This is a genomic window from uncultured Campylobacter sp., from assembly GCF_937959485.1.
Lineage (GTDB): Bacteria > Campylobacterota > Campylobacteria > Campylobacterales > Campylobacteraceae > Campylobacter_B.
Map to the genome: position 1 here is coordinate 113,685 of NZ_CALGPY010000006.1, position 55,919 is coordinate 169,603.

Consider the following 55,919-nt stretch of genomic DNA (forward strand, 5'->3'; position numbering starts at 1 on the left):
AAAATGCCGCTTTGGATTTGGCGAAAAGCTCTAGTGAAAATTCTGCGGTAAATTCCGCGCAGAGCTTTACCGAAAATTCCGCACTCAATCGCGTTTGCAGCGCAGATGCAAAATCCGTAGCAAATTCGGCGGGAAATTTTATCTCAAATTCCACCGAAAATTTCATTAAAAATTCTACTGTAAATCCCGCTTCTTGCGAGCTTGTCGCGCGCATAGACGTTAGCGACGTTTATGCTCCAAGCGCAAGCGAGGTCGCAGGCTCAGTATTTCAAAACGCATACGCAGAGCAAACTGCGGTGCAGGGGCGCATCACGCTGCTAAAAAATGGTCTTGCAGAGCAAATCGCGCGCATAAAAAAAGTCGCAAGCTCGCTTGCCGCGCCTAAAATTTCAGCGTTTTTTACCTGCGCCGATCCGATCCACCGCGTGCATGAGCGGCTGATTAGGCATATGATCGACAAGGCGGATTTCGTGGTGATTTTTTTAACCGGCACGAGCAGCGCGGATGCCCTGCCCTACGAGCTACGCAAAAAAACGCTAAGCTATTTGCTGCAAAATTTTTTGGTCGCGCAACGCGCCATGATGATCGATCTGGGCTCGCTTGCGATTTTTGACGACAAGCCCGCCCTGCAATGCGCGATCGCAAAAAATTTAGGTATAAACAAAATAATTTTCGGGCAAAATCACGCGAATATGGAACTGTTTTTTGAAGGAGGCGGCGTGCATTCAGTGCTGGACGAGTATCAAAAGCGCGGCGAAATCGAGATTTTGCTGATGCCCGAATACGTCTATTGCGAGAAGTGCAAGGTGCTCGTAAGCACCAAAAACTGCCCTCACGGCGCTCATCATCACGTGCATTACCGCACGCAAAATCTAAAAGCACTGCTGCGCGCGGGGATTTTGCCACCCGCGATTTTTATGCGTAAAGAGATCTCGGCGATGATTTTAAGCGAGCTTTTTCCCGCGCGATTTTCGGATCTGCAAAAGCTCTACGACGAGCTTTTTCCAAACAGCGGGATCTTACAGAGCCACGGCGAGAGCGAGTTTTACGAGCAGCTGATGCAGCTGTATCAAACCAGCGCGCTAAAGACGTAGCGTTTGAGGGCGCAACGCAAAAAATGACGCGGGATTCATGGCGGCTAGACAGAGGGTAAAATTTTGGCATTAAAATTTACAGCGGCTAGACGTAAAGTAAAATTTCATAGTGCGAAAAGAAAGGACTGCGCGGAATTTTGTAGCATAAAGAGCGGCGAACGCAGATTTGGCGTAAAATTTTGTGGCGAAGCGGATTTAAAATTTAAGCTTTCGACGAGTGGGCTTAAATTTAAAAAGCTAGGCGGTCGCAGTAAGCCGCGGCGCATAAAACTCGGCGTGCGGCTCGACAGCTGCCCGCACACACAGAACGCTCTTCGCATCTTGAGTGGGTTTAAAATTTCCGCGTGGAGCGAGCAAAATTTTAAAATTTTTACGCAAATGAGTAGAATTTTAAAATTCCTACGTTAGTGAGCAAAATTTTGTGGCGAGCGGATAAAATTAATTTCGTGTAGGCGGACAAATTAATTCTACATGCACGAACGAAATTTAAAATTTCCTAGCACGCGCGAACGAAATTTAAAATTCTGCACGCGAGCAGATGCCCTAATTAAAATAAGCGGTAAAATTTTAAAAAGCAAAATTTAAAAGGACAATTATGGATAAAATTTTCGTTACATTTTTCGGCGCAGGGTTGCTAAGGCCCGCACCGGGCACCTGGGGCAGCATCGTAGGCTGGATAGTGGGGCTGGCGATTTTGATGCTAGCGGGCGAGGTGACGCTGTTTTTGTGCGCCGCTCTCGTCTTTTTCGTCTCGCTTAAGATCGTAAGCGATTACGAGAAGCGGACCTGCTCGCACGATAACAGCGAGATCGTCATCGACGAGGTAGTGGGGGTGTGGATTGCGATGTGCGTCGCCGCGCCCGCGGGCGAGATCTTTTCGCTGCCGCTGCGGGAGCTGATCGCGGGCTTTGAGAGCAGCAGGATATCGATCGTCGCGATGATTTTGGCGCTGCTGTTTTTCAGGGCGTTTGACATCTGCAAACCCTCGATCATCGGGCGCGTGGATCGCGACGTGCCGGGTGGGCTCGGCGTGATGCTGGATGACGTGCTGGCGGGCTTTTTCGCGGGGCTCGGGGTTTTGATAGTTATCTCTTTAGGGATCAAGCTCGGTGCCGCGGGATTGATTTTTTAAGCTTTTTTAGACGAGATCGCAGCAAACACAGTGCGATTGCGGGCGCTATCAAGCACCGAAATTTTAAAAACCGCATCTTGAGCGGGCTTATGAATTAGCGCAAATTTTAACTTCTGAGGCGCGAGCCCACTTGAAATTAAAATTTAGCGGTATTTATTCGCGCAGCCTGCAAATAAAGCAGGCGCAAAATTTTAAAATTTTGCACGAGTCGCGATAAAATTTGCGCGGTCTTAAATTTTAAATTTCGCAGCTTGCAGAATTCTACGGCATAAAAATTTAATTGCGCTGCAAGAATCAAAATTATGCCGCCTGAAATTTCGTGCGGCTAAATTTTAAAACAAAGCGGCAGGCGCAGCTCGCGCGTAAAATTTTAAAATTTATCGCTAATCGCAGGCAGTCTAGCGGGGCGCGCTATTAAATTCCAGCAATATTTATGGTTTTGTTTGTAGCATTGCCGCAAAATGCGGGTATCGACGCAAAAAATTTAAAGGAACGAAAAATGCAAAAGAGCGCGATTGAGATACGCGGCATTCCCGCCGCTGTTTGGGGGAGCCGCTCGAAAAAGGTTTATATCTACGCTCACGGGCAAGGCGGAAGCAAAGAGGATGCGGAGCTTTTGGCTTCCGTCGTTTGCAAGCAAGGCTGGCAGGTTATTAGCTTTGACCTGCCCGGGCACGGACAGAGGGGGCACGAGCCCGCTTCTTGCGATCCGCGGCGCGCTATTTTAGAATTTCGCGAAATCTTATCGTATGCAAAGAAGCGCTGGGACGAGGTCGCGCTGTTTGCCGTTAGCCTAGGGGCATGGCTCGGCCTGCAAAGCTTCCGCGACGAAAAGCTTAGCGACTGCCTCTTCCTCTCGCCGATACTTGATATGAAATACGTTATTTCAAATATTATGCGCAGGGCTGGCGTTAGCGAGGAGCGATTGAAGCAAGAGCGGATGATTTTGACCCCTGCCGGGCAACCGCTTTTTTGGGAATATTGGAGTTTTGTTTTGAATAATCCGATCACAAAATGGGAAACGCCCAGTAGAATTCTATACGCAGAAAACGACGATATGACGCCTCTTTATATCGTTAGAAATTTTGCACAGAAGTTCGACTGCGACTTAAGCGTTATGAAAAACGGAGAGCATTGGTTTCATACACCGCAGCAGCTAGATTATTTGCGTAGTTGGATCAAATCGGCGGTTGAGAATCGGCGATAAAATTCTATGAGAGATTTTAAAACTCACGCCCAAACCCGCGCCGATAAAATTCTGCGCGTCTTCAGGGTGTAAATTTCATGAATTTAAGATGATCTTGATATTTTGCTTTAATACGCTTGTTTTATAAGGCGCTTTTCGTAAATCTCAGCTCACATCGCCGTCGTGCGAGACATCTAGCTTCAAAGCGCCCATCTCATAAATTTAACCGCAATAGCATAAATCATGACCGATATAAATTGCAAACTAAAATATGATTAAAATTTAGCCGATAGGCTGTCAATACAAATACAAAAATGCCGATTTTAAAGCTAAATTTTAAAAAATGCCTATAAAGATGAATTCTTGAAATATTAGCATATTTTTGGCACGAGGTGCGAGCCGATGTACGGCTTATCGCACTTCACTAGCACTATCGCGCTTTTGCTACACGGACGCTTTACGAATCCATAGCAGTCGCGCGATTAAATTTTAAAAATTATTTGCCTATTCTAAAGCCGTTTAGCTTCATATAAGTCGTATCTTTATGAAATGCTTCGCAGCGCTCCCTGTTGCGGTTGATGTTTTCGGTTGTGAAGAAATAGCCATCACTATCTTGACGCAAGGTGATCGTCGCGCAAAAGATCATATCGTTTTTAAGTTTCGGTCCTACGCCATAGGTAAAGCTTTGATTGACTGCTAAGCTGCGTGCCAGATCGCTATCGCTAAACTGTCTGGAACCCGTCATGCTCTTTAGCTCGCGAAAATTTCCTTGATTTAAGTAGTCGCGTTGTATATCTTTAAATACGCCTTCAAGCTCGACTGCGTAGGCTTTTACTAAAACCTCGTCCTTAGCACCGCTTAATTTAGGATATATTATTTTTGCTATCACAAAGATTATAATAGCTAAAAATATTATCCCGCTTACGCCGCCGCCTACTGCCGCACCTTTTCTCATTTTCATCATTTTACTCCTTCGTCGATGTCCTTTACCAAGGCATCTATTTTTTTATTAAGCATGAAATTTTCATAGCTTTTTTGGATATAGGCTTCAAGTAGTTCGCCCGCATCCAGATGATCGCTGCCGCGAGTTAAAATCCGCCAGTCCCTACCGAAGACCTTTGCAAAGTCATCATCCAGGCTTATCGCGTATTTTTTCGTCAAAGACTTACTCGTCAGCTGAACTGAAATTTCTTTCATTTCTCGCCTAAATTATCGCCTGCCAAAATATCGTCGATCTGTTTGCTTAGATCCTCATCGCTCATCTTACGATACGCCAGATCATTTTCTAGCGTGCCAAGCTGCATTCCCAAAGCTTCGTTTTGCGCCTTGACCGTCGCTAGCTCTGTGCGTAGCTTTTCGTTTTCGTCTCTAGCTTCGCTATAGCGTCTAATCAGCTCAGCTACTTTATTGCTTAAGCCCTCGACCTTTTTCTCTTCGTCAAAGATTGATTCCATTATTTCGCCTTTTCTGATATAATTTAAATGAAAATATTACCCAATTTTGGCTTTAAAAAAGGAAAAATTTTGCAAAATTTTAAAATCGAGAGCAAATTCTCCCCGAGCGAGGATCAAGAAAAAGCGATCGAAGGCATCGTCGCGGGCTTTCAAAGCGGCAACAAATACCAAACTCTTCTCGGCGTTACCGGCTCGGGTAAGACTTTCAGCATGGCAAATATCATCAAGCGCCTCGGAATTCCTGCGCTCGTAATGACGCATAATAAATCTCTCGCAGCGCAGCTTTATAGCGAATTTAAGGGCTTTTTCCCGCAAAACCACGTCGAGTACTTCATCAGCTACTACGATTATTATCAGCCCGAGGCCTATATCCCTAGGCAGGATCTTTTCATCGAAAAGGACAGCGACGTAAATGCTGAGCTCGAGCGCTTGCGGCTAAGCGCCACGGCGAGTTTGCTGAGCTTCGACGACGTCATCACCGTGGCGTCGGTTTCGGCAAACTACGGTCTGGGCGATCCCGCCGAATACAAAGGCATGGTGCTGTTTTTTGAGATCGGATCAAAATTTAGCACTAAATTTTTGCTTCGCAAGCTCGTCGATATGGGCTACAAACGCAACGACGATTTTTTTGATCGCGGGAATTTTCGCGTAAACGGCGACGTGATCGACATCTATCCCGCGTATTTTAACGACGAGGCGTTTAGGATCGAGTTTTTCGGCGACGAGATAGAGGCGATGTATCATCTAGACGTGCTCGAAAACAAAAAGACTCAGAGCGTCAAAAAATTTATCCTTTATCCGACGAGCCAGTTCATCGTGGGCGAGCAGCGCCTGAAATCAACGATCAAAGGGATCGAGGATGAGCTTGAGCAGAGGCTAAAATTTTTCGAGGACGCGGGCAAGCTCGTAGAGGCGCAGCGACTGAAAGGGCGAGTGGAGTTTGATCTTGAGATGCTGGGTGCTACGGGAATGTGTAAGGGGATCGAAAACTACGCGCGCTATCTGACCGGTCAAAAGCCGGGCGAGACGCCCTATTCGCTCTTTGATTATTACGAGAGCAAAGGCAAGGACTATCTCGTCATCGTCGACGAAAGCCACGTGAGCCTGCCGCAGTTTCGCGGTATGTTTGCAGGAGATCGCAGCCGCAAAGAAACGCTCGTAGAATATGGCTTCCGTCTGCCATCAGCTCTTGATAACCGCCCGCTGATGTTTGATGAGTTTATCAACAAAAAAGCTAAATTTCTATTCGTCTCCGCAACGCCAAATGATTACGAGCTGGATCTTAGTCGCGGAGCCGTATATGAGCAGATACTGCGCCCGACGGGACTACTCGATCCGCAGATTATCTTAAAAGACAGCGACAACCAGGTCGAAATTTTACACGATATGGCAAAGGAGGTCATCGCGCGCGGCGAGCGGATCTTAGTAACCGTGCTAACCAAAAAGATGGCGGAGGAGCTGAGCAAATACTATCTAGAGCTTGGGCTTAAGGTCAAATATATGCACTCGGATATCGATGCGATCGAGCGCAACGAGCTCATCCGCGGCCTTCGCAGCGGCGAATACGATATGCTAATCGGTATAAATTTGCTCCGCGAGGGGCTCGATCTGCCCGAAGTAAGCCTTATCGCGATCATGGATGCCGATAAGGAGGGCTTTTTGCGCTCGCGCACCAGTCTCATTCAGACGATGGGGCGAGCTGCGCGAAACGTGCACGGGCAGGTCGTGATGTTTTGCAAAAAGATCACCGCTTCGATGCAAGAGGCGATCGATATCACTCAAAAGCGCCGCAAATTTCAAGATGAATACAACCGCGCCCACGGCATAACCCCGCATTCTGCGAGCCGCAATATCGAGAATAGCCTAAAGATCGAGGACGGCACCGAAATTTTAAGAAAGGGTGCCAATTTGGAGAAGATGCCTGCCGCCGAGCGCGCCAAGATCGTAAAGGAGCTCCGCAAGCAGATGCTCGAAGCCGCAGCCGCTCTGGAGTTTGAAAAGGCCGCGGCGCTGCGCGATGAGATCGCAAAACTTAGGAAGCTGTAAATCGCAAGAACTCAAAACGTCGTGAAATTTGCGCGTGAAATTTCGTCGATCGGCGCGTAAAATTTGCGCGCTAAATGTCGTAAAGCAAAGCGCAAAATTTGCGTGTTAAATTTCATCGAGAAAAGAGAGAAATTTGTGCGATCTGCACGTTAAATGCCGCAAAATGGAGCATAAAATTTAGGCGTGATCCGCGAGGCGGGTTTTAAAATTTGCTCGCTCGATTTAAGATGATTTGCACGCGAAATTTATAGATCGATTTTCTCGCCAAATTTACACTCTGCGCCCCCCCTGCCGCGCCGGACGCGCGATCCGTAAATCTACGCGCCGAACTTTTTGCTCTCGCCGACTTCCTTATTTGCAAATTTGCGCACCGAGCTTTTGTTTCAACTTACTTTCAATCCGCAATTTGCGAGCCCGATTTGCGGCAGTCGCACTACCCCACTCTATACCACCGCGCGCCTTTACGCTTTTTTTCACTTTTTTGCATCTCTCCGCAGCTATCTTCGATTTTTTTCCGCGCGCCCTGCGTTTAAATTCTGTCGCTTCGCTCGTTCAATCCGTAGCGGCTATGAGCGGATATGCGCCCAGACGCCGAATTTTCGCGTTCTTTTTACGCGCCGTTGTGCGCGGATACTTTCAAAATTTTTCGTAGAATTCCAAGCCTGCCTACGCCTACATTCGCGCCGCCGTCATAAACGCTCGCTTTGAGGGCACGAACGAAGTATTTGCGCGACACGGCGCAGGAAATGAAATTTAGACGCCGCCTTGTCAAAGCGTATCTTAGTCGCTGCAGTGCGCCGCAAAATTTCAAAACGGCAACGAGCCGCGATTAAATTTATCCGCAGGAGTGCGCCATAACGCGCCGATTTGCGCGCTGCGTAAATTTTAAAATCGCCTCTAAATTTGAAATTTTATCCGCTGTTAATACTCTCCGCAAAACTCTAAATTTTCCACTCGCAGCGGTCTTTCGCCCTCGAAAATCACCCCGATGCCGAAAGGCTCGCAAATATCAAGCGCGCCGGACCCCAGCAGCCACTGCGTATCGCGTGCGTAAAACGTGCATTGCGGCAGCTCAAACGGCAGATCGCAAACGGGCGCGTCAAGCAGCCTAAGCTCATCCTCGCTCAAACGATACTCGCGTCTAAGCTCGTCTCGCAGGAAGACAAGAGCGTCTTTTACGTACCGATCGATGTCCCAGGCGTCGCTGCGCGAGTAAGACCCCGCATCGTCCACATCCGCCATATCTGCAGATACAAGACAAAACGGTACCTCGCTAGAGCTTTCGCTTTTTAGCTCCGCATACCAAATAAAGCCCTCGTCCGTCGCGACTTTTTCAAGCTCGCCAAATTTCCAAGCCATTTTTTGCATTTTATTTCCGCCCCATATTTTCGCTCATCTTTTAAAATTTCGATGCTGCACCCGTTTTTGCGCGCCGTGTTTAAATCCGCACCGAAGTAGAATCCCGCTCGCTTCTTAAGCGGACGAGCAATGATAACGAAGTAGATTACTTTTAAATTTTAAAATTTCAATGAAAGCCGCTTTAAATTTAAAATTTCAAAAGACCCTCCGCTGTCCGCCGTGAGCAGCGATGAAATTTTAACTCCGCATCTTACGACGAAATTTTAAAATTTAGCTCGTCGTAGAGACAACGCGCCGTAAAATTTCACGCCGAAATTTCAAAACGAAATTTTAAGCCGAAACTAACTCGAAATTCCACGCCCGTAGCGCAAAATTTAAAGCTCAAAAAATTCCATCGCGGCGACTTAGAATTTTACTCGTTAAATTTTATAAATTTGTGCGCTTTTAAATCCGCAAATTTAATACGCCTTTACGAGCCGTAAATTTTTTAGATATATGACGCCGTCAAAAACGCCGCCTCCATTCGGCGCAGGCCAAGAAATGGCAATTCTTTTCGGCTCCTCGTCGTATTTAGGCTCGCAATAATTCTTTGAGCAGTCTATTTTGAATACCTCTTTATCGTTACTATCAAAATCCGTCTGGGTAGAATTTTTAGGAATTTCCAGCGTTTGGATTATACGATACGGCTCGCCCTCTTTTGTGCGGGCGGACATTATTTTTATTAGCGTGTCTGCGCTGCCGTCCGAGGTCCTATAGACCCCGTCTTGCCCCAAGCCCGCCAGCTCGAATTTTTTCTCCTTGCTATAAAATGCCGAGATTATGGAGCAGCCGCTAAAAAGCAAAGCTGCCGCAAATAACGCAAACGCCCTCATTTTTCCTCCTTAAGCCGGTTAAATTTAGTTTTTAAAACTATGGATAGGCGCGGGTATCTGGCCGCCGCGGGCGATGAAGTTGGCCGATGAGTTTTTATTTACGCTCATCACGGGCGCGCTGCCCAGAAGCCCGCCAAATTCCAGCGTGTCGCCCTCTTTGCCTTTTGGGATTATGCGCACGGCGGTCGTTTTTTGATTTATCACGCCGATCGCGGCCTCGTCGGCTATGATCGCGGCGATCGTCTGCTCGGGCGTATCCTGCGGGATCGCGATCATATCGAGCCCCACAGAGCAGATCGCAGTCATCGCTTCGAGCTTTTCTAAATTTAACGAGCCTGCGCGCACTGCGGCTATCATGCCTTCGTCTTCGGAGACGGGGATAAACGCGCCGCTAAGCCCGCCTACTTGGTTGCACGCCATTACTCCGCCCTTTTTGACCGCGTCGTTTAGTAGCGCAAGCGCGGCCGTCGTGCCGTGCGTGCCGACGCGCTCTAAGCCCATCTCCTCAAGCACGCGTGCGACCGAATCGCCCACCGCCGGGGTTGGGGCTAGCGAGAGATCGACGATGCCAAATTTCACGCCCAGGCGCTCGGATGCCATTTGGCCTACGAGCTGTCCGATGCGCGTGATCTTAAACGCCGTCTTTTTTACGGTCTCGGCGACCACGTCAAAGCTCGCTCCTCGTACCTTCTCAAGCGCGCGTTTTACGACGCCCGGGCCGCTAACGCCCACGTTTATGACGACTTCGGCCTCGCCCACGCCGTGAAATGCGCCCGCCATAAAGGGATTATCCTCGACGGCGTTGGCAAATACGACGAGTTTGGCGGCGCCTAAATTAGAAAGCCGCGCCGTCTCTTTGATCACGCGCCCCATGTCGGCGACCGCGCTCATATTTATGCCCGTTTTGGTCGAGCCGATATTTACCGACGAGCAGACCTTTTGCGTCGCGGCAAGCGCGGCGGGGATGGAGTCGATTAAAATTTTATCGCCCTTTGCGTAGCCCTTTTGCACTAGCGCCGAAAAGCCGCCGATAAAGTCGATACCGACCTTTTGTGCCGCCTCGTCCATCGCTCTAGCAAGTGGGACGTAGTCTGCGGCATTCGTCGCAGCGCCGATAATGGCGATAGGCGTTACGCAGACGCGTTTGTTTACGATCGGGATGCCAAGCTCTGCTGAAATTTCATTGCCGACCTTTACCAGATCGCGCGCCTTGTCGGTGATCTTGGCGTAAATTTTCTCCGCCGCCTTGTCAATATCAGGATCGATGCAGTCAAGCAGGCTGATGCCCATCGTGATCGTGCGGATGTCGAAATTTTGCTCCTCGATCATCGCGATCGTTTCGGTTACGTTTTTTATGTCCATTTGCGCGCCTTAGATGTTGTGCATGGCGTCGAAAATCGCCGAGCTTTGGATGTTGATCTTTACTTTTAGCTTTTCGCCTAGCTCGTTTAGCTCCCCCTTTAGAGCCGTGAAGTCCTGCTTTTCCTCGCTGGAAACCACCGCCATCATCGTAAAAAACTCGTCCAAAACCGTCTGGCTGATGTCGTCTATGTTTAGCCCAAGCTGCGCGAGCTTAGCCGAAACGCCCGCCACAATGCCAACTTTGTCCTTGCCGATCACCGTTACGATCGCTTTCATTCTTACTCCTTTTTAAAATTTAGTGCTTTTGAGCGTGGAAGCCTTTTAAAACGGTTAAGCTTTGCCGCCGTTTGAAATTATCAGCGCGAACACGATTGCGACCAAAGCGTAAAATATTACCGCGAGCCATATCGCCCATCTATTCACGCCACCGCCCTTTCTTAGGACTTCGTCGTCCTGTTTATCCAGCAATGAAACAAAACTATCGCAAACGTAATATTTTGCCATAGTCCCGCTACTGACGCTAATCGCCATTCCTATACTTCTATCATATTCATCCAAAAACGGAATAAAGCAAGAAATTACCACAACGGCAAATAGGGCTGCGGCAATTTTATACTCCTTGCGGTACAGAAAAAAGAACAGCGTACCGAAAAAGGCCCACCAACTCCACGTGCTTACGTAAGTTAGTTCGCGCTGCTTGCCCGCGGCGAAAAATTTCTCGCAGGCGCGTGCGTAAATTTCAACCTTACTAGGGGTCTGCAAGAAAATTTCCAGCTTCTGTCGAAGCAACTTGCCGTCAGATAAAATTTCTCTAGCGTAATCCGTCATCTCACTCTCCTTAGCGATAAATCCCCACGGCGGCGCGGACTTTTTGCATCAATGAAGCAGCCGTCGCAGCCGCCCTTTGCGCGCCCTGTCTTAGCATCTCGTCTAAAATTTCGCGGTGACTTTGATAGTATTCAAATTTATCTCGCGCGTCTTTGAAATAGCCCTGCACGAGCTCGTTTAGATACGCCTTAAAATGCCCGTGTCCCTCGCCTCCGCGCTCGTAGCGAGCCTGCAGCTCCGTCTGCTCCGCCTCGTTTAAAAACAGCTTCGCGATATTATAGACATTGCATCCGCGCCACTGCTTAGGCGCCTGCAGCGGCTCAGAGGTCGTTACGATACTTGAAATTTGCTTCTTTAGCGTCGCGGCATCTGCAAAAATATCGATCGTATTGCCGTAGCTCTTGCTCATCTTAGCACCGTCTGTGCCCGGCACGATCGCCACTTCATCATTTACGCGCGCTTGCGGAATAGTTAAAATTTCGCCGTGGGCGTTGTTAAATTTAAGCGCGATGTCGCGAGCGATCTCGACGTGCTGGATCTGATCCTTGCCCACGGGCACGACCTCTGCGCTGTATAGCAGGATGTCCGCCGCCATCAGCACGGGGTAGCTGAACAGATCGTGCTTGCTCTCAAAGCCCTTGGCGATCTTGTCTTTGTATGCGTGCGCTCGCTCGAGTAGCCCCATCGGCGTATATCCGCTTAAAATCCAGTAAAGCTCCAGCACCTCTTTCACGTCGCTTTGCACCCAAAATACCGTCTTCTTCGGATCGATCCCGAGAGACAAAAACGCCGCGGCGGCCTCGTAGGTTGAGCTTTTAAGCTTTGCGCCGTCGCTTACGGACGTGAGCGCATGGTAGTTTGCGATAAACATAAACATCTGCTCTCCCGCGTTTTGCGCATCCACCATCTGCTTGATGCTCGCGAAGTAGTTGCCCAAATGCAGCTTGCCGCTGGGCTGAAGACCCGTTAAAATTCTCATCGTTGCTCCTTTAAATCAAAATCAGATCGCCGTCTACGAAGCCCGCGGCAACGTGCTTGCTCTTAAAAATTTTTGCATCTGGCATCTGCTCTCGCAGCTCGCGCAAAGCCTGCACGAGCATTTTTAAAACCTGCCGCCACGAAAGTTCGCTTAAAAAATCAAGCTGCAAGCGCGAGCTTTGCGGATAAAACTCATCCTCATCCTCGCACGCCCAGTCGTCGTCGTCCGCGTCATAACTGCTCGATCCCGCCAGCTCAAGCGCGTAAGGCTCGTAAAGATCGAAGTGCCACGCGATCACCCGCTTTGGAATTTGCTCGTGCTCCAAGCCCTCTATGAGCTCGCGCAGCTTTTGCTTTAGCGCCTCTTTCTTTTCAAGCTTATCGCCTTTGCCCTCTTTGCCGTGCAGCTTGGAATTTTTGCCGCCGTCTGGGCACTTTTGTTTAGACATCTTTTTTTCCTTTTAAATTTAGCCCGTCGCAGGCGGAGCAAATTTCTTTTACAATCTTTTTTACGCTTTTATTTTCGACATCAATTACTATGTCGGCCTTTTTTTCATACGCCCCGTCTCTTTGGGCGTGCAGCGCCGCGGCCTTTTGCAGATCCGCTAACAGCGGGCGCTTGGCAAATTTTTTCTCCGCGTTCTCGCTGTTTTTTAAGCGATCAATAATCCCTTCAAAACTTGATTTCAGATACACGACGGTGCCGATTTTGTTTAAATTTTTCACGGCGTAAAAGCCACCGCCCGTGGAGATCACGGCGCAGCGAACGGACTTTTCTAAAAATTTTGCAAGGCCCTCTTCCATCTTTCTAAAGCTCTGCTCACCCTGCTCTTTAAAAATTTGCCTGATCTTTTTATTGGCGTAGCTTTCGATCATATCGTCGCAATCAAGCGCAAACATCCCGCTTTGCGCAGCCAGCGCCCGTGCTACCGTGCCCTTACCGACCCCCATAAAGCCGATGAGCACGATATTACCGCTCTTCATCGCTCTCCCCTTTTTTGCGCGGCAGCAGCACTAGCGGACTTCCCGAAAGAGCAAAGCTTGCGCGCAGCCTGTTCATCAAATAGCGCTTGTAACTAAAATGCAGCGCACCGGGGCGGTTCATCACAAGAGCGATCTTCGGCGGCGCAAAACCGATCTGCGCGGCGTAGTAAATTTTAACCGATTTGCCCCGCTCGCGAGGTATCGGATGCGCCTTTATCGCGGCTTCTACCGCTTCATTGATCTTTGCGGTGCCGAGCTTGCGCGTAAAATTTGAATAAACCTCCAAAATGAGCGGGTAAATTTTATGGATCCGCTTCCTGTCCGTCGCGCTGACGCTAATGATCGGCGCGTATGAAAGAAATTTAAACCTATCTCTCAAATCGCGGCAAAACTCGTCGTAATCGCGCTCGCAAAGATCCCATTTGTTTAAAATTATGATTAGACCTAGTTCAAATTTAGCCGCAAGCCCCGCTATGCGCTCGTCCAGCTCGTTTAGCGGCTCGCTTGCGTCAAGTACCAAAAGCGCGATGTCAGAGTTTTGCAGGATTTTTTCGGTGCGGTTTAACGCGAAGCGCTCGATGCCTTCGATCTTACCGCGGCGGCGAATACCTGCCGTGTCGATAAACTCTAGCGTGCGCCCCTCAAATTCCGTGCTTTCGTTCACCGGATCGATCGTCGTGCCCGCATAATCGCTCACGACCGAGCGCTGCGAGCCCACAAGCGCGTTTAGAAGGCTTGATTTACCGACGTTTACCCGCCCGATGATACCCACGCCGATAGTTTTATTAGCGTAAAATTCCTCGTCGTGCCCCTCTTTCGGCTCGCCCTCGTCGTTAAAGCCTTCTATAAAATCATCAAAAATTTCATCCTCGTCCTGCCGCGCAGGCGCAGGGTCCAAGAAGCCGTAGATCCACTCTTTCAGCTCGTCGATGCCGCTGTTGTGTGAGACGGAGATCGGGAAAAATTTAACGCCGAATTCGTTAAACTCCCAGCTGCGCTCCTCGTCGCGCTTGCCGTCGATCTTATTGACCACTAGGGCGATGGGCTTACCGAGCCTTTGCAGCGAGAAAAATATCCGCCGCTCATCATCGCTCGGAAGCAGCTTGCCGTCCGTCATAAAGATTATCAAATCCGCGCTCTTTGCCTCACTTAGCGTCTTAGCTTGCACGCGCGCAAACATCTCGGAGGTGTCGTCCAGACCGCCCGAATCGATCACGCGAACGCGGCGATCGAAAATTTCGGCTTCAGCCCTATTGGTATCGCGCGTCGTACCCGCAACGTCGCTGGTGATGGCGATGCGAGCGCCCGCTAAGCGGTTAAAAAGGCTCGACTTGCCGACGTTGGGGCGCCCGATGATGATCAAACTTTTCACGTTCGTCCTTGTAGTTTTTGGCGCGATTATAACCAAAAATAGATTAAAGCCAAATTCTACGCGCTCGCTAGCGAAAGTCGGGCGGCAAAATTTTATGAAATTTAGGCGCTAAATTTAGCGAAATTTTATCGTGGCACTAGCAAAACGCCGCTTGAATAAAAGGCCTCAAGGCTTGCGATCCGTCGCCGCAGACGATGCGGAGCGGGGGGGGCTGCACGCAAATTTTATAAATTTTTAAAACCGAAGCCTGAGCGCGAAAGCTAGCGGTCAAAGCACAAAAACGGGCACAACCGCGCGAAAGCATAAAAGCCCGCAGCTGCGCAAATTTTACTGCTTTGCACATGCAAGCGGCGGCGCGCAGAGCAGAGGGTCGGTAAAAATCACAAAAGCAGCACCCAATATCCAAGCGCGAACTAGCGCCTGTGAGCGAGAAACGCAAATGCAATTGTCGATGTGCAAAAAACGAGCCGTCGCACCCAAACATGCAAAACCGAGCCGTCACGCCAAGCGCACAAAAGCAGGCGGCGCGACAAGATTAAAAGTGATGACGCAGCGAGAATTAGAAGCAACGGTGCGGCGAGGGTGAGATTAAAAACAGCGGGATATTAAAATTTAATCATTATGCGTGTATAATTCCGCAAATTTAAAGGGTCGCGATGAAATACAACTTCTTGCTGCACCATCTAAGCGTGTATTATATGCTGATGGCGTGCTTTTACAACTCTCTTACGGGCGTTTTCGCCAAGATTTTGGGTGCGCAAATTTCATCGCTTGAGGTCGTGCTCTTTCGCAATCTACCAGGGCTTCTGATCCTGCTTTATAAAATCAAGGCTCGTCCCCGCGCGGCGCGCTTCGCAAACAAAGGCGGTCATCCTTTTACGCTTGCGTTTCGCGGCATTATCGGGATTTTGGGGCTAATGGTGTTTTTTTACAACGTCGCAAACATCAGCCTCGGCGAGGCATTTACCTTTCAAAAAACGGCGCCCATTTGGACGGCGATCATCGCGTATTTTACCCTCGGCGAAAAATTCGGCGCGATGGGCTGGTTCTCGGTCTGTCTCGGATTTGCGGGGATCGTTTTGGTAATTCAGCCGCAGTTTGGCTTGCAGCCGAGCGATGTTTTTGGAATTTTAAGCGGATTATTCGCCGCAATGGCGCTTACCTCCGTACGCGGGCTGCGCAAATACTATAGCTCCGATACGATCATCCTCTCGGCGCTTCTTGCCGGCACGCTGATGCCCGCAGCGCTTATGATCGCGGCGGAATTTATAGACGCGCCGGCGCTTAACTTTATACTTTGCAAATTTAAAATTCCAAACGCGCAGGGTTGGCTCTTTGCCGTGCTTTTGGGGCTGCTAGGGCTATTTTATCAAACCTACGTCACCAAGGCCTACGCCGCGACGCGCAAAGCGGGCATAGTAGCTACGATCAGCTACGCAGACATCATCTTTTCGACGCTATTTGGGCTGCTGCTAGGCGACACCATGCCCGGTTTCATGGCACTTTCGGGCATGGCACTCATCATCGTCGCGGGCACACTTGTGGCGAACCGAAAGTAGCGCGCGATGAAACAAAAATTCTACTCCGCGTTTTGGCTGAAACATCTGGGCGTTTATTATATGCTCGTAGCGAGCTTTTATTTCGCGCTAAACGGCGCGCTAGCCAAGGTCATGGCGGAGCGGATGAGCAGCGCCGAGATCGTGTTTTTCCGCAACGTCGTAGGCATCGGCATCGTGCTGTTTTCGCTACGGCGGGTAAAAAATCTGGGCCCCGGCGGCAAGCCGTGGCTACTTGCATTTCGCGGCTTTATTGGCAGCTGCGGCATCTTAGCGACCTTCTACAATATCGCTCACATCGATCTTGGCACCGCTTTTACCTTCCAAAAGACGGCGCCCATTTTCACCGCGCTATTTTCGGCGTTTTTCTTAGGCGAAAAGCTAAGTTCCAAGGCATGGTTTGCGATACTGCTGGGCTTTGGCGGAATTTTACTCGTCGTGCGCCCGCACATCGGCATCAGCGTAACCGACGCGGTGGGAATCTTCGGCGGCATGTGCGCAGGGCTTGCATACACGAGCGTGCGCGAGCTCCGCAAACACTACGCCACCAACCTCATCGTGCTGGTTTTTGTCTCGTCAGCCACCTTTCTAAGTGCTACGATGATGATAACGGGCTGGGTGCTTGAAGGTAGCGAGGCTAAAATTTTAGGGCTTTTCAGCGGGGCGGATTTAGCGAAGCTTGCTTATTTCAACCCGCCAAGCCTTTTTGGCTGGGTGCTCGTGGCGCTTCTGGGCGTCAGCGGTATCTATTTTCAAATTTACATGACGCGCGCTTACGCCGCTTCGCGCAAAGCGGGTATCGTCGCCGCGATCAGCTACAGCGACATCCTATTTAGCATGGCACTAGGCATTATGCTAGGCGATCATCTACCCGGTCCTATCGTGCTAGCGGGCATTGCGGTAGTGATTTTAAGCGGAATTCTAATCGCCCGCGAGCGCTAAATTTAAATCTAAATTTAAAAACTAATTCAAACGCGCCGAGGGGCTAAATTTAATCCGCGCCGCCTGCAGGCGCTAAATTTCAGCAGTCTAAAAGCTTAAAAAGACTAACATTCAAACCAAAGTTCTACGGCGTAGAAATATTTTTCGACGGATTTAAATTTTATGCATTTTATCGGTATCGACATCGGCTCGACCTCTTCAAAGGTCGCGGTTATGGACGAGGGCGGCTCATTTTGCGATCTGTTTTTGCTACCCAGCGGATTTAGCGCGGTCAAGGTAGCGCGGCAGATAAAAGAAATTTTAGAGCAAAAAGGCTACGGCGAGGGCTTCGTCACCGCTACGGGCTACGGGCGCGTGAGCGTGGATTACGCAGATCTTAGCATGAGCGAAATTTTATGCCACGGGCTTGGGGCGCATTTTTTATTCGAGCCCGATTGCACCGTCATCGACGTGGGCGGGCAGGACACCAAAGCGATCAAAATCGAAGGCGGCAAGCCCGAGGATTTTATAATGAACGACAAATGCTCGGCGGGTACAGGCAAATTTCTAGAGATCAGCGCTAACCGCCTCGGGCTCGAGCTGAGCGAAATTTACAAAACCGCCCGCAAAAATCCCGCGATTAAGCTAAGCTCCCATGCGCGGTTTTTGCTGAGACCGTCCTCGCTAAGCGCAAACAAAGGGCGATCCGGTCGCAAATATCGCCGAGCGCTACCTTAAAATTCCATGTTCGGTGATGTATCAAAACGACGCGCACTCAGAGGTTATCAAGGGTTTTGTACGCGAATATCAAGCCCACGGCGTCGTCGACGTCGTGGACTGCCACACCTACGCAACCCTGACAAACAAGATCAAAGAGGCGAGCCGCGAAGCGGGAGCGAACTATATGTCGCTAGAGACCGATTATTCAAAACAGAATGTCGGGCAGATACGCACGCGGCTGGAAGCCTTTATAGAGCTGCTTTAGCAGGTCTTATTTGAAATTTTAAAATTAAGAATTTTCTAAATTTAAAAACAAACCAAAGAAAGGAGAGGTTGCATGAAATTTAAGGAGATAGACGAATCTCGTCGCGGCTTTTTAAAAGGAGCTCTAGCGGCAGCCGCCATCGCCGGACCTGAAGCGATGCTCGCTGGCTTCAAGCCGTTTAAGCCAGGTTCCCTGCAGGTTTGGTCGTGCGGAGGACTGTCCGAAGCATTTAACGAGCTAAACGCCGTTTATGAGTCAAGAACGGGACATAATATCCAGTACACCGGCGCCTTTGCGGGTGCGCTCGGAAAGTCGCTACTGGCCTTGCAGGGCAAGACGGAGGTTTTCGGCGCCCGCGTTTTGGAGCTGTCTCAAAAACTGCGTAAGGCTGGCCTTAGCCTCCGCTTTAGACCGCTATGTTTTACCGACTATGTTTTAGTAGTGCCAAAGGGCAATCCTGCGGGCGTTCGCGATCTAAAGGATTTGGCAGAGCCCGGCGTGCGGGTGATGCTGCCGCTAAGGGCTTCGCCTCCGGGTAGCGGACCGGTAAAGGGAATTTTGAAAAATTCCGGTCTCACAGGGCCCGTTATGAAAAATATGATCTCCAACGGAGCGTGCGTTATTACCATGATGTGTGATCTCGTAGACGGCAAGGGCGATGCGTCCATAATCGAAAAGCGCCTAACGACGCACGATAGGTTTAAAGACAAAATCGAATATATGCCTATCGACGAGAAACTCATTCCGCCCGGGCCGCTTACCTTTACGCTAAATATCATGAAATACGTAAAAGACGAGAAGCTTGCCGATGACTTTACGGACTTCGTCTGCTCGGACGGGCAGGAAATTTTCGAGCGGCACGGCTTTACCTCCATCCATTCGGCGCGCGGGCTTGAACTCATAGAAAGGTTCGGTGTAAAAGATGTTTAGTATAGTAAATATGGCAAAGATGAAAAAAGTCTCTAGGCTAACTAAAATTCGTCGCTTGGTGCAGCTGACTTTTATCGGCGCGATCGGGCAATGGGCGTATTACGGGATTTTTAGATGCCCTTTTATCGTGCCTTTCGTAAACTGCCAATCCTGTCCGATCGTCACGTGCTGGGGGCGGATTGCGACCGTCTTTTTTGGCTTTTGGCTATTTATACCCGTGCTGGTTATTTTCCTCGGGCGCGCGTTTTGCGGCTGGCTTTGCCCGGGCGGATTCGTAAATCAAATGCTCGGCAAATTTGCCGCTTTTAAGCTTAAGCTAAAAAATAACAGGAAGCTACGATATGCGCAAATAGGCATGGTTCTAGCCGTTTTGCTTAGCGCGGGCGTATATTTTATCTACGGCAACCCTCGCGTTATGATCCCTATCCGTACCAGCGACGAGTATCTCAACGCCGTTATCATGTCTTTTAAATTTTCCGACTGGTACTGGGCGGTTCGCACCGCCGTCGTCGTAGCTCTTATCGCCGCATCATTGATCGTCGCAAATTTATGGTGCCGCTTCGCCTGTCCTAGCGGCGGCATAATGGAGCTGCTGCGTAAAATTTCAGTATTTCGCGTTTATAAAACGGACGCCTGCGATAACTGCAACGCCTGTTTGCGCAAATGCGAAATGGGCACTAGGCCCGACGAGATGAACTGCACGAACTGCGGCGATTGTATGGATGTTTGCCACGCGGACGCCATCAAATTCGGAAGGAAAAAAGATTGATGAATTTTTTCGCCAAACCCTCCTTCGACAACCACCCCTGCTTTAGCAAAAAAGCGTCCGCCGCCTACGGGCGCGTGCACCTTCCCGTAGCGCCGCATTGCAATATCCAATGCAATTTTTGCAACCGCATCTACGACTGCGCAAACGAAAATCGCCCCGGCGTAACAGAGAGGGTGCAGAGCCCGGACGAAGCCGCGCTATACGTGGAAAATCTATTTAAATTTAGACAGGATATCTCGGTCATCGGTATCGCAGGACCCGGGGATCCTATGTGCGATGCCGACAAGACCCTAGCTACCTTTGAAAAATGCAAAGCCCGCTTCCCTCACGCCCTGCTTTGCCTATCCACAAACGGCCTATCCCTGCCCGAGCACGTGGATGATATCGTGCGCATCGGCGTGAGCCACGTGACGGTGACCGTTAATGCCGTAACGCCCGAAGTGGGCGGCAAAATTTATGCGTGGGTACGCCACGGAAATAGAATTTACAGCGGCGAAGAGGGCGCTAGAATTCTTCAGGCGTGCCAAGAGGAGGGGATCCGCAAGCTAAAAGAAGCCCGCATGATCGTAAAGATCAATACGGTCGTAATCCCTGGCGTAAATATGGATCACGTCCCGCAAATCGCGAAAAAGGCCAAAGAGTGGCAGGCCGATATCATGAACTGTATGGCGATGATCCCCGTGCAGGGCACCCCTTTTGCAAATATCAAATCGCCCTCAAACGAAGAAATTCGCAGCATGCGAAAGCTCATCGGCGGCTCCATTCATCAAATGACTTACTGCAGCAGATGCCGCGCCGACGCGTGCGGCAAGCTTTGCGAGAAATAAAGACCTGCTTTTAGCGGGTCTTTTATCCGGCGCAGAATACACTCTCATAGCGAACGTAAAATTTTATGAAGAGATTTAAATTTAGAATTTGTCTAAATTTAGAACTAGCAAGCAGCCAAAAAGAAACTTTTTTGGTGGCGGCACTTTTTTAAAATTTAAAAACAATTTTTAAATAATATTATTTTGCTTTTATTTAACTTTTGGTACAATAACTCCAAAATTAGGCATCAAAAAAACCGTATAACGGTAAAATAAAGGAGACATCATGGAAAACGTTTCAAGACGTGATCTGCTCAAAATGAGCCTAGTTGGCGCGGGAGCTTTAGCGCTCGGCTCCGTAAACGCAAATGCTGCGGTTAACGCTAAAGACGTCAAATTTGACGAAGAGTGGGACGTAGTCATCGTTGGTTCCGGTTTTGCAGGACTAGCAGCCGGTATCACCGCAGCCGAAAAGGGCAACAAAGTCCTAATCCTAGAAAAAATGGGACGCGTCGGCGGTAACTCCGTAATTAACGGCGGAATTTTTGCCGTTCCAAACAGCGACAAACAAAAAGCAGAAGGCATCAAAGATAGCAACGAGCTATTTATCAAAGACTGCCTAAAAGCCGGCCGCGGCCTAAACCACGTAGATCTCATCGACACCATCGCTACTCGCGCTCAAGACGCATATAAACTAACTCTAAAATGCGGCGCTAAATACATAGATAAAGTTACTCACGCAGGCGGACACAGCGTACCTAGATCGCTTCAAACCGCTAACGGCTCGGGCTCAGGTATCGTTCAGCCGATGGTAGAATACTTTAAAAACCTACAAGGCTGCGAGCTAAGACAAAGAGCTAAATTTGACGAGTTTGTACTCGGCGAAGACGGCGGCGTAGACGGCGTGATCATCAGAGAGGATTATAAATTCGACTCAAAGAGCCAAAAAGACGACGCCGAAAACACTACCGGAACTAAAAAGACTATAAAAGCTAAAAAAGGCGTAGTACTAGCTGCGGGCGGATTTTGCCGCGACGTATTCTTTAGACAAGTCCAAGATCCATCTATCCTACCTACCACAGATAGCACTAACCACCCAGGAGCTACTGCAGGCGCTATGAAAGAGGCATTTAGAATCGGCGCAACTCCAGTGCAGCTAAGCTGGATACAGTTTGGTCCATGGGCATGCCCTGATGAAAAAGGCTTTGGCGTTGGCTCTATGTTTAACGTAAACGGAAGCTTCCGCTACGGTATCTCGGTCGATCCAAGAACAGGCAAACGCTATATGAACGAGCTAGCGGACCGCCGCACCCGCTCTCAAGCTATGTTTAAAGTAATCGACGCAAAAGCAGATATCTATCCTATCAACTTCTGCGACTCTGAGGGCGTAAAAAATATGGTCATACCTGAGCACTACACTAAACCGCTAGAATCAGGCGTACTAAAGAAATTTGAAACTCTAGACGAGCTAGCTGCAGCTTATAAAATCCCTGCTGCAGAGCTAAAAAAGACCGTCGAGAAATATAATAGCTTCGTTAAATCAGGTAAAGACGAAGACTTTGGCAAACCGATGGATAAAACCACTACAAACGGCGTAGATATCTCTAAACCACCTTTCTACGCTATGCGCGGTACGCCAAAACTTCACCACACCATGGGCGGTATCGATATCAATACCAAAGCTCAGGTCATCTCTTTACAAACAGAGATGCCTATCCCAAGATTATTTGCCGCAGGCGAGATCACAGGCGGCGTACACGGAGCTAGCCGCTTAGGTAGCGTGGCGATAGCTGACTGCTTAACGTTTGGTATGATAGCGGGTGAGAATATAGGCTAATTTGCGGCGTCTTTCGGACGCTTTTTGCGGAGCTTGCTAAAATTTTGCTTGGCAGACTATTTTGTCTAGCCTGCGCAAAATTTTAGCCGCGCAACCCAAAAAATCGCCTCGAAATACTCGCAAATCTTATTTCGTATCGCAGGTCAAATTTAAGACTAAATTCGAGAATTCAGCCTGCGATCTTTTTAAATTTAAAGCCGAATTTGCAGTTAAATTTGTAAATTTGACATCCGAAAGGAATTCGCATGAAACACAAAGCGTTTCTCGCCTTGTGCGCATCTATGTTATTATGCTCTTTTGCATTTAGCGCAGGTGCACCAAGCGCAAAGATAACGTCTTTAGTAGATCTTAACGTCACCGACGAGCTGCGAGCCAAACACCCTTTAAAGCCTCACCACGAAAAGCTAAGCTTCACCTGTCTTGATTGTCACGAAGGACAAGAAAACGACGCTAGTAAATTTAAATCCATAGGCGATAAAGGCTGTATATCCTGTCACGGCGACAAGAAAAAGATAGCTAAAAGACTAGAATACATGGATCTGCTAAAAGCAAATCCCCACAACTCGGTTCACGACGGCCCTACGCTATACTGCGACGAGTGCCACAACGAGCATAAAAAATCAACCAATATGTGCACGGAGTGCCACGAACACGAAGTTCCGCAATGGATGGGGGTAACGCCATGAAAATTTCAAAGAAAGTACTAGCGCTTATTATATTAGTAAGCGGCATTATAGGGTTTTTGGTGGTACTTCCCGTGCATTACGCCCTAGAAGAAACTAGCGGAGAGAAGTTTTGCGTAGTGTGCCACGAGATGGATCCTATGGTTATAGCTTATAGTAACGACGTTCACAGCGGCAAAGGCAAAAGCGGAGTAAGGGCTAAATGCGTGGACTGCCACATACCTCACGACAATCTAGCCAAATACGTTTTAACTAAAGCTAAAAACGGACTAATGGAGGGATACGTTCATTTCTTTAAAGATCCGGAGGCTATAGACTGGCATAAAAATAGAGAGAAAAGAGAGCACTTCGTATTTGATAACGGTTGCGTTAGCTGCCATACGAATTTGGTGGATAATAAGCTAACGAGCTCGCAAGCTCAAAAGATGCACGCTCACTATCAAAGCTTGCTAAATACGGATAAGCAACTAACCTGCGCTAGCTGTCATGCCGAGGTAGGCCACAGCGGACTAAACAACATGCTAAACTACTGGAAGCCTGAATACAAAATCTACGAAAAGAAAGCCGCAATCAAAAAAGAAGAGATAAAGAAGGCATATTTCGGGGAGGATTATGTGGGGCTGAAAGAGGTGAAGACTGAAGATAAAGAAGGCAATGCCACCAAAAAGTAGGCTAAAATGAAGAAAATTTTGCTCGTTAGCGACGACGTGGAGATGCAACTAAGTCTCAACGCCGCGCTTTAGCAAGGATCCGGTAAATTTTAAATCAGTAAAATTTCGCGCGATAACGGGAGTTTATCTCCCGTTACGATCTTCGTAGACGGACTATCTCTACGCTTTATTAGAATTACTCGGGAATAAATTTAAACCAAAAGCTCGCATCTACTCAGCTCAAAACATAAAATTTAAAATAAGCCGTTTTCGATATAATTTTCAAAAATTTCGGAGCGGAAAATGGGTAGAAAAGAGCTTCTGGGCGGCACAAAACGTATCGTCGTAAAAATCGGTACCTCAACGCTTACCAATGCGGACGGTTCGCTAAATGAGCGGCTCATCAAAAGTCTAGTCGCGCAAATTTGCAAGCTAAAAGATGCGGGCTTTTGCGTGGCTTTGGTAAGCTCGGGCGCCGTGGGCGCGGGTATGGGGCTGCTCGGTATCGCGCAAAGACCTAAAATTTTAAGCCGCAAGCAGGCTCTAGCGGCGGTCGGACAGGTCGCACTGATGCATCTTTACGAGCGGCTATTTTGGGCGCATGACCGCATTATCGCGCAGCTGCTGTTAAGCCGAGGCGATTTTAGCGACAGGGTGCGCTATCTTAGCGTGCGAAACGTCTGCGCGGAGCTACTCTCGCGCGGCATCGTGCCGATCATAAACGAAAACGATCCCGTCGTAGCAGATGAACTTAAAGTGGGCGACAACGACACGCTAAGTGCGCTAGTAGCGGGGCTAATCGATGCTGATCTGCTCGTGATTTTAAGCGATATCGACGGGCTGTACGACAAAAATCCGAGCGAGCACGCGGACGCAAAACTTTTAAGCTTTATCGAAAAAATCGACGAGCACGTCGTCAAAATGGCAGGCGGCGAGGGCAGTAAATTCGGCACGGGCGGCATGGCGACCAAGATCGCGGCGGCGCAAATGGCAAATCAGATCGGCACTAGCCTGATCATCGCAAACGGGCGTACGGACGGAATTTTGCTTAAAATAGCGGCGGGCGACGAGGTCGGTACCCTCTTTAGCGCGGGCGCAGCGCGGCTTAGCTCGCGTAAATACTGGCTCGCATACGGCGCGATTAGCAAAGGCGCGGTGATTATCGACGCGGGTGCGGCAGAGGCGATAAAATCGGGCAAAAGCCTGCTTGCGGTCGGGATTGCCGAGGTGCGCGGCGAGTTTGAGCGCGGCGAGATCGTAAACGTCTACGCGACCGACGGCAAGCTGCTGGCGCACGGTATTAGCAACTATTCAAGCGGCGAGTTTGAGCGCATAGCGGGCGCAAAAAGCGATGAGATAGAGCATGCTTTAGGCTACAAAAGCGACGATGACGCGATCCACGCGGATAATATCGCACTGCAATGAAATTTTAGCCGTGTTCTGTGCGTTTAAAATTTCAAACGGAAGGCGTAGATGAAAAAGATTATATTTTTTTGCACTACTCTTGGCGGGCGCGGCGTGGACGGCAAAATTTGACGAACCGGACGCCGATAAAAACGGCGAGCTAGACGTTTTTGAACTGCGCGGATATGAGCCGGCGGATTACGTAAAAGCGCTATGCGCGAATTGAAATGAGAAGGTTGGGCGTAATGCCTGGCGAGTAAGCGAAATTTTGACGCAAGAAAATCCGAAATAAAATGGCCCAAAGCGCGCTAAATTTAAGCCGTCGTGCGCGGATAAAAATAAGACGCACTGGAATTTTAGACGCGATAGAAGCGACGCTCGCGGCATTTTTATACGCAGCATGCGATTTGATTTATAGATTAAGGAGCGAAAATGAACGAAATTTTAGATATCTGTAAGCGCGCAAAGGCCGCTTACGGCGAGCTTTTGAGACTTGGTAGCAAGGCTAAATTTGAAATTTTAAACGCCGTGGCGGATGAGCTGCTCGCGCAAAAGGACGCGATAAAAGCGGCAAACGCCAAAGACCTTGCAAACGGCGAGAAATCGGGCTTGAGTGCGGCGTTGCTGGACCGCCTAAGGCTAACCGACGCCCGCACCGAGGCTATGGCGCAGGGCGTGCGCGATGTGGCGGGCTTCGCCGAAGTCGTGGGCGAGAATCTAGGCGGCTGGAGCCATCCAAACGGCATGCAAATCAGCCGCGTGCGCGTGCCGCTGGGGGTGCTTGGTATCATCTATGAGAGCCGTCCAAACGTCAGCATCGACGCGGCGGCTCTGGCGCTAAAAAGCGGCAATGCAGCGATCCTGCGAGGCAGTGCTAGTGCGCTAAACTCAAACATCTTTTTAGTAAATTTATTTAACGAGGCGGGGGCGAAATTCGGTTTGCCGACGGGCGCAGTGCAGCTCGTGGAGAGCGCAGATCGCGAAGTAGTGGCGCAAATGGCGAAAATGAGTGAGTATATCGACGTTTTGATACCGCGCGGCGGCAAAAATTTAAAAGATTTTATCGCGCAAAACGCGACCGTACCGATCATCATGACGGGTGAGGGAGTTTGCCACATCTTTGTCGATGAGAGCGCAAATTTGAGCGAAGCGGCAAAGATAATCAAAAACGCCAAAACCCAGCGTCCAAGCGTCTGTAACGCCGTTGAGTGCGTGCTTTTGCATGAGCGCGTGGCGGGCGAAATTTTGCCTGAGCTTGTGCGCGAAATGCCAGAGGTCGAGTTTCGCGTGAGTTCGGAGCTTTTTAATGCGTGCGAGTCGGAGCTGCGAGGCGCTAAAAACGTCAAACTTGCAGGCGAGAGCGACTTTGGTGCCGAGTTTTTGGATCTCGTGCTAGCCGTGCGCGCGGTGCGGGATACGAACGAGGCGATCGGCTTTATAAACGCGCATTCCAGCGGGCATTCGGACGCGATTTTAAGCGAGGATTACGCAAACGTCGAGCGGTTTTTAAACGAAGTCGGCAGCGCGGTCGTCTATGCCAACGCCTCGACGCGCTTTAGCGACGGCAGCGAGTTCGGTTTTGGCGGCGAGATCGGCATCAGCACGCAAAAGCTGCATGCCAGAGGGCCGATGGGGGTGAGGGAGCTTACGACCTATAAATACGTCGTCCGCGGAGGCGGGCAAATTCGCTAGCGGCTTGTCTTTTTCAAAAGGCTTGCCTAGCGAGCGCTTTTGAGAGAAATTTTGCTTCTCTTGCGCTCGCAACTGCAAGCAGAAGTCTAGCTTGCGCAAAATTTTAGCTTCTAACTCAAAAAATCGCCTCAAAATACTTGCGAATACTATTTAGTATCGCAGGCTGAATTTGGTCTGCGATACTTTTACCTAATAAACTTGAAATTTTATAAATCACCTCTGTCAAAATTTTAAAAATATATGAGCTAAAGTTTTGTCATGCAGGCGAAATTTTGTATCACGTCTTACTAAAATTTAGAATTTTTAATAAAAATTATATATTCCGCACGATATAATCGCGCATCTGCTCGCAGCGCGAGCGATAGCTAAATTTCAAGGAGATGTAATGAAAATATTTAAAGCCCTGCTCGCAACAGCGCTGATCACCGCCACCTTAGGCGCTAAGACGCTCAAAGAGGGCACGCTCGTAATAGCCACGGAGGGGACTTACTCGCCGTATTCTTTCTATGACGAGAAAAATAATCTTACCGGCTTTGATGTCGATATCGCTCGCGCGCTGGCAAAAGAGCTAGGGCTAAAGGCGGAATTTTTAACCGCGCCGTGGGATGCGATGTTTGCAGCATTTGATGCAGGCAAAGCGGACATAGCGATGAATCAAGTAAGTATAACGCAGGAACGCAAGAAAAAATATAATTTCAGCGAGCCTTATACTGTGGCTTATGCTGCGCTAGTAGTGCGAGCTGACAATGAAGGGATTAAGAGTTTTGCGGATCTTAAAGGCAAAAAAAGCGTCCACTCCGCTACCAGTAACTGGGCTGACATGGCGCGCAACTATGGCGCTGAGATCGTCACAGCAGACGGATTTAGCAAGGGTGTGGAGCTTATCATAGCTCGCCGCGCAGACGCTACGATCAACGACAATATCACATTTTTTGACTATATGAAGCAGCGCCCGAACGCCCCGCTAAAGATCGCAGCTCAAGGCAATGAGCCGATCTATTCCGCCGTGCTGCTTAAAAAGGACGACGAGCTGACGGCGCAGATAAATTCCGCGCTAAAATCGCTAAAGCAAAAAGGCGTGCTGAAAGAAATTTCACTTAAATATTTTGGCAAAGACATTACGGAATAAATTCTACGACCGCTTAGTTGAAGCGTGGAATTTTAAACTTAGCTGAGCGGAATTTTGCATTTTAAATTTCGCTCATAAAATTTTGGAGGAATTATGAAAAATTTAATAAAAACTTTGCTTGCGTGCGCGCTTTTAATATGCGGCGCAAACTCTAAAACACTACGCGAAGGTACGCTTAAAGTGGCTACGGAAGGCACCTTTTCGCCATTTTCGTATTATAACGACAAAAATGAGCTCGTAGGATACGACGTAGATGTCGCGCGCGCAGTCGCCGAAAAGCTTGGTCTAAAAATAGAATTTCTAACCGCGCCTTGGGATGCGATGCTTGCAGCATTTGATGCAGGCAAGGCAGACGCTGTGTTTAATCAAGTAAGCATTACTGATGAGCGCAAGAAAAAATATGAGTATTCTGTGCCCTACACCGTCGTTTACGGAGCTATCATCGTGCATAAAGATAACAACGACATTAAAAGCTTCGAGGATTTAAAAGGCAAGAAAAATGCGGACTCCGCTACCAGCAACTGGGCGCAAGTCGCTAAAAAATACGGCGCGCAAAACGTAACCGTCGATAGTTTCGCCAAAAGTATGGAGCTGCTGATCGCTCGCCGCGTAGATACCGTCGTGCGCGACAATACCGTATTTTACGACTTTTTAAAGCAGCGCCCGGACGCTCCGATTAAAATCGCTGCAAAGCTAAAAGACGTCGATTATAGCGCTGCAATAGTTCAAAAGGGCAATAAAGAGCTCGCAGATCAAATCAGCAAAGCCTTAAACGAACTCAAAGCCGAAGGCAAGCTAAAAGAAATTTCGCTTAAATATTTCGGCAAAGATGTGAGTGAATGAACGAAACAAGCAGAATTCTAGAGCTTGTTAGCAGCTCGCTAGAGCCGATGGCACTAGCCCTGCTGCAAGTTACGATCCCGCTTACGATAATCTCATTTCTGCTCGGGCTTGTGCTTGCGGTGCTGACGGCGGTCGCACGCATCGCAAATTTTAAAATTTTAAAACAGCTAAGCGAAATTTATATTTGGATTTTTCGCGGCACTCCGCTTTTGGTGCAGCTTTTTATCGTCTATTTCGGGCTTCCAATCGTTGGGATCACACTTGATGTTTGGGCTGCTGCGATCATTACCTTTAGCCTCAATATCGGCGCTTACGCTTCAGAGGCGGTGCGAGCTGCGATCCTATCAGTGCCAAAGGGGCAATGGGAGGCGGCTACCTCTTTAGGCATGAGCTACGCTCAAATTCTGCGCCGCATCATCGCTCCGCAAGCAGCGCGCATATCGCTGCCGCCGCTATCAAATATATTTATCTCTACGCTTAAAGACACCTCGCTCGTAGCCTCGATTACGATGGTTGATATGTTTATGGTCGCTCAACGTATCGCCGCACGGGCATTCGATCCGCTTACGCTATACGTGCTGGCGGCGCTATTTTATCTAGCGGTCTGCACCCTTCTTACGTTCTTACAATCCAAGCTAGAGCGACGATTTTCAAGGTTCGTGTGATGATAAAATTTACGAACTTAACTAAGCGCTTCGGCGATCACGTCGTGCTAAATGGGCTAAGCTTAGAATTTCGCGATGGGCAAACGACAGTGATTTTAGGAAGCTCCGGCTCCGGCAAATCCACGATGCTGCGCTGCATAAATCTGCTCGAAATTCCAAGTGGCGGCGAGCTACAGCTAGGCGAGTTTAAGATAAATTTCGACGCTCCGCATAAAACAAGTGAATATCATCCGTTCCGCGCGCATACGGGCATGGTTTTTCAAAGCTTCAATCTCTTTCCGCACCTCAACGTCTTGCAAAACGTCATCGAAGCGCCCGTACACGTGCTAAAGCAGCCACGCGAGCTTGCCGAGGCAAATGCAATGGCGCTGCTAAAAAAAGTCGGCATGGCGGATAAAGCAAGCGCGTATCCGGCTCGCCTCTCCGGCGGTCAGAGCCAGCGCGTGGCGATCGCGCGGGCGCTTGCGATGCAGCCTGAGTTTTTGCTGCTGGATGAGCCTACGAGCGCGCTTGATCCCGAGCTTGAGGCACAGGTGCTAAAGACTATCGCTGAGCTTGCCGCAGAGGATCGCTCGCTTATCATCGTCACGCACAATATGGGCTTTGCGCGCAAGATCGCAGATAGAATTTTATTCTTAGACGGCGGAGTTATCGCATTCGACGGCGACGCAGAGGAATTCTTCGGTAGCAGCGATGAGCGCATAGCTAAATTTATCGGAGCGATGAGCTTTTAAATCCATTAAATTTTAAGGAGAAAAGATGAAAATAGATACCCTAATCGTAAAGGGCATAGAGGCTAAGTCCAACCCTCACAACGCGGTGATTCCGCCGATATATCTAGCCAGCACCTTCGTGCAAGAAAGCCTGGATGATTTCGGCAAATACGCCTATTCGCGCGGCGCAAATCCTACGCGCAACGCCTTCGAAGAGCTTTTCGCAAAATTTGAAGGTAGCAAATACGCCTTCGCGCTAGCCTCGGGTATGGCAGCTACGAGCGCTGCGTTTGCGCTGCTTAAAAGCGGCGATCGCGTGCTGCTAAATAACAACGTTTACGGCGGCACCTATCGCTACGTAAGCGGGATTTTTAAAAATCAAGGGGTCAATTACGACTTGGTGGACGATCTGAATTCGATCAGCGAAATTCCGAGCGACGTCAAAATGGTCTTCATCGAGACTCCGTCAAATCCGCTTTTGCGAGTAACCGATATTGAGCGCATCAGCGAGCTCGCGCACAAAAACGGCGCGCTTGTGGTTATGGATAATACCTTTTTGACCCCATATTATCAGCGCCCGCTAGAACACGGCGCAGACGTCGTGGTTTATAGCGCGACCAAATACATAGGCGGGCATGCCGATCTGATCGCCGGCATCGTTACGACGAACGACGATGAGCTTGCCGCAAGAATTCAGTTTATGAAAAACACTCTGGGCGCGACGCTATCGCCTACCGACGCGTATTCGCTCATACGCGGGCTTAAAACGCTAAGCGTGCGCTTCGACCGTCAGAGCGAAAATACGCTAAAGATAATAGAATTTTTACGCGGCAATCCTGCGGTAGAGGCGGTAAATTTTGCAGGCTCGCATTCGGCTAACGAAAAAGAGATACAAAATCGCCAAGCTAGCGGTATTGGAGCGGTCATCTCGATAGTGCTTAAGCCGCAATACGACTATAAAACCTTTGCGCGCAGCCTTGAGCTATTTGATCTAGCCGTGAGCCTGGGCGGCGTAGAGAGCCTGATCTGCCATCCTGCGTCGATGACGCACGAGAGCTATCCGCGCGAGCTGCAAGAGCGCATCGGCATCAGTCAAAATTTGCTGCGCCTAGCCATAGGCATCGAAAACGCTGACGATCTCATAGCCGACCTTACCGCCGCGCTAGAAAAATCTAAAAAATAGGCGGCGCAAAATTTACGTAAGCTTGTAGAATTTTATACGGGCTTGTAAAAATTTACGCGGGTGCGCAGAATTTATGCCAAAATTTCGTCCAAAATCCTTATAGCTTCGCTCGTGAGGCTATAAGGGCGCGGTCTTTACGGACCGGCGCGCAGGGCGGGTTTAAAAAGACTCGCCATCTATCATCTCATCTTGCAAAAATCGCTTTTCGCAAAACCTATGTCCATTTTCTCGCGAGCTAAATTTTGTATGAATTTTCACTCGTTAAATTTCATGAAGCGCAGCTTTGCGTAAAATTTAAATTTAAAAATTTCGTCACTACGGCGTTGAAATGAAATTTTAATTTATACGCACGGCAAGATTTATCCAGACCTCTTGCTAAAACACATCGTTTAAATTTAATTCGGATAAATCTATCTAACCGCCGTTTGATATTGCCAAGCGGAGAGCTTAAATTTAATCAAAAATTTAAAGACGGCGGCGATCTGTGCCGCACCACGCCAGCTGCTCGGTCTAAATTTAGCGCGATTAAATTTATCAAACAAGCAAATTTAGGCTCTGTCCTGCTCAAAATTTAAAATTTCGCGCGCCGTTTAAATTCCGCTTAAAATTTTAGCCGCGTTTTAAATTTAGCGTAGTTACTTCAGCTCGCCCCAGCGCTTGGCGATATTTAGGCTTGTCTTAAGCGGCACGTTTAGGCTTGCCGCGCTTTGCATTATCTCCTGCGCGCGCTCGCCGAAGCTCTGCGCCAAATCGTCCCGCACCTCAAAAATCAGCTCATCGTGGATCTGCAAAATCAGCCGCGCCTCGTCGCTTAGTAGCGGCGAAATCTCGACCATCGCCTTTTTAATAATGTCGGCGGCGGAGCCTTGGAATTTCGTATTCACCGCCTCGCGCTCGTAGCTCGCATAGACCATGTTGTTTCGTGCGTTTGCGAAATCGAAGTAGCGCCTACGCCCCAAAAGCGTGCTTACGTAGCCGTCTGCTTTCGCGTCTGATTTTATGCTTTGCAAAAACTCCTTGATCGTGCAAAACGCCGCGAAATAGCGCTCGATATAGCCCTTCGCCTCGGCGCGCGCGATGCCTAGACTATCGCTTAGCTTACCCGCGCCCATGCCGTAGATGAGGCCGAAATTTATGCTCTTTGCAATCGTGCGGTGCGCGGGCTGTGCGTCGCCGAAGATGCTGATCGCCGTGCGCGCGTGAATGTCCTCATCCGCCCTAAACGCCGCCAAAAGCGCAGGATCGCGCGAAAAGTGCGCTAGCAGGCGCAGCTCGATCTGCGAGTAATCAAGCGAGATTAGCGAGTAGCCTTCGTCTGCTAGGAAGCAGTCTCGCACGTCCTTCGCAAACGTGCCGCGCGCGGGGATATTTTGAAGGTTCGGATTTTTGCTCGCTAACCTCCCGGTGGCCGTGCCGGTCTGCAAGAAATTCGATCTGACGCGGTTTTGCGCATCGGCCAGGGCAAGCTGCAGCAGCGGCTCGCAGTAGGTGCTTTGCAGCTTAAACAGCTCGCGGTAGTCTAAAATTTTACTTACCGCGGGATGCAGCGCCGTAAGATCCTTTAGCACGCTTTCATCGGTGCTATAGCCCGTCTTGGTGCGCTTTGCGGCAGGAAGCCCAAGCCGCTCGAAAAGCACGGCGCCGAGCTGAGCGGGAGAGTTGATGTTAAACTGCTCGCCGCAAAGCTCATAAATTTCATCCGTGAGCGCTCGCAGGGACTTTTCGTTCCGCCCGATAAAGCTCTTTATCATCTCCGCGTCGATCTTGATGCCGCATCTTTGCATCTGCCAAAGCACCCGCACGAATGGAAACTCAAGCTCCTGCGCGAGCTTAAAAAGTGCGGGCTCTAACAGTCCCTTGAGCTTAAAATACAGCCTCAGCGTCACCCACGCATCCTCGCTTGCATAGATCGTAGCGGCGTCCAGCTCCACGGAGGCGAAGGTCTCGCCCTTTTTGACGACGTCGCCGAAATGCACAGTCACGTACCCCAGATACCGCGGCGAGATAGAGTCCATCCCCACGGCGTTTGCGGGATCGAGCAGCCATGCTAGCACCATCGTATCGGCAAAGCGCGCGGGTGGCTCGATATTAAAATTATTTTTCACGATCTCAAAATCGTATTTTAAATTTTGCCCCACGACATATCCGCGAAACAGCGAGCCGATCGCGGCCTTTGCCGCGTCCGAAGAAATTTGAGCCGGAGCGCCCAAATAGCTATGCGCGAGCGGGACGTAGTAGGCGCGCTCCTCGTTAAATGCAAACGAAAAGCCCACGATCTTGGCGCTTTTGCTATCGACGCTAGTGGTTTCCGTATCGAAGCTCACTAATGTCTCGGCGCTAACGTCTTCGCACAGCCTCGCAAGCTCCGCTGCATCGGTAATGCAAATAGGCTCAAATGGCGTTTTAAAAGCGCTCTCGCAGCTTTGCCCGCCGCAAGCGGAACCGCCAAAGATAGAATTTTGCCCGTCTAGCCCTCCTACGGCAGCGTCTAAGATAGAGCCGCCGCGAGACGGCTCTGTGCCGGAGCCTTTGCCGCCCGCGCCCAAAACGGATCTTTTTGTGCTTGCGCCTTTACCCTCGCCCCAAAGATCAAGTCCGTTCTGCTCCTGCAGGCTTAACGCGGACAGCAGTCTGTTTAGCGCGTAGTCTTTTAAAATTTCGCGGATTTTAAAAAGCGGATTTTGCTGCGGAAATTTTGCGTCCTCCAAAGGCGGGATTTCCAGCTTGTCGTAAAGCGTAGCCAGGCGCTTGCTTATGTAGGCGCTCTGCTTACCTTCTATCAGATACTCGCGCTGTTTGTTTTGCGGCAGGCGGTCTAAATTTGAATAGATATCATCGAGCGAGCCCCATTCGTCTAAAAGCTTCTTCGCTCCCTTATCGCCGATGCCGCGCACGCCCGGGATATTATCGGCGCTGTCGCCGCAGATCGCCAAAAAATCCACGATCTGTTCGGGATAGACGCCGTAGCGCTGCAAGCACTCCTCCCTTCCGTAAAGCATCTTTTTGCCATGGCTGTAAATTTTAACGTTTTCGCCGATGAGCTGATAGAGGTCCTTGTCGGAGGTAACGATGTTGATTTTATGCGTGGCGCCGTACTTTTTAACGACGCTTGCGATGAGATCGTCCGCCTCATAGCCCTCGCGTCCGAGCGAGTAAAGCCCCATCTTTTCGATCATCTCGATACAGACGGGCAGCTGCTGCAAAAGCGCGGGCGGCGGGGCTTGGCGGTTGGTTTTGTAGTTCGGGTCGATATCCGAGCGGAAGGTCTTGCCCTTGCTATCCAGAGTGAAAATTATATAATCGCTCTTAAATTCCTTCGAAAGATTTGCGATGAAGCTCGCAAATCCGCTCACCATGCCGCTGGGTTTGCCGTCTTTGGTCTTAAGCCCGCTCATAGCGTAGTAGAGCCTGAAAAAAAAGCCGAACGTATCGATGATCGTGATGGTCTGCATAATGGTCCTCGGATTTAGAATTTTAACGCGTAGTGTATTAAAATTCGGCTAAATTTACAAATTCCAAATAGGACTTGACCTACCTCATTTCAAAATTTTAAAATTTGCTATATAATCGCGCGAAATTTTAAAAAAGGATCAGGTATGGATTTTTTTACAGACTGGCAGGAGTTCGACGCAGCGGGCGCTACGGTGAAATTTTATAAAAAATCGCAAGGCGGCGTAGAATACATCGGCTTTGATTCGCGCAAATGCGTCCCGCCCGAGCCGATGGTAAATGCGCTGGTGGCGCTAAATTTCGTAAAAGACGAAACGAAAAAGGTCGTCATGCTCAATCATAAATTTCCGATGGGGCTGATCCCGAAGATCGAGTCTAAATTTGACATTGCCCGCGAGGATCTGGACGGCGACGCGGTCAAGCTCACCATCAGCCTAAAACCGGGCGCGATCAATGAGGGCTTTGATACCGACGCGAAGTGCCACGGCTAAAGGACTTTAAAATTTAGATGAATATCACGACCTTTTCGCCGCCGTTTCGCATCGTAGGCGGCTATTTCATCTGCGGCTTTATCTTTTTGCTGCTAAGCGCGGCGAGCTTTTTAAAGGCCGATTTCGGCGCGATCCAAGCGCCGCAGACGGCGAGCTTTTTTCACGTATTTTTGCTGGGTTTCGTAATCAGCATAATCATCGGAGCGCTCTATCAGCTCACCTCCGTCATCATCCAAAAGGAATTTTTCACCGTCAAATTTGCGTTTTTAAATCTCCTCACCTACGGCGCGGGCGTGGCTCTGCTAAGCGCGGGATTGCTGCTTTCAAGCATCCCTTTGATGCACGCAGGCGGCGCCGTTTTGCTGCTTAGTCTATTTTATTTTACGATCTGCTACGCGCTAAGCTTCATCGGCACACCCAAATGGAGTTTCCCCGCCGTAGCGCTTGTGATCTCGGCTGCGTTCTTAGCCGTAGGGATCAGCCTTGGCTTTGCGCTCGTGCTAGCGCTTAGCGGCGTGGAGATTTTCGGAGTGTATTTTTCGGAAATTTTATCCTATCACATATACTTCGTGTTAGGCTTTGTATTTTTCGTCATCGTAGGCGCTGCATGCGTGCTGCTGCCGATGTTTAGCCTGGCGCACGATCTAAGCTTCGCACTAGCAAAAGCTTCGCTAGCGCTGTATCTGCTCGCAGGGCTGTTTTTGCTAAAAGACTTTGGAATTTTCATCGCATTTGCCGCGCTTGCGAGCTTTGCGGCTCAGGCGATCTATATCCTGGCTAGGCGCGTGCGAAAAGCGATAGATTATTGGAATTTAAACGTCTATATCTCGCTGGCGGCTTTGGGATTTAGCGCGGCATTTTGGCTCGCGGATCGTGCGGATGCGGCGGCGTTTTGGCTGCTATACGGCTTTTTGTTCGCCTTCATCGTCGCGCACCTCTATAAAATCGCGCCCTTTCTCATCTGGTACCACTATGTCTCGCCCTTCGTCGGCAAGCGCAAAATCCCTATGCTAGATGATATGATAATCAAAAAGATCGCCTACGCAGCCTGCGTGCCGAACGTCTTAGCGCTTGCATGCGCGAGCTTCGGAGCGCTAACGCCCGCGGTTATCTTGCAAGCGGTAAGCATAATTTTGGTGCTAATCAACACCGTAAATATCTTTAACTACATAAAATTCGGAGAGGAAAAATGAAAGTAACGAAAGAGCAAGTTTACGACGCGCTTCGCGCCGTTGTCGATCCTGAGGTGGGGTTTGACGTCGTGTCGCTAGGGCTCATCTACGACGTAGCGGTAGATGAGGCAAACAACGCCAAAGTCACGATGACGCTATCGACTCAGTCGTGCCCGCTGCATGAGATGATGGTGGAATGGGTGCGCGCGGGTGCCGAGAGCGTGGATGGTATCGGCGACGTGGAGATTGATCTCGTCTTTGAGCCGATGTGGAATATCGACATGGCGGAGGATCACGTCAAAGAAGCGCTCGGTAGATTTTAAACAGCTTTGCCGCACCCCGTAGTTTAAGCTTTGAAATTCTAAAATTAGACTTAAAATTTATACTTAGGGGCTACTATGAAAAAATTTACCGACGGCAAGAAAGAAATTCTACTTCAAACGCAAGGGCTTAGTTTGATTTCAAAGACGCTACAAAACGGCAAAGAAAGGCTGAGCTCTAAAGAATTCGCAAATTGCGATGCTCTGCAAAAAGCTTTCGTAAAAAAGCAAGTTGATGTCCTAAAAAAGGGCTTCATCTACGAAAACAAAAAAGCGAAATTCGGCGAGGCGCTAGCGCATGCCTATATCGGCGGCAGATACAGCGGAGCGCTTGGGTTTGCCGAGTTTGAGGATAAATTTTACGTCTATAAATGTAATTTTGACGAGCACGGCTGCGATTATTTAATCGTGCTGAACGGCGAGCTAAAAACTCTTGCGCAAATTGAGCTACCAAAAATTTTAGCATGGAAAATGACTGCTACCGAAAAGGCCTTGGTGCTTGATTTGGACCACGAATTCTTTCTTTTTGATGGAGAAAAATTCAGCAGGCTTTTTGAAGCCTGGGATATCACAGGAGGAGGCTTTAGCTCTGCTCTAAGCGGCAACGGCGAAATTCTAGCCTGCAGCACGGATGGAATTTTAGCTTTCGGAGGCGACAAGGAGCTAAATTTTAAAACGGAATTTTCTGCAAAAGCAATAGGCTTCGGCAATAAAATTTGCGTAGCCTGTGGGGATGAAGGTGGCAAAAATATCGCTAGGCTCTACCGCCTAAAAGACTTCGCCCAGCTTTGCCGTATCGAATGCGACGTAGGCTATATCCACTCCCTAAACGTGGGGCTTATCAAAAATGACGCGATTTTGGTCGTAAATAACGGCTTTGATGAGCTGTATTTTTGGGACGTCGCAAGCAAAAAGCGTCTAAGCGTACCAAAAAGCTTGCCAAGAAGCATAATGAGGTTTGCCGCAAACAATCAAATCTTTCTTACGTATTTTTATGGCAGGTTTAAAGCATTCAGCTTGGAGGATTTTCGCCTCTTAGGCGAGTTTGAGTGCGAGCACTGCGTCAAAACTGCTGCTATTGAAATCTCGAGCGAGCGCCTTTATGTTCGCACCGACTACGGATTTTTTAGCATTTATTCTTTAGCCGAGAATGGAATTAAAATTTAAAAAGCGCTATTGATAGGGATTTATCGCCCGCTTCAAGCTCATAAAATTAAACGAGCTCCGCCCGCCTTAAGCTTGCGCAACAAGCAGGGGTGGCTATTTAAAGAAATTTTATCGCAAAAATCGCAGGCTTTGAGAGCTTTTTAAGGCTTCCTTTAAGCATTATCAAATTATCCGCACCGGAGATTTTAAGAGTGGAGTTTTCAAAGCTAAATTCTAAATTTTTTAGCGCGTTTTCGCTTAGAAGGCGTGCAAGCTCCAAAATATAGCTCAGCCACGCAAGCTTGGCGACATCCGGCAAAATCGCGCTCAAAGGCGCGAATGTAGCGCCCAGCTCGCGCTTTCCGTGCATCGAGATGATCGCAGCTATTAGTGCCTTTTCTTTGTGCGTCGTGCGGTAGTTCAGCCCGCCGAGCACCATATCCGCGCTGGTTTCATGCTTCGCATAAAAGCCGATCGCCCGCCCGATCTCGCAAAGCGATGCTGCGGTTTGTAGAATTTTAATATATTTTTCGCCCAAGCCGTGTAGAGGCGATAGCGCGCAAAACAGCGCCTTTGCAAACTTCGGAGCCTCGCTGGGCTCGGAAGCGAAGCGATCTTTAAGGCTTCTTAGGCTCGGATTAAAGCCTCTAGGCAGGTTTGCGCCACGCAGAATCGAGCTTAAAAACGCCCCCTCTCGCACCCCTACGCCGCTGGTGATGATCTTTTTCGCCCCTAGGCGCCTTACGATCTTATCAAAGATAATGGCGCCCTCTCTGATCGTGTCATAGCGGTCCTTTTTGATCGGGAATTTCGCCAGATCAAGCGTCTTTGCGCTCATCAGCTTGGCAAAAAACGGCGCGTATTTTTCATAATCGTAGCTGAAATTATGCACGATCTTTAGCGGATGGTTTTGCAGGCTCATCACGGCGCCGGAAAGCGCTCGCGCGGAGCCGCCCATTACGATTAAATTTTGCGTGCGAAACTCGGCGCCTACCTGCGAGATCGCGCTATTTATGTATTTTTCTAGCCCCTTTGTGTCGCCGCGGTCGAAAAATAGCTCCTTTAGCCGCACCGTGCCTAAATTTAGAGAAATTTTATTTTCTATCTTGCCGTTTTTGATGTAAGCAAGCTCGGTCGAGCCGCCGCCGATATCTAACGTAACGCCCTCGGAAAAGTCGCTAAGCAAATTTTGCGCCGCATAGGCGCCCAGATATGCCTCCATCTGCCCGTCTATCTTGCGGATCGTGATGCCCGTTTGCTTGCGGACGAGATTTATAAACTCAGCCCCGTTCGGCGCATCGCGAAGCGCGGATGTGCCGATGCAAAGCACGCGTTTAGCCTTGTAATTGCATACCAGGGTTTTAAATTTTTTAAACGCCAGCAGGCATTTTTGCATCGCTTCGGAAGTTAAAATTCCGCCGTTTTCGTAAGCGCCCTCGCCTAGGCGGATCTTGATCTTATGCTCGGCCAAAATGAAAAATCCGAGCCTGCTAGTGCGCTCGAAAATCACGGCTCTGGCGGAATTTGAGCCCAGATCTATGACTGCGACGCGCTTGGGCATTTAAATTTCCATATGGACGTGTTTGTATTTCAGCTCGTCCGCCGTCTCGATATTATCGGGATCGGTGATGATACACTCGACGGGACAAACCACGATGCAAGCGGGCTCGGAGTAATCATCTACGCACTCACAGCATCGATCGGCATCTATGATGTATATCGGCTCATCCTCGAAAATAGCTTCATTAGGGCATTCCTCGCGGCAAGCGTCGCAACTGATGCATTCTTTTGTAATCAACAATGACATATAATTTTACCTTACGAAAAAATTTATGGCGTTTATACCATAAAAAGCTTCATTTTGTTTTAAAATAGCGGAATTTCGGGCTATTTCTTAAATTTTTTAGCGGAAGTTTGAAAATCGCGACGATTAGCGAGCGCGCTTCATCGTTTTTAAGATCCACTTGCGCGCCCATCGCTTGAGCAGCATTTTTGGCCAAAAATAGCCCGAGCCCGGCTCCCGGTTTGCCGCCGTAGCGCTTAAAAGGGGCGAAATAATCTATCTCTTCGTTAAGCAGCTCGCCTTTGTTTGCGACCCGCACTATGAAATTTCCGTCCGAAATTTCGCTCTCGATCAGCACCTTTTCGCCGTCCGGAGAAAATTTTATGGCGTTTTGGATAAAATTTTGAATCACGTGCATAAAGAGACTTTTCTGCACCGAAATTTCAAGCTGTTCAGGCTTAAGATCCATCGTCAAGTCCTTGCCCGCCGTACGCGCTAAAATTTTAAAGCCCACGCATAGCTCCCGCAGATATGCAATCATATCGGTCTGCTCGGGCGCCTCAAACTGCGCCCCCTCCTGCCGCCCGATCTCTAGGATTGAGCTGATCATTTTATTCATATTATCGATCGAGTCGTTATTGTTTTTAAGCGCCTCGATATATTTCTCGCTCTCGCGCGGTTTAATCAGCGTCACTTCGTTTTTAGTTTTCATAACCGCAAGCGGGGTCTTAAGCTCATGCGCAATACCGATAAAAAGCTCTTTTTGATACAAAATGAAAGTTTCAATGCGCTCAAGTAGACGGTTTATGCTATTTGAAAGCATATTAAATTCGCTCGGGATTTCGGCCCCGTCGATCGGCTTTAGAAATTTTTCATCCACCGAAGCAAGCCTTTGACTGATCAGCTTAATCGGCATTAGTAGCATGCGCGAAAGAAACATCGCGTAAAACACCACCAAAAATATCATCGTCAAATTTACTAAAATTATGTCGATGAGTATTTGATTTACGATGTTTGCATAGACGCTCACGTCGGCTCGGATACTTAAAATTTTATCCTTACCATAAGGATAGTACAGCTGTAAATAGCTCTTGCTATCCTCGGAGCTTTCGATAAATTTAGGTTTATTGATACTTTCGTTTTCGATGATTTTGCTTTCGTATTCACCGGATGCGTCTTGTAAAAAAGATGAAATTTTCTCAGGCGCCACGGAGGCTTCTACGATTTTTTGTGCTCTTTGGATTAAATTTTGAACAGGAGTTTCGAAGATGGTAATTCTCATATAATTATAGAGCATTACCGAAAAAATGACAATTAGCATCAACGAAGCGGATGCTAATTGCATTACAAAGCGGACTCTTAGGCTTTTTGTGGAAAGCAAAATCTATATCCGCGTCTGCGAACGGTCTCGATCGTAGAGATATTTAGAGGCTTATCCATTTTCTGGCGGATTTGATTGATCGCGACTTCGATGACGTTTGGCGTAACGAGCTCAGGCTCCTCCCAGATGGCATCTAATAGCTGCTCTTTACTGACGATCTGATCGCTGTGGCGCGCCAAGTGAGTTAGCACCTCAAACGGCTTGCCCTTAAGCTCGATCTCTTGACCTAGATATGTGATCTTTTCCTCATCCGGATCGATGATGAGATCGTCGATTTTGATGATATTTGAGCCGCCAAAGCGAAGTCTAGCCTCGAGGCGTGCTACTAAAACATCAAAGTCGAAAGGTTTTTTGATAAAATCGTCCGCGCCAGCACGAAGTGCTTTGATCTCGCTTTCTTTATCGTCTTTTGCAGATAGCACGACGACGGAGGTGCGCGCGGATTTTTGCTTAACCAATGCGATGAGATCGATGCCGTTGCCGTCAGCTAGCATCCAATCGGTTAGCACCAAATCATAATTTCTAATGCCGATATAATACTCTGCGTCCTTAAAACTCTCGGAAGTATCCGTCTGATAGCCGAACTCCATCAAGCCCTCCGCTATCGTCTTGTTTAAAGTCACCTCGTCCTCGACTATTAAAATTCTCATTTAATTTCCTTGCCTTAAAATTTTGCGGCGATTTTAACATATTTTAAGCAAAATTTCAAGATTTTTTAAAGAAATTTTAAAATTTTATCTCTATTTCCGCGCCGACGCTCGCGTCTTGTAAAATTTCGGGCTTTAAAATTTTCATATAAAAATAATCCATCGATCGAAATTTTGAGTGAAACTCCTGCGCGAAGTATTTTAGCGCGTCCTCTACGAGGCGAAATTTTTTCTCGCGGAACTCCGCTTTGATATATTCGCAAACCCGCGCATAGTCGATAAATTCCTCCGCTCCGAACTTCGCCCACACCCAGACGCGCTGCTCGCGCTTGCGCTCAAAATCCAGCGTCCCGATTATCGTGCCAAATTCCAGCTTTTCGATTAAAATTTTAATCATACTACGCGCTTTTCCTCGCCCTTAAGCAGCCTGGCAATATTCGGCGCGTGTTTGTAAAATACGATGAAAACTATCAGAAAGATCGGCGCATGAGTGTTGATCGCGGGCATCTGCGGATGGATCACGTAGCTTGCTACGACTAGCGCAAGCGCCGCTGCAAGCGAGGCTACGGATGAAATTTTAACCGTCTTGCCGACCACGAACCAAACGGCAAGCGCAATAACAATCTCGATAGGAATAAAGCAAGCAAGCACGCCGGCTCCCGTCGCAATGCCCTTGCCGCCGTTAAATTTCAGATACGGGCTAAAGCAATGCCCAAGCACCGCAAAGACAGCCATGCTCCACAGCACGTTTTCATCAAAGCCCAAAGCACGCGCAATCAGTATCGGCAGGACGCCCTTTAGCGCATCGCAGACAACCGTGAGGATCGCGAGCTTTTTTGCTTTTTGTGGATCGCGAGTTTTTAAGACGCGAAGGACGTTGGTAGCGCCTATGGAGCCGCTGCCTTCGCTTTTGATATCCACGCCGCCTAGGTATCTGCCGATCAAAAGCCCAAAGGGGATCGCAGCGATCAGATACGCCGCGAAGTAGCACCAAAAATTCGGCGCCGTAACGATGCTAAGTAAAAATTCTAAAATTCCCGATTTTTTCATAAAATCCCTTTAACTCTTCCAAAGTAGCGAAATTTTCTCGTCGTAGATGTCGGTTTTCTTCGGCGAAATTTCTTTCGTTTCGAGTTTAATGTTTTTTAGATCCAGGCTCTGTTTTAGCGCGTCCACTTCAGCCTCAAATTTCTGCGTAAGCACCTCCAGCTCCTCTTGCAGCGCGCTTAGGCTATTTTCGGCATTTTTGGCTTCGCTGCGCTCGTTTAAAATTTTATGCGCGCTCTTGGCGCCGCTGATCGCTTTAGAGATATTGCTAGCGCTGCGCGAGCGGCCTAAAAACGCGCCTAAGATCGCTCCGCCTATGTTTAGCGCCGCATCCACCCCGCGACTTAGCACGTCGCTTTTTTCCTTCTCATATTTTTCGCTAGCGCGCGAAATTTTATCCTCAAGGCGCGCCTTTTCCTTTTCAAATTTAGCCGCGATCTCGTCGGTTTTCGCTTCTAAAATTTCATTCGCCTTATCGCTTAGGCGCACAAAAAACTCCTCCCTGCTCTCGCCCGGTTTTGAGAGCAGATCAAGCGCGCTAAAAAGTTCTAACTTTTCATTGCGATATAGCCACTCCTTAAAGCTTTTAAGCTGAGCGTTTAAATTTTTTGCTCCCGCGATGAAGCTAGGAAGCGCGCCGTAGAGCGAGCCCGCCTGCTCCTGTTCGCCTAAATTTGCGACCTCTCGCGTGCTCGCCTCGCTCCAATCTATTTCGCCCCCGTCCGAAAGCGAAAGCAAAAAGGAGCGCTGCTGCGTAAAATCGACTCCCTTGTCGCAAAATCGCATCTTTGCGCTTGCATACAGATATGGGCTTAGCTCAAGGCCCGCGCCGTAGCTATAAAGCTGCGAAATTTCAGCCGAAACTACCGGTTTGGCGGTGCCGGCGGATTTGACGCCTTGCGCGGCGCCCGGCACGGATGAAATTTCAGCCTTTTTGTCTTTCATTAAATTTGAAATTTGCTCGTTGCTTAAAGGACCCTTTAAATAGCTTAGCGCAAAGCGCGTCTCGATCACTCGCAGCACGTCCTCGTTGATGTTTTTTACCAAAAAATTTCGCTTTTTGAGGTTTGAAATTTTCTCCATAAGCACGCTTTTGTCGATCGGATTTGAGCCGATGCCGCTTAGGCCACTGATGACGCGCTCTTTATCCTGCGCGGTCTGCAAGCGCCCGATAAACCACGTACCGATGTTGCTAAGCCCCTTATAATCGAGATCGACCGGGTTTTGCGTCGATAATACGCAGCCAAGTCCGAACGCGCGAGCCTGCTTCAGCAGCGTAAGCATCGGAGTTTTGCTCGGCGGATTGCCGTTTGGAGGGAAGAAGCCGTAAATTTCATCCATATAAAGCACGGCGCGCAGCGAGCTCGTACCGCTGGTGGTGCGCATCCATTTGATCATCTCGCCCAAAAGCAGCGTGACGAAAAACATCCTTTCATCGTCGTTTAGATGCGCGATGGAAAATATATTCGCTCTCGCCCTGCCGTTTTCATCAAATAGCATCTTGGCGATATTTAGCCGCTCGCCCTCGCACCAAAGCTTAAAGCTCGGGCTTGCGATGAGCGCGTTAATCTTCATCGCAAGCGCCATTCGCTTATCGCTCGGAAAGAAGGTATTGACGTCGAAAACGCCGATCTTATCGAATGGCGGGTTGCCGATCTGCGCGATGAGATCCACCACGCTCACACCCTCGCCCCTGCCGAAATGATAAGACAGAATTTGGCTGATCAGCAAAAATTCCGGCGAGCTGAGATTATCGCTGCTAATCCCTGCGAGGCTTAGCACGCTAGTGGCGATACCGCCGATATAGTTATTCAAATCCTCTTCGTTTAAACTCTTCGGCGCTTCAAAGTCGCTTAGTAGGCTGATCCCAAGACCTGCGCTTGATTTGGGCGTATAAATTCTAAAATCGGCGCTGTTTTTCAAAAGCTCCACCCGCGCCAGGTCTTGATACGAGCCCTCGATCCCTTCGCGCCAGGTATTTGCGGTCTGCTCGGCATACTCGTGCACGCTAAGACCTTTGTTTTGCGCCTCGGCCTCGTCGATATAGGGCTCAAAATCCTCAGCCCTCATCTGGGGAAAGGTAAGAGCTAAATTTGTCAGATCGCCCTTCGGATCGATGATGATGGATGGGATATTATCGATCGCGGCTTCCTCTAGCAGCGTGATGCCAAGTCCCGTTTTACCGCTGCCGGTCATTCCGATGATAAGCGCGTGAGTCGTCAGATCCTTGTTTTTATACAAAAACGGCTCGCTGTTTTCGAGCCCCAGATAAAAAAGCTTTAAATTTTCTTGAAGCGTTTTCATTGCGTTCCTTAAATTTGCAATTTGCTTGGCATTATATCATTTAAATTTTTAAATTTAAATTTGCTAAAATGCGCGAAAAATCAAGGAATGGCAAGTGTTAAAAGAAAAAATTAGAAACGGAAAAAGCGGAATTCTACTCTACGGCATCGTCCCGCCTAAAATCACGTCCTCTCAAGACGAGCTCGAGCGCCTGGGTACGGCGTGGTCGCAACGCCTAAGCGAATGCGAATGCGACGGCATCGTCATCTACGATCTACAAGATGAAAGCGCGCGCACGAAAGATGAGCGGACCTTTCCTTTTGTGCATACGATCGATCCTGCGCGCTACTACACGCAGTATCTACACACCGATAAAGAAGCGATCATCTACCGCGCGGTAGGCAAATACGACGAGGCGGAATTTTGCGAAATTCTAAGGCATGCCGCAAGCGGGCTGGACGTTTTCGTGGGGGCAAGCTCTAAAAACGAAGAATGCAAACTGCATCTAAGCCGCGCCTATGAGATCAAGCGACTCGTGGCGCCGCATCTTTGCCTAGGCGGCATCTGCATTCCTGAACGCCATGAAAAGAGCCGCGACGAGCACCTAAAAATCGCGGAGAAGACTGCGGACGGGTGCGAATTTTTTATCACTCAGGCGGTTTATAATGTGCAAAATGCCAAAGATTTCATCGACGATTACGCCGCTTTGGAGTGCAAAAAGGTGCCGATAATCTTTACTTTCACGCCGTGCGGCAGCCTAAAGACGCTTGAGTTTATGAAATGGCTTGGCATCTCGGTGCCAGATTTTTTGCAGCAGCGGCTGCAAAGCAGCGTCGATATTTTGCAAAGTTCAACAGCGCTGTGCGCAGAGATGTTTGATTTCATCTATAAATACGCCCTCGCAAAAGGCGTAAGCGTAGGCGCGAACATCGAGAGCGTAAGCACCCGCCGCGTAGAAATCGAAGCCTCGCTCAGCTTACTAAAAGAGATCAGAAAAATTATCCTTAAGCACGAGAATTTGGGATTTTACGTTATTTAAAATTTTAAATCGGATACACGAACAAAACGCTAGATAGTCCAAGCTAGCGGAGGAATTTTAAATAATTTTAGATCGCTTTCTGAAAAATAAATCGAAATTTTATCCGAATGGAATTTGAACTTAAAATTTATAAAAAATTGCCCCAATAATATGCTTTAATAACTGTCATCCATAACTTCAAGATAATATTTCGTGCAAAATTTCCTAATGCTTACAATGGCATTGAGCTAGGCATATCATCAAACCTATAAATCGCTGTAGTTTTCACACTAAAACTAAGTGCATTAACCGCCTTTAGTCTGCAGCCGACGCGACCGCACTTTCCGGCTTGCCGCTATCTATATAGAGATAACTAATTTCCTATCTCTTTTTTAGAGTATATTGTATAACGGGGGATAGCTGGAGAGGGCAAACGAAACCAATATTAGATACGACGCTCCTGCACTCATGACATAGCGTCCCTTATTGTTCCATTCGTAGTATTTGATTTAAATTTACCGGCGTTTATGCTAAATTTCAAATCTAAGGCAATTTGATGCTTGCTGTTGTGAGCGTTTTGGTATTTGAATTTTATTCTACAGCCTATGTGTAGGTCGCTCAAAAGATCCACCATACGCCGCCGTAAAAATACTTGCCGAGCTTTTCAGCTAATTAAAAGCCATTAATGCAGAACGGCTGAAATTAACACCCATTTAAGCTATTGCATATTTGATTTCTTTTATATTCTAAAAGCCCGCCACCAAAAAGCAGCAGACCTAAGACTAACGTCGTTTTACTATCTCACGCAGAAGCCGATATGCAAACTGCGCAAGATTATAATATGCTTTCAATCGCAAACGCTTCATTTTAAAATTTTGAAACCTAACTCGGAATAAATATAAATTTGAAATTAGTTTTGTAAATAAGCTTGGAATTTTAACTCTTAAATATGGCGAAATTCAAAGATAATGAAATTTAAAAAGCACTAGTTTATGCTCTTGCCGCCAAATTTCAAAAGCGCGCTGCCCCACGTAAAGCCGCCGCCGAACGCATCCAAAAGCATAAGCGAGCCGTTTTTGAGCCTGCCACTCTCGTAAGCGTCATTTATCGCCATCGGGATCGACGCCGAGCTCGTGTTGCCGTATTTGCCGATCGTAAGCACGCATTGTTCGTCGCTAAATTCCAGTCTCGCCTTGACCGCCTCGATAATGCGTAAATTTGCCTGATGCGGGATGAAAAGATCGACCTGCTCGGGCGAAATTTTATTTTTCTCCAAAATCTCCACGACGTCGTTACTGAGCGTCGGTACCGCGATTTTAAAGACCTCGCGCCCCGCCATCTGCATGAAGCCTAGCTTTTCGTCAATGATTTTTTGGCTGAGTGGATTGACGCTACCCGGGGCTGCGGTGATGAGAAGATCGCCCTTGCTGCCGTCGCTGGCGGTATGAATGTCGATGATTTCATTATCGTCGCGCGCCGCGATAACCGCAGCACCTGCGCCGTCGCCGAAGAGTATGCACGTAGCGCGGTCGCTCCAATCGACTATTGAGCTGAGTTTTTCCGTGCCGATTATCAGTATGTGCTTTTTGGCGCCGCTTTCGATGAGGGATTTTGCAAGCTCTAAAAGATAGATGAAGCCCGTACAGGCGGCATTTATATCAAACGCCGTAATACCGAAATTTAAGCCCAGTTTATCCGCGATGACGCACGCAGTCGAGGGCATGCAGAAATAATCGGGCGAGATCGTGGCGCAAATTATCGCATCGATCTCATTTTTTTGTAAGCCGCTACGCTCGATCGCAAGCGCTGCGGCCTTCATGCCCAAATCGCTAGTACTCTCGCCCTTCGCGATACGGCGCTCATGAATGCCTGTTCGCTTGACGATCCATTCATCGCTCGTTTCAACCATCTTTTCAAGATCGAAATTGGTTAAAATTTCGCTCGGCGCGTATGCTGCGATTGAGATCATCGAGGCTTTTTGCATTCGTTTTCCTATTCGTTTGAAGAAATTTCGCTTTCTATCGCGGAGTTGATTTTGGAGTCTGCAAATTTAAGCGCTTGAAAGATCGCGTTTTTAACGGCTTTCGGGGTACTTTTGCCGTGGCTTATGATGACGCATTCTTTGACGCCCAAAAGCGGCGCGCCGCCGTATTCGTCGTAGTCCGTGCTTTTTTTGATTATCTTAAAGACGCGCTTCATCAAGATGGAGCCTGCGATGGCGATCGGGGATTTTTTAGTTTCGTTTTTAATAAGTTTGCCGATAGCGCTTGCGACACCTTCGCTGGATTTTAGCATAATGTTGCCGATAAATCCGTCGCACACGACCACGTCTACCGAGCCGTCAAAAATTTGATTGCCTTCGACATTACCAATAAAATTTTGCATCTTCTTAAGCATATGAAAGGCTTCTTTTGTTACCTCGTTGCCTTTACTATCCTCCTCGCCGTTGGATAATAAGCCGATGCGCGGTGCGTTTAAACCCATAATCTCCTTGGCATATGCTTCGCCCATAATCGCAAATTGAAACAAATTCTCAGGCTTACAATCTACATAAGCGCCCACATCCAGCACAAGCGTGCGGCTGCCTATGGAATTTGGCATCAGCGTAGCAATCGCCGGGCGCAAGATACCTTTGAGCCTTCCTATGCGAAGCGTAGCAAGGCTCATCGTAGCGCCGCTATGTCCTGCTGATACCACGGCTTTGCAAGTGCCGTCTTTTACTAGATCGACCGCTTTAAAGATGCTGCTTTCTTTGCGTTTAAGAGCGTCCGTTGCGCCCTCTTTCATCTCGAAAACTTCGCTTGCAGCGACGTAAGTAATATATTTCTCAAAGCCTTGATCTTGTGGAATAAAAGGCTTGATTTGCGCTTCGTCTCCCACCAAAAATGCATTAAATTTACGCTCTCGCAGCGCATCTACGACTCCGTTTATTATCGGCTCGCAGCCGAAATCACCGCCCATCGCGTCTATAGCAACGGAAATCATCGGATTAATATTCGCCCGTAGTTTTGTTTATTCTATGCGGAATTTTCCAGCTTCCGTCTTTATCTTTGACGGGGATCGGAAGGGTCACTTTGTAGTGAGTGCGTCTTTTTGCCGCACGAGTTTTACTAACTCTTCGCTTTGGAACTGCCATTTTTTCTCCTTTATAAATTTAGTTCTTGCATTCTTCGCAATAAAAATAGTCGCTTTTGAAAGCTTCCGTTTCGCTTCTTAAAATTTCATCCACATCAACCTCGGCGCCGAAAAACTCCATAACGTCCAAGCTTTCGTGCCTTTCGTCGTTAAAAACGCCCTCGCTTAAAAGCAAATTTACGCTCTCGTTTACGTCAAGATCAAATTCTTTGCCGCAGCGGTCGCAAATGTATGGAATTTTGCCCTTAATTTCGCCCTTACACTCGATAAACTTAGAGTCTTTTCGTTTTAAATTTCCGCTAAGCTTAAGCCCGTCCCTCGAAATTTCAAACGGCACGGGCGTGGCGGAAATTTTAGCAAAAGCGATCTTCACGCGGCACTCTTAGCAAATTTCTCTTTTTGCAAAGAAAAATGCGATCTCGATTTTTGCGTTTTCTAAGCTGTCGCTGCCGTGAACGGCGTTAGCGTCGATGCTGTCTGCAAAGTCCGCTCTGATCGTGCCTTTATCGGCTTTTTTCGGATCGGTAGCGCCCATTAGCGCGCGATTTTTAGCTACGGCATCATCGCCTTCTAGCACCATTACGACCACTGGACCACTAGTCATGAACTCAATCAGATCTTTATAAAAAGGGCGATCCTTGTGAATTTCATAAAATTTACCCGCATCTTCGGCGCTTAGACATACTTTTTTAGCCGCTGCGATTCTTAGTCCGTGGCTTTCGAAACGATCGATAATTTTGCCGATAACGCCCTTTTTAACGGCATCAGGCTTAATAATAGAAAGCGTTTGCTGCATATAATCTCCTTAAAGTGAAAGGCGGATTGTATCGAAAAATAGGTTAAAATTTATTTAAGGATTGAATGAATTCAAATTCCGCGCATTTGATCGCGGAATTTTATCTGCTAAGCAAATACCGGGGTATCTCCGCTGCGCAGATCCGCACCTATACTATCCCTGCTAGGTTGACCCGCTACGATGTCGCTCCAGACGATACAGCCGTCGGTCGGACAGGCGCTAGCGCAAGCCGGCTCGTCGTTGTAGCCCACGCACTCGACGCATTTATCGGCATATACGTAGTAGCTATCCTCACCGCTTGGGTTATCGCTATCGTCCACGATCGCATTTACCGGACACTCGTCGATGCATGAGCCGCAGCTAATGCAAATATCGGTAATTTTTACAGCCATTTTTTCTCCTTTATCAAAAAATGAAGCGCGATGATAACATACTAAATTTAAAAAATGATAAAATTTAATATTATCAAGTGAATAAATTTTATTATATAAAAATTTTCATCAAATTTCAGCAAATCTAAAGTTTTAAAATGTATAATCGCCATCATAAATTTTATTAACAAGGAGAAACAAATGATAGTAACCAACAAAGCCGTTGATTTCACGGCAACTGCGGTTTTAGGCAACAACGAAATAGTCGAGGATTTCAACCTCTATAAAAATATCGGCGAAAAAGGCGCGGTCGTATTCTTTTATCCAAAAGATTTTACTTTCGTCTGCCCGAGCGAGATCATCGCATTCGATCACAGATATCAAGATTTCAAATCTAAGGGTATCGAAGTTATCGGCGTTAGCTGCGATAGCGAGTTTACGCATCTTGCATGGAAAAATACTCCGGTAAACGCAGGCGGTATCGGCAAAGTGCAGTTCCCGCTAGTTTCGGATATCACAAAAGATATCGCACGCAGCTTCGACGTGCTGTTCGGCAATGCCGTAGCGCTTCGCGGCAGCTTCCTGCTTGACAAAGATGGCACCGTCCGCCACGCCGTCATCAACGACCTACCGCTTGGTCGCAATATCGACGAGATGCTTCGCATGGTCGATACGATGCTATTTACCAACGAGCACGGCGAGGTTTGCCCTGCAGGCTGGCACAAAGGCGACGCAGGGATGAAAGCAGATCCTAAGGGCGTCGCAGAGTATCTAGACAAAAATGCGAGCAAACTATAAGTTGTAAAATTCTTCGCGCGAGCGTACGAATTCTAATGCTAACCGCGTAAAGTTTAAATTTAGCCTTGCGCGGGCTATTAAAGCTAGCAAAGCTTTCTAAATTCCGCTGCCAAAATTTTAAGTCGCGGCGGCGGAATTCCAAAAATTCCAAAAATTCCAAAAATTCCAAAAATTCCAAAAATTCCAAAAATTCCATTCCTCTCAATTCTACAAGTAAAATTTCAAAACCGCGAGTAAAATCCCAAATCCTTGGCAAAATTTCACCCATAACAAAGCTCGCAAAATCATACTTTAAACTAGCTTTTGTTACAATCGCAAGTTTTTAAATCCAAGGACAATTATGAAAAAGCTTATATTTTTTATCTCCGCCCTGCTTTGCTCTTTGAGCCTTTACTCCGCAGACGCTAACCCGGACGCGCCGCTTAAGCTCGATCCTAGCGTCGTGCACGGCGAGCTGGCAAATGGCGTGAAATTTTATATCCTCAAAAATGACGTGCCAAAAAATAGCGCGCTTTTTTACCTCAACGTAGCCGCGGGTAGTGTCGATGAAAATGACGACGAGCAGGGCTTAGCGCACTTCGTCGAGCATATGGCATTTAACGGTAGCGAGCACTTCGATAAAAACGAGCTCGTTCATACCTTGCAGCGTCTGGGAGTAAAATTCGGCGCCGATCTCAATGCACAGACTGGCTTTGAAAACACCACATACAACATCCAAGCCCAAGTAAGCGATGAGACGCTAAAGGACGTATTTTTAGTACTGCGCGATTATGCAGGCGGCGTGAAATTTGACGAGAACGAAACACAAAAGGAAAAAGGCGTCATCTTAGAGGAAGCAAAAAAAGGCTTTGAGAGGCGATTTTATGAAAAGCGCGCCACATATTTATACCCTAATTCCATATTTTCCAGACGCTTTCCGATTGGACAAAATGAAATCATCAAAGGCGCCACCGGCGAGCAACTAAAAAAATTCTATGCGCGCAACTACCTTCCTAGCGCCATTAGCATCATAGTCGTGGGCGACGTAAACGTTGAGCAGATTAAAAACCTAATCAAGCAAAATTTTAACTCTCTTTCTGCGCACGGCGAAAAAATCCCGCGTGATCTTAGTCTGCGCCCATTTGAAGGCGGGCTAGCAAGCACCGTAGAGCCCGAGCTCGGCGCTAATGTCGCTAGCGTGCTTTACGCACGCAAATATGAGCCGCTAAGAAGCTACGGTGCGCTTAAAAATGAGTGGCTGCAAGCCTACGTATCGAGGCTGATGGAGCTTGGATACGACGCGATGAATGTGAATGCCGAAATTCCGCTTAAAGCCTATTTCGGCTCGGACGATCTGTTTAAAAACCGCAGACTATACAGCATAAGCGCGAATATTTTTAATTTCGACGCCAACGCCACATTAAATAGTCTTTTTAGCGCGATCAAAGGGGTGCGCGAGCACGGATTTAACAATGACGATTTTGATAGCGTTAAGGCGGAATTTAAACATCAAGTGCAAGCCGATCTGCTTAAAAACGATACACAAAGTGCGCAAATAGGGGCACTACTCGATTTCGTACAAAACGGCAATGTAAAGCTTAGTAAGCAAGACGAGCACGATCTAAGCCTCAAGGCGTTAGGAGAAATAACGCTAGCAGATGTTAATAAATTTTTCTCAAAGATAACGGATGGAGCGAGATTTACGGAGATTATCTCGGCAAAGGATTTGGGCATTAGCCAAAAAGACGCGAAGCTGCTCTACGAAAAAGCGGTGCCGTTTAATTTCGCTGCTTCGAAGCTTGCTTCCAAGCAGCTTGCGGGAGCAGATTTAAAAGAGACGGAATTTAAAGCACAAAAAGGCGCTAGCGGCACTGAAATTTTGGAGTTTAAAAACGGCGCGAAGGTAATTTTAAAACCCCTTAAAAGCGAGAAAAATAAAATCGCCCTCGCAGCCGTTAAAAAAGATGGCTATGCGCATTTTGGCAAGGCTCGTGGCGAAATTTTAACTGCACTGCTCAACTCGGGCACCATAGGCGAGCTAAACGAATACGAGGCGGGACGCTTGACCTCAAAATTTGATTATAAGCTAAGATTTAGGATGGACGACGCAGACTGCGGTTTTAGAGGCGCAGGAGCGGATCTGGAGGCGATGACACACGAGCTTTACGCAAGATTTAGCGAGCCGCTAATTCATGCAAGCTCGCTTACAAAATACAAAACCGACGCGCTTTCGGCGATTGCGCTACGAGACGAGACGGCGGAATTTAAATTCGGCGAGCAAATTTTAAAATCTCTATATTCGGGAGATACGGCTCGCAAGCAGCCGCTTAGCGTAGATGACGTAAAGAGCGCAAATCTTGCCGATTTACAGCGCGATGCGGATGAAATTTTTTCAGGTGTTGGAGATTTTATCTTTGTACTTAGCGGCGATTTTGAGCCTGCGCGCGCAAAACAAATTCTAGCCAAATATATCGGCAATCTAAAGCCCGGCACAAGCAGCGCTACGCCTAAAACTTTGATGCTAAATACTTCTAGCGGCGAGATTGTGCAAGACTACGGCGATAGTGATAAAAGCGAAGTTCGGATGATTTTTTCAAACTATGAGCTGCAAAATTTTGACTTTTCAGACACTTATAAATTTCAAGCGTTAAAAAGTGTGCTAAGCAATCGCATCGTCGAGCAGATCCGCGAGGCGCGCGGACAAATTTACTCGGCGATGGTGCATAGCGCCTATGTGCGTGAGCCACAAATCGCAGCGAGCTTGAATGTATCGTTTTCTACCGAGCCGAAAGACGCCAGTGCGGTTGCAGCAAGCGTGAGTGAAATTTTAAAACAGATCGAAAGCTCCGGCGCAAAAGATAGCGAGCTGGCAAATTTCAAAAAAGCACAAATTTTATCGACCAAAAGAGCTGCGCAGACGAATGATTTTTGGCTTGCTAATATCACTGCGCACGAGCTTTACGGCTATCCGCTCTATGATGAAAAAAGCTACGCGGCAAGCATAAATGCGGTAAAAAGCGCGGACGTGCAGGAAGCGGCGCGAGTGCTAAGCGATAGACTATTTACGGCGATTTTAAATCCAAAGGAGCGTTGATGTTTGCTTCATTTTTTAAAAACAAAAAATGGGCATTTTGGGCATATTCTGGAATATTTTTTCTAATTGCGATTAATTGGTATCAAACTACCTTAAATGTGAGAATAAACGAATGGTACCGCGCGTTTTATGATATGTGCCAAAACATAGATCGTCATACACTAAATGATTTCTATACACAGATGAAAGTTTTTTTATGGATAGCGATGCCCTACGTAGTCTCTGCGATTTCAGAACGATATGCAGCTCGTATTTGGACATTTAAATGGCGGGAAGCGATGACCTTTTCCTATTTTTCATACTGGAAAAAGGTAGGCAAAGATATCGAAGGAAGCTCGCAACGTATCCAAGAAGATATCTTTCGCTTCTCAAGAACTATCGAGGAAATGGGTACGAGAGTGCTTTCGGCAGCTATGACACTGTTTGCATTCATACCTGTGCTATGGGGGCTTAGTAGCAATGTTCCTTTTGAATTTCTAAAAAAAAATTCCGGGCTCACTTGTTTGGATTGCACTTGCAATCAGCATCGGTGGACTAATAATTTCTTGGCTGGTTGGCTGGTATCTACCGAGACTGGAATACAACAATCAAAAGGTCGAGGCGGCATTTAGAAAAGAACTTGTTTTTGCGGAGGAGGATAAGATAAATTACGCAAGCGAGGAAAAAATTCTTTCGTTATTTGATAAGATCAAATATAACTATTTTAAACTGTATCTGCATTACTGCTATTTTGATATGTGGTTCAACTCATTTTCGCAGTTTCTAATGATCGTACCTTACTTGATAATGGGTCCTGGGTTATTTACTAAGGTAATTACGCTTGGAGTTATGGTTCAGGTAAGCAATGCTTTTAATCAGGTGCGCGGAAGTTTTAGTATTTTTATGAATAATTGGACGACGATAACGGAGCTTCGCTCAATCCATATGCGACTTAAAGAGTTTGAAAAAAATATCGACTACAAGGGCTAGATAAAATTTCGCCCGTATCTTGCGGCTCTAGACCTCGCTTTCTAAATTTAAAACAAAATCCCGAGCCGCTAGCTTTTAAAATTTCTACCCTTTTACTGCTCTCTTTTTTCGTGATGAGCGATGTTTAGCTTTATAAATTTATAGCTTCCTACGAGCAAGATTATCCAAATCGCGATGAAAACTAAAGATTTGATCATTTTTTAATCCTTAAAATTTTTTATAGATGCGGCGCATAAAAAGCGCCGCCGATATGAAATTTAACTAAGCGCAAAAGCACGCGGAGCCGAGCACAAAAGTACAGCCTCGCCGCCACACGGCGCGCGGAAGCCATGCTGGAACTGACGCGCCTAATAATGCTCGTTTGAAAGCCCCTCTTTATCGAGCTTCTTAGCATCCATCGCGCGCCAAACGTAGCTGATATAACCCAACACGAAAGGCACTAGAAACGACACGTAAAACATCGTCTTAAGCGTATAGAGGCTTGAGCTTGCGTTGCTTATCGAAAGCGAGCTTTGCAGGTCGAAATTTGACGGATAAAACGCCGTGTGATTTAGACTCAGGATCAAAAATATGCTCGTTACCGCGCATACGACGCCCATGCCGTAG

Annotated in this window: 58 protein-coding genes and 1 pseudogene (2 of these 59 cut by a window edge); 30 read left to right on the forward strand and 29 right to left on the reverse strand. The window is 48.1% G+C overall.

The window, feature by feature from the left end; genetic code table 11:
* The 4 genes from Q0380_RS05455 to Q0380_RS05470 all read left to right on the forward strand — a co-directional run.
* Positions 1 to 1,094, forward strand: partial view of a hypothetical protein gene (locus Q0380_RS05455; protein ID WP_298961122.1) — the 3' portion only. Its footprint begins 796 nt before the window's first position; the window shows 1,094 of its 1,890 coding nt (coding positions 797-1,890); its start codon lies beyond the left edge, outside the window; the stop codon is at positions 1,092 to 1,094.
* 63 nt (positions 1,095 to 1,157) lie between these two features.
* A complete protein-coding gene (locus Q0380_RS05460) occupies positions 1,158 to 1,502 on the forward strand; it encodes a hypothetical protein (RefSeq protein ID WP_298961125.1) in 345 nt (114 codons plus the stop codon).
* 187 nt (positions 1,503 to 1,689) lie between these two features.
* The gene (locus Q0380_RS05465) at positions 1,690 to 2,226 is read left to right on the forward strand and encodes a phosphatidylglycerophosphatase A (RefSeq protein WP_298961128.1); all 537 of its coding nucleotides are present in this window, start codon (positions 1,690 to 1,692) and stop codon (positions 2,224 to 2,226) included.
* Between the two features lie 499 nt (positions 2,227 to 2,725).
* Positions 2,726 to 3,433: an alpha/beta hydrolase gene (locus Q0380_RS05470; RefSeq protein ID WP_298961130.1), complete on the forward strand. Its 708-nt coding sequence runs from the start codon at positions 2,726 to 2,728 to the stop codon at positions 3,431 to 3,433.
* A 475-nt stretch (positions 3,434 to 3,908) separates the two neighbouring features.
* Here the strand turns inward: Q0380_RS05470 and Q0380_RS05475 are convergent, their stop codons facing one another.
* From Q0380_RS05475 to Q0380_RS05485, 3 genes are read right to left on the reverse strand one after another with little or no spacing between them, the layout of a single operon-like run.
* The gene (locus tag Q0380_RS05475; RefSeq protein ID WP_298961133.1) at positions 3,909 to 4,376 is read right to left on the reverse strand and encodes a hypothetical protein; all 468 of its coding nucleotides are present in this window, start codon (positions 4,374 to 4,376) and stop codon (positions 3,909 to 3,911) included.
* Entirely contained in the window at positions 4,373 to 4,609 is a 237-nt protein-coding gene (locus Q0380_RS05480) for a hypothetical protein (protein WP_005871317.1), read from the reverse strand. The genes Q0380_RS05475 and Q0380_RS05480 overlap by 4 nt, the downstream gene beginning before the upstream one ends.
* Entirely contained in the window at positions 4,606 to 4,866 is a 261-nt protein-coding gene (locus tag Q0380_RS05485) for a hypothetical protein (protein ID WP_177388007.1), read from the reverse strand. The genes Q0380_RS05480 and Q0380_RS05485 overlap by 4 nt, the downstream gene beginning before the upstream one ends.
* A 27-nt stretch (positions 4,867 to 4,893) precedes the next feature.
* On the opposite strand from Q0380_RS05485, the gene uvrB reads away from it, so the two are divergent.
* A complete protein-coding gene (gene uvrB / locus Q0380_RS05490) occupies positions 4,894 to 6,912 on the forward strand; it encodes an excinuclease ABC subunit UvrB (RefSeq protein ID WP_298961136.1) in 2,019 nt (672 codons plus the stop codon).
* 610 nt (positions 6,913 to 7,522) lie between these two features.
* Here the strand turns inward: uvrB and Q0380_RS05495 are convergent.
* The 10 genes from Q0380_RS05495 to der form a co-directional block, all read right to left on the reverse strand.
* Complete coding sequence (locus Q0380_RS05495; protein WP_298961139.1) at positions 7,523 to 7,684, reverse strand: hypothetical protein; 162 nt, start codon at positions 7,682 to 7,684, stop codon at positions 7,523 to 7,525.
* 149 nt (positions 7,685 to 7,833) lie between these two features.
* Positions 7,834 to 8,280 (reverse strand): hypothetical protein, encoded by a 447-nt coding sequence (locus Q0380_RS05500; RefSeq protein ID WP_298961142.1) that lies wholly within the window; start codon positions 8,278 to 8,280, stop codon positions 7,834 to 7,836.
* A 449-nt stretch (positions 8,281 to 8,729) separates the two neighbouring features.
* The gene (locus Q0380_RS05505) at positions 8,730 to 9,143 is read right to left on the reverse strand and encodes a hypothetical protein (protein WP_298961144.1); all 414 of its coding nucleotides are present in this window, start codon (positions 9,141 to 9,143) and stop codon (positions 8,730 to 8,732) included.
* A 24-nt stretch (positions 9,144 to 9,167) separates the two neighbouring features.
* Entirely contained in the window at positions 9,168 to 10,505 is a 1,338-nt protein-coding gene (locus Q0380_RS05510; RefSeq protein WP_298961147.1) for a PFL family protein, read from the reverse strand.
* A 9-nt stretch (positions 10,506 to 10,514) separates the two neighbouring features.
* A complete protein-coding gene (locus Q0380_RS05515; protein ID WP_004321567.1) occupies positions 10,515 to 10,781 on the reverse strand; it encodes an ACT domain-containing protein in 267 nt (88 codons plus the stop codon).
* A gap of 54 nt (positions 10,782 to 10,835) precedes the next feature.
* Positions 10,836 to 11,333, reverse strand: a complete 498-nt coding sequence (locus tag Q0380_RS05520) for a DUF2628 domain-containing protein (protein ID WP_298961151.1) — start codon at positions 11,331 to 11,333, stop codon at positions 10,836 to 10,838.
* 10 nt (positions 11,334 to 11,343) lie between these two features.
* On the reverse strand, positions 11,344 to 12,312 hold the full coding sequence (gene trpS, locus Q0380_RS05525) for a tryptophan--tRNA ligase (RefSeq protein ID WP_298961153.1): 969 nt from the start codon (positions 12,310 to 12,312) through the stop codon (positions 11,344 to 11,346).
* A 10-nt stretch (positions 12,313 to 12,322) separates the two neighbouring features.
* Entirely contained in the window at positions 12,323 to 12,760 is a 438-nt protein-coding gene (locus Q0380_RS05530) for a hypothetical protein (RefSeq protein WP_298961158.1), read from the reverse strand.
* Entirely contained in the window at positions 12,753 to 13,295 is a 543-nt protein-coding gene (locus tag Q0380_RS05535) for a shikimate kinase (RefSeq protein WP_298961159.1), read from the reverse strand. The genes Q0380_RS05530 and Q0380_RS05535 overlap by 8 nt, the downstream gene beginning before the upstream one ends.
* A complete protein-coding gene (gene der, locus Q0380_RS05540) occupies positions 13,282 to 14,667 on the reverse strand; it encodes a ribosome biogenesis GTPase Der (protein WP_298961161.1) in 1,386 nt (461 codons plus the stop codon). Before der ends, Q0380_RS05535 begins: the two co-directional genes overlap by 14 nt.
* 656 nt (positions 14,668 to 15,323) lie before the next feature.
* Here der and Q0380_RS05545 point away from each other — a divergent pair.
* The 17 genes from Q0380_RS05545 (at position 15,324) to Q0380_RS05625 (ending at position 31,433) form a co-directional block, all read left to right on the forward strand.
* The gene (locus Q0380_RS05545) at positions 15,324 to 16,226 is read left to right on the forward strand and encodes a DMT family transporter (RefSeq protein WP_298961163.1); all 903 of its coding nucleotides are present in this window, start codon (positions 15,324 to 15,326) and stop codon (positions 16,224 to 16,226) included.
* Between the two features lie 6 nt (positions 16,227 to 16,232).
* A complete protein-coding gene (locus Q0380_RS05550; protein ID WP_298961166.1) occupies positions 16,233 to 17,165 on the forward strand; it encodes a DMT family transporter in 933 nt (310 codons plus the stop codon).
* A 162-nt stretch (positions 17,166 to 17,327) separates the two neighbouring features.
* Positions 17,328 to 17,882 (forward strand): acyl-CoA dehydratase activase, encoded by a 555-nt coding sequence (locus Q0380_RS05555; protein ID WP_298961169.1) that lies wholly within the window; start codon positions 17,328 to 17,330, stop codon positions 17,880 to 17,882.
* A 16-nt stretch (positions 17,883 to 17,898) separates the two neighbouring features.
* A complete protein-coding gene (locus Q0380_RS05560; protein WP_298961171.1) occupies positions 17,899 to 18,129 on the forward strand; it encodes a 2-hydroxyacyl-CoA dehydratase family protein in 231 nt (76 codons plus the stop codon).
* Between the two features lie 72 nt (positions 18,130 to 18,201).
* The gene (locus Q0380_RS05565; RefSeq protein WP_298961173.1) at positions 18,202 to 19,059 is read left to right on the forward strand and encodes a substrate-binding domain-containing protein; all 858 of its coding nucleotides are present in this window, start codon (positions 18,202 to 18,204) and stop codon (positions 19,057 to 19,059) included.
* The gene (locus Q0380_RS05570; protein ID WP_298961175.1) at positions 19,052 to 19,828 is read left to right on the forward strand and encodes a 4Fe-4S binding protein; all 777 of its coding nucleotides are present in this window, start codon (positions 19,052 to 19,054) and stop codon (positions 19,826 to 19,828) included. Before Q0380_RS05565 ends, Q0380_RS05570 begins: the two co-directional genes overlap by 8 nt.
* A complete protein-coding gene (locus Q0380_RS05575) occupies positions 19,828 to 20,655 on the forward strand; it encodes a radical SAM protein (RefSeq protein ID WP_298961444.1) in 828 nt (275 codons plus the stop codon). Before Q0380_RS05570 ends, Q0380_RS05575 begins: the two co-directional genes overlap by 1 nt.
* Before the next feature lie 265 nt (positions 20,656 to 20,920).
* A complete protein-coding gene (locus Q0380_RS05580) occupies positions 20,921 to 22,471 on the forward strand; it encodes a flavocytochrome c (protein WP_298961178.1) in 1,551 nt (516 codons plus the stop codon).
* Positions 22,472 to 22,716: 245 nt separating this feature from the next.
* Positions 22,717 to 23,157, forward strand: a complete 441-nt coding sequence (locus Q0380_RS05585) for a cytochrome c3 family protein (RefSeq protein WP_298961181.1) — start codon at positions 22,717 to 22,719, stop codon at positions 23,155 to 23,157.
* Positions 23,154 to 23,825 (forward strand): NapC/NirT family cytochrome c, encoded by a 672-nt coding sequence (locus tag Q0380_RS05590; RefSeq protein ID WP_298961447.1) that lies wholly within the window; start codon positions 23,154 to 23,156, stop codon positions 23,823 to 23,825. Before Q0380_RS05585 ends, Q0380_RS05590 begins: the two co-directional genes overlap by 4 nt.
* A 282-nt stretch (positions 23,826 to 24,107) precedes the next feature.
* Entirely contained in the window at positions 24,108 to 25,229 is a 1,122-nt protein-coding gene (gene proB, locus Q0380_RS05595; RefSeq protein ID WP_298961184.1) for a glutamate 5-kinase, read from the forward strand.
* A 411-nt stretch (positions 25,230 to 25,640) separates the two neighbouring features.
* Complete coding sequence (locus tag Q0380_RS05600; RefSeq protein WP_298961187.1) at positions 25,641 to 26,900, forward strand: glutamate-5-semialdehyde dehydrogenase; 1,260 nt, start codon at positions 25,641 to 25,643, stop codon at positions 26,898 to 26,900.
* A 385-nt stretch (positions 26,901 to 27,285) separates the two neighbouring features.
* The gene (locus tag Q0380_RS05605) at positions 27,286 to 28,029 is read left to right on the forward strand and encodes an amino acid ABC transporter substrate-binding protein (RefSeq protein ID WP_298961190.1); all 744 of its coding nucleotides are present in this window, start codon (positions 27,286 to 27,288) and stop codon (positions 28,027 to 28,029) included.
* Between the two features lie 93 nt (positions 28,030 to 28,122).
* Positions 28,123 to 28,872: an amino acid ABC transporter substrate-binding protein gene (locus Q0380_RS05610; protein ID WP_297905416.1), complete on the forward strand. Its 750-nt coding sequence runs from the start codon at positions 28,123 to 28,125 to the stop codon at positions 28,870 to 28,872.
* Entirely contained in the window at positions 28,869 to 29,537 is a 669-nt protein-coding gene (locus Q0380_RS05615) for an amino acid ABC transporter permease (RefSeq protein WP_005871287.1), read from the forward strand. The genes Q0380_RS05610 and Q0380_RS05615 overlap by 4 nt, the downstream gene beginning before the upstream one ends.
* Positions 29,537 to 30,271: an amino acid ABC transporter ATP-binding protein gene (locus Q0380_RS05620; RefSeq protein WP_298063388.1), complete on the forward strand. Its 735-nt coding sequence runs from the start codon at positions 29,537 to 29,539 to the stop codon at positions 30,269 to 30,271. Before Q0380_RS05615 ends, Q0380_RS05620 begins: the two co-directional genes overlap by 1 nt.
* Positions 30,272 to 30,296: 25 nt before the next feature.
* Entirely contained in the window at positions 30,297 to 31,433 is a 1,137-nt protein-coding gene (locus Q0380_RS05625; protein WP_298961195.1) for a PLP-dependent aspartate aminotransferase family protein, read from the forward strand.
* 635 nt (positions 31,434 to 32,068) lie between these two features.
* Here the strand turns inward: Q0380_RS05625 and polA are convergent.
* Positions 32,069 to 34,885: a DNA polymerase I gene (gene polA, locus Q0380_RS05630; protein WP_298961198.1), complete on the reverse strand. Its 2,817-nt coding sequence runs from the start codon at positions 34,883 to 34,885 to the stop codon at positions 32,069 to 32,071.
* A gap of 144 nt (positions 34,886 to 35,029) precedes the next feature.
* Between polA and Q0380_RS05635 the strand changes: the two genes are divergently transcribed.
* The 4 genes from Q0380_RS05635 (at position 35,030) to Q0380_RS05650 (ending at position 38,033) form a co-directional block, all read left to right on the forward strand.
* Positions 35,030 to 35,374 carry a hypothetical protein gene (locus Q0380_RS05635; protein WP_298957159.1) on the forward strand — a complete coding sequence of 115 codons (345 nt, stop codon included), beginning with the start codon at positions 35,030 to 35,032 and terminating at the stop codon, positions 35,372 to 35,374.
* Between the two features lie 17 nt (positions 35,375 to 35,391).
* Positions 35,392 to 36,567: a peptidase M50 gene (locus tag Q0380_RS05640; protein ID WP_298961201.1), complete on the forward strand. Its 1,176-nt coding sequence runs from the start codon at positions 35,392 to 35,394 to the stop codon at positions 36,565 to 36,567.
* Entirely contained in the window at positions 36,564 to 36,869 is a 306-nt protein-coding gene (locus tag Q0380_RS05645; RefSeq protein WP_298961204.1) for a metal-sulfur cluster assembly factor, read from the forward strand. The genes Q0380_RS05640 and Q0380_RS05645 overlap by 4 nt, the downstream gene beginning before the upstream one ends.
* Positions 36,870 to 36,944: 75 nt before the next feature.
* Positions 36,945 to 38,033, forward strand: a complete 1,089-nt coding sequence (locus tag Q0380_RS05650) for a hypothetical protein (RefSeq protein WP_298961206.1) — start codon at positions 36,945 to 36,947, stop codon at positions 38,031 to 38,033.
* Between the two features lie 97 nt (positions 38,034 to 38,130).
* On the opposite strand, the gene Q0380_RS05655 is transcribed toward Q0380_RS05650, so the two are convergent.
* The 7 genes from Q0380_RS05655 to Q0380_RS05685 form a co-directional block, all read right to left on the reverse strand.
* The gene (locus Q0380_RS05655; RefSeq protein WP_298961209.1) at positions 38,131 to 39,573 is read right to left on the reverse strand and encodes a Ppx/GppA phosphatase family protein; all 1,443 of its coding nucleotides are present in this window, start codon (positions 39,571 to 39,573) and stop codon (positions 38,131 to 38,133) included.
* The gene (locus Q0380_RS05660; protein ID WP_005871264.1) at positions 39,574 to 39,819 is read right to left on the reverse strand and encodes a YfhL family 4Fe-4S dicluster ferredoxin; all 246 of its coding nucleotides are present in this window, start codon (positions 39,817 to 39,819) and stop codon (positions 39,574 to 39,576) included.
* A gap of 49 nt (positions 39,820 to 39,868) precedes the next feature.
* Positions 39,869 to 41,116: a HAMP domain-containing sensor histidine kinase gene (locus Q0380_RS05665; protein WP_298961212.1), complete on the reverse strand. Its 1,248-nt coding sequence runs from the start codon at positions 41,114 to 41,116 to the stop codon at positions 39,869 to 39,871.
* A gap of 38 nt (positions 41,117 to 41,154) precedes the next feature.
* The gene (hsrA, locus tag Q0380_RS05670; protein ID WP_005871260.1) at positions 41,155 to 41,826 is read right to left on the reverse strand and encodes a homeostatic response regulator transcription factor HsrA; all 672 of its coding nucleotides are present in this window, start codon (positions 41,824 to 41,826) and stop codon (positions 41,155 to 41,157) included.
* A 76-nt stretch (positions 41,827 to 41,902) separates the two neighbouring features.
* Positions 41,903 to 42,220 carry a dihydroneopterin aldolase gene (locus tag Q0380_RS05675; RefSeq protein ID WP_291939954.1) on the reverse strand — a complete coding sequence of 106 codons (318 nt, stop codon included), beginning with the start codon at positions 42,218 to 42,220 and terminating at the stop codon, positions 41,903 to 41,905.
* Positions 42,217 to 42,873: a glycerol-3-phosphate 1-O-acyltransferase PlsY gene (gene plsY / locus Q0380_RS05680; protein ID WP_298961216.1), complete on the reverse strand. Its 657-nt coding sequence runs from the start codon at positions 42,871 to 42,873 to the stop codon at positions 42,217 to 42,219. Before plsY ends, Q0380_RS05675 begins: the two co-directional genes overlap by 4 nt.
* 9 nt (positions 42,874 to 42,882) lie before the next feature.
* Positions 42,883 to 45,174, reverse strand: a complete 2,292-nt coding sequence (locus Q0380_RS05685; protein WP_298961219.1) for a DUF87 domain-containing protein — start codon at positions 45,172 to 45,174, stop codon at positions 42,883 to 42,885.
* 94 nt (positions 45,175 to 45,268) lie between these two features.
* Between Q0380_RS05685 and Q0380_RS05690 the strand changes: the two genes are divergently transcribed.
* On the forward strand, positions 45,269 to 46,192 hold the full coding sequence (locus Q0380_RS05690; protein ID WP_298961222.1) for a methylenetetrahydrofolate reductase: 924 nt from the start codon (positions 45,269 to 45,271) through the stop codon (positions 46,190 to 46,192).
* Between the two features lie 964 nt (positions 46,193 to 47,156).
* Here the strand turns inward: Q0380_RS05690 and Q0380_RS05695 are convergent.
* From Q0380_RS05695 to Q0380_RS05720, 6 genes are all read right to left on the reverse strand, one after another.
* On the reverse strand, positions 47,157 to 48,155 hold the full coding sequence (locus tag Q0380_RS05695; RefSeq protein ID WP_298961225.1) for a beta-ketoacyl-ACP synthase III: 999 nt from the start codon (positions 48,153 to 48,155) through the stop codon (positions 47,157 to 47,159).
* 8 nt (positions 48,156 to 48,163) lie between these two features.
* A complete protein-coding gene (plsX, locus tag Q0380_RS05700) occupies positions 48,164 to 49,156 on the reverse strand; it encodes a phosphate acyltransferase PlsX (protein ID WP_298961228.1) in 993 nt (330 codons plus the stop codon).
* Between the two features lie 4 nt (positions 49,157 to 49,160).
* Positions 49,161 to 49,307, reverse strand: coding sequence for a 50S ribosomal protein L32 (rpmF, locus tag Q0380_RS05705; protein ID WP_005871250.1), 147 nt, complete (start codon positions 49,305 to 49,307; stop codon positions 49,161 to 49,163).
* Between the two features lie 18 nt (positions 49,308 to 49,325).
* Positions 49,326 to 49,679, reverse strand: a complete 354-nt coding sequence (locus Q0380_RS05710; protein ID WP_298961231.1) for a hypothetical protein — start codon at positions 49,677 to 49,679, stop codon at positions 49,326 to 49,328.
* 9 nt (positions 49,680 to 49,688) lie between these two features.
* A complete protein-coding gene (ndk, locus tag Q0380_RS05715; RefSeq protein ID WP_298053160.1) occupies positions 49,689 to 50,102 on the reverse strand; it encodes a nucleoside-diphosphate kinase in 414 nt (137 codons plus the stop codon).
* Positions 50,103 to 50,209: 107 nt separating this feature from the next.
* Entirely contained in the window at positions 50,210 to 50,494 is a 285-nt protein-coding gene (locus Q0380_RS05720) for a 4Fe-4S dicluster domain-containing protein (protein WP_005871245.1), read from the reverse strand.
* Positions 50,495 to 50,674: 180 nt separating this feature from the next.
* Here Q0380_RS05720 and Q0380_RS05725 point away from each other — a divergent pair, with 180 nt between their 5' ends.
* Positions 50,675 to 51,271 (forward strand): peroxiredoxin, encoded by a 597-nt coding sequence (locus tag Q0380_RS05725; RefSeq protein ID WP_291939968.1) that lies wholly within the window; start codon positions 50,675 to 50,677, stop codon positions 51,269 to 51,271.
* On the opposite strand, the gene Q0380_RS05730 is transcribed toward Q0380_RS05725, so the two are convergent.
* Positions 51,225 to 51,539, reverse strand: a complete 315-nt coding sequence (locus Q0380_RS05730; RefSeq protein WP_298961235.1) for a hypothetical protein — start codon at positions 51,537 to 51,539, stop codon at positions 51,225 to 51,227. The genes Q0380_RS05725 and Q0380_RS05730 overlap by 47 nt on opposite strands.
* 72 nt (positions 51,540 to 51,611) lie before the next feature.
* Between Q0380_RS05730 and Q0380_RS05735 the strand changes: the two genes are divergently transcribed.
* Together Q0380_RS05735 and Q0380_RS05740 are read left to right on the forward strand one after the other, a co-directional pair.
* Positions 51,612 to 54,344, forward strand: a complete 2,733-nt coding sequence (locus Q0380_RS05735) for a M16 family metallopeptidase (protein WP_298961238.1) — start codon at positions 51,612 to 51,614, stop codon at positions 54,342 to 54,344.
* Positions 54,344 to 55,313: pseudogene (locus Q0380_RS05740) on the forward strand (putative transporter). The gene Q0380_RS05735 and the pseudogene Q0380_RS05740 overlap by 1 nt, the downstream one beginning before the upstream one ends.
* 347 nt (positions 55,314 to 55,660) lie before the next feature.
* On the opposite strand, the gene Q0380_RS05745 reads toward Q0380_RS05740, so the two are convergent.
* A protein-coding gene (locus Q0380_RS05745; protein WP_298961241.1) for a cytochrome d ubiquinol oxidase subunit II crosses the window boundary here: on the reverse strand, positions 55,661 to 55,919 show its final stretch. The gene runs 848 nt beyond the window's last position; the window shows 259 of its 1,107 coding nt (coding positions 849-1,107); the start codon falls outside the window, past its right edge — the gene reads right to left on this strand; the stop codon is at positions 55,661 to 55,663.

What these genes read in the sequence shown, in the direction of transcription:
- Q0380_RS05465 (WP_298961128.1), top strand. Translation starts at nt 1,690, where the DNA reads ATGGATAAAATTTTCGTTACATTTTTCGGCGCAGGGTTGCTAAGGCCC.
- Q0380_RS05470 (WP_298961130.1), top strand. Translation starts at nt 2,726, where the DNA reads ATGCAAAAGAGCGCGATTGAGATACGCGGCATTCCCGCCGCTGTTTGG.
- Q0380_RS05475 (WP_298961133.1), bottom strand. Translation starts at nt 4,376, where the DNA reads ATGATGAAAATGAGAAAAGGTGCGGCAGTAGGCGGCGGCGTAAGCGGG.
- Q0380_RS05480 (WP_005871317.1), bottom strand. Translation starts at nt 4,609, where the DNA reads ATGAAAGAAATTTCAGTTCAGCTGACGAGTAAGTCTTTGACGAAAAAA.
- Q0380_RS05485 (WP_177388007.1), bottom strand. Translation starts at nt 4,866, where the DNA reads ATGGAATCAATCTTTGACGAAGAGAAAAAGGTCGAGGGCTTAAGCAAT.
- uvrB (WP_298961136.1), top strand. Translation starts at nt 4,894, where the DNA reads ATGAAAATATTACCCAATTTTGGCTTTAAAAAAGGAAAAATTTTGCAA.
- Q0380_RS05500 (WP_298961142.1), bottom strand. Translation starts at nt 8,280, where the DNA reads ATGCAAAAAATGGCTTGGAAATTTGGCGAGCTTGAAAAAGTCGCGACG.
- Q0380_RS05505 (WP_298961144.1), bottom strand. Translation starts at nt 9,143, where the DNA reads ATGAGGGCGTTTGCGTTATTTGCGGCAGCTTTGCTTTTTAGCGGCTGC.
- Q0380_RS05510 (WP_298961147.1), bottom strand. Translation starts at nt 10,505, where the DNA reads ATGGACATAAAAAACGTAACCGAAACGATCGCGATGATCGAGGAGCAA.
- Q0380_RS05515 (WP_004321567.1), bottom strand. Translation starts at nt 10,781, where the DNA reads ATGAAAGCGATCGTAACGGTGATCGGCAAGGACAAAGTTGGCATTGTG.
- Q0380_RS05520 (WP_298961151.1), bottom strand. Translation starts at nt 11,333, where the DNA reads ATGACGGATTACGCTAGAGAAATTTTATCTGACGGCAAGTTGCTTCGA.
- trpS (WP_298961153.1), bottom strand. Translation starts at nt 12,312, where the DNA reads ATGAGAATTTTAACGGGTCTTCAGCCCAGCGGCAAGCTGCATTTGGGC.
- Q0380_RS05530 (WP_298961158.1), bottom strand. Translation starts at nt 12,760, where the DNA reads ATGTCTAAACAAAAGTGCCCAGACGGCGGCAAAAATTCCAAGCTGCAC.
- Q0380_RS05535 (WP_298961159.1), bottom strand. Translation starts at nt 13,295, where the DNA reads ATGAAGAGCGGTAATATCGTGCTCATCGGCTTTATGGGGGTCGGTAAG.
- Q0380_RS05545 (WP_298961163.1), top strand. Translation starts at nt 15,324, where the DNA reads ATGAAATACAACTTCTTGCTGCACCATCTAAGCGTGTATTATATGCTG.
- Q0380_RS05550 (WP_298961166.1), top strand. Translation starts at nt 16,233, where the DNA reads ATGAAACAAAAATTCTACTCCGCGTTTTGGCTGAAACATCTGGGCGTT.
- Q0380_RS05555 (WP_298961169.1), top strand. Translation starts at nt 17,328, where the DNA reads ATGCATTTTATCGGTATCGACATCGGCTCGACCTCTTCAAAGGTCGCG.
- Q0380_RS05560 (WP_298961171.1), top strand. Translation starts at nt 17,899, where the DNA reads ATGTATCAAAACGACGCGCACTCAGAGGTTATCAAGGGTTTTGTACGC.
- Q0380_RS05565 (WP_298961173.1), top strand. Translation starts at nt 18,202, where the DNA reads ATGAAATTTAAGGAGATAGACGAATCTCGTCGCGGCTTTTTAAAAGGA.
- Q0380_RS05570 (WP_298961175.1), top strand. Translation starts at nt 19,052, where the DNA reads ATGTTTAGTATAGTAAATATGGCAAAGATGAAAAAAGTCTCTAGGCTA.
- Q0380_RS05575 (WP_298961444.1), top strand. Translation starts at nt 19,828, where the DNA reads ATGAATTTTTTCGCCAAACCCTCCTTCGACAACCACCCCTGCTTTAGC.
- Q0380_RS05580 (WP_298961178.1), top strand. Translation starts at nt 20,921, where the DNA reads ATGGAAAACGTTTCAAGACGTGATCTGCTCAAAATGAGCCTAGTTGGC.
- Q0380_RS05585 (WP_298961181.1), top strand. Translation starts at nt 22,717, where the DNA reads ATGAAACACAAAGCGTTTCTCGCCTTGTGCGCATCTATGTTATTATGC.
- Q0380_RS05590 (WP_298961447.1), top strand. Translation starts at nt 23,154, where the DNA reads ATGAAAATTTCAAAGAAAGTACTAGCGCTTATTATATTAGTAAGCGGC.
- proB (WP_298961184.1), top strand. Translation starts at nt 24,108, where the DNA reads ATGGGTAGAAAAGAGCTTCTGGGCGGCACAAAACGTATCGTCGTAAAA.
- Q0380_RS05600 (WP_298961187.1), top strand. Translation starts at nt 25,641, where the DNA reads ATGAACGAAATTTTAGATATCTGTAAGCGCGCAAAGGCCGCTTACGGC.
- Q0380_RS05605 (WP_298961190.1), top strand. Translation starts at nt 27,286, where the DNA reads ATGAAAATATTTAAAGCCCTGCTCGCAACAGCGCTGATCACCGCCACC.
- Q0380_RS05610 (WP_297905416.1), top strand. Translation starts at nt 28,123, where the DNA reads ATGAAAAATTTAATAAAAACTTTGCTTGCGTGCGCGCTTTTAATATGC.
- Q0380_RS05615 (WP_005871287.1), top strand. Translation starts at nt 28,869, where the DNA reads ATGAACGAAACAAGCAGAATTCTAGAGCTTGTTAGCAGCTCGCTAGAG.
- Q0380_RS05620 (WP_298063388.1), top strand. Translation starts at nt 29,537, where the DNA reads ATGATAAAATTTACGAACTTAACTAAGCGCTTCGGCGATCACGTCGTG.
- Q0380_RS05625 (WP_298961195.1), top strand. Translation starts at nt 30,297, where the DNA reads ATGAAAATAGATACCCTAATCGTAAAGGGCATAGAGGCTAAGTCCAAC.
- polA (WP_298961198.1), bottom strand. Translation starts at nt 34,885, where the DNA reads ATGCAGACCATCACGATCATCGATACGTTCGGCTTTTTTTTCAGGCTC.
- Q0380_RS05635 (WP_298957159.1), top strand. Translation starts at nt 35,030, where the DNA reads ATGGATTTTTTTACAGACTGGCAGGAGTTCGACGCAGCGGGCGCTACG.
- Q0380_RS05640 (WP_298961201.1), top strand. Translation starts at nt 35,392, where the DNA reads ATGAATATCACGACCTTTTCGCCGCCGTTTCGCATCGTAGGCGGCTAT.
- Q0380_RS05645 (WP_298961204.1), top strand. Translation starts at nt 36,564, where the DNA reads ATGAAAGTAACGAAAGAGCAAGTTTACGACGCGCTTCGCGCCGTTGTC.
- Q0380_RS05650 (WP_298961206.1), top strand. Translation starts at nt 36,945, where the DNA reads ATGAAAAAATTTACCGACGGCAAGAAAGAAATTCTACTTCAAACGCAA.
- Q0380_RS05655 (WP_298961209.1), bottom strand. Translation starts at nt 39,573, where the DNA reads ATGCCCAAGCGCGTCGCAGTCATAGATCTGGGCTCAAATTCCGCCAGA.
- Q0380_RS05660 (WP_005871264.1), bottom strand. Translation starts at nt 39,819, where the DNA reads ATGTCATTGTTGATTACAAAAGAATGCATCAGTTGCGACGCTTGCCGC.
- Q0380_RS05665 (WP_298961212.1), bottom strand. Translation starts at nt 41,116, where the DNA reads ATGCTAATTGTCATTTTTTCGGTAATGCTCTATAATTATATGAGAATT.
- hsrA (WP_005871260.1), bottom strand. Translation starts at nt 41,826, where the DNA reads ATGAGAATTTTAATAGTCGAGGACGAGGTGACTTTAAACAAGACGATA.
- Q0380_RS05675 (WP_291939954.1), bottom strand. Translation starts at nt 42,220, where the DNA reads ATGATTAAAATTTTAATCGAAAAGCTGGAATTTGGCACGATAATCGGG.
- plsY (WP_298961216.1), bottom strand. Translation starts at nt 42,873, where the DNA reads ATGAAAAAATCGGGAATTTTAGAATTTTTACTTAGCATCGTTACGGCG.
- Q0380_RS05685 (WP_298961219.1), bottom strand. Translation starts at nt 45,174, where the DNA reads ATGAAAACGCTTCAAGAAAATTTAAAGCTTTTTTATCTGGGGCTCGAA.
- Q0380_RS05695 (WP_298961225.1), bottom strand. Translation starts at nt 48,155, where the DNA reads ATGCAAAAAGCCTCGATGATCTCAATCGCAGCATACGCGCCGAGCGAA.
- plsX (WP_298961228.1), bottom strand. Translation starts at nt 49,156, where the DNA reads ATGATTTCCGTTGCTATAGACGCGATGGGCGGTGATTTCGGCTGCGAG.
- rpmF (WP_005871250.1), bottom strand. Translation starts at nt 49,307, where the DNA reads ATGGCAGTTCCAAAGCGAAGAGTTAGTAAAACTCGTGCGGCAAAAAGA.
- ndk (WP_298053160.1), bottom strand. Translation starts at nt 50,102, where the DNA reads ATGCAGCAAACGCTTTCTATTATTAAGCCTGATGCCGTTAAAAAGGGC.
- Q0380_RS05720 (WP_005871245.1), bottom strand. Translation starts at nt 50,494, where the DNA reads ATGGCTGTAAAAATTACCGATATTTGCATTAGCTGCGGCTCATGCATC.
- Q0380_RS05725 (WP_291939968.1), top strand. Translation starts at nt 50,675, where the DNA reads ATGATAGTAACCAACAAAGCCGTTGATTTCACGGCAACTGCGGTTTTA.
- Q0380_RS05730 (WP_298961235.1), bottom strand. Translation starts at nt 51,539, where the DNA reads ATGGGTGAAATTTTGCCAAGGATTTGGGATTTTACTCGCGGTTTTGAA.
- Q0380_RS05735 (WP_298961238.1), top strand. Translation starts at nt 51,612, where the DNA reads ATGAAAAAGCTTATATTTTTTATCTCCGCCCTGCTTTGCTCTTTGAGC.